This window comes from Pseudomonas sp. TE6283 (assembly GCF_054060555.1).
Map to the genome: position 1 here is coordinate 55,707 of NZ_JBSSDH010000011.1, position 57,671 is coordinate 113,377.

General features: G+C 64.2%; 43 protein-coding genes (2 of these 43 cut by a window edge). 14 read left to right on the forward strand and 29 right to left on the reverse strand.

The window, feature by feature from the left end:
* From urtC to urtA, 3 genes are all read right to left on the reverse strand, one after another.
* Nucleotides 1–595: the 5' portion of an urea ABC transporter permease subunit UrtC gene (urtC, locus tag ACVWZ5_RS16080; protein ID WP_062572703.1), read on the reverse strand. 485 nt of this gene lie to the left of the window's left edge; 595 of the gene's 1,080 nt are visible here — the first part of the coding sequence; the start codon lies at nucleotides 593–595; the stop codon falls past the left edge of the window.
* Nucleotides 595–2,082 (reverse strand): urea ABC transporter permease subunit UrtB, encoded by a 1,488-nt coding sequence (gene urtB, locus ACVWZ5_RS16085; RefSeq protein ID WP_096048797.1) that lies wholly within the window; start codon nucleotides 2,080–2,082, stop codon nucleotides 595–597. Before urtB ends, urtC begins: the two co-directional genes overlap by 1 nt.
* A gap of 138 nt (nucleotides 2,083–2,220) precedes the next feature.
* Nucleotides 2,221–3,486 carry an urea ABC transporter substrate-binding protein gene (gene urtA, locus ACVWZ5_RS16090; RefSeq protein WP_028691298.1) on the reverse strand — a complete coding sequence of 422 codons (1,266 nt, stop codon included), beginning with the start codon at nucleotides 3,484–3,486 and terminating at the stop codon, nucleotides 2,221–2,223.
* 614 nt (nucleotides 3,487–4,100) lie between these two features.
* On the opposite strand from urtA, the gene ACVWZ5_RS16095 reads away from it, so the two are divergent.
* Nucleotides 4,101–4,304 carry a hypothetical protein gene (locus ACVWZ5_RS16095; protein ID WP_062572705.1) on the forward strand — a complete coding sequence of 68 codons (204 nt, stop codon included), beginning with the start codon at nucleotides 4,101–4,103 and terminating at the stop codon, nucleotides 4,302–4,304.
* 76 nt (nucleotides 4,305–4,380) lie between these two features.
* On the opposite strand, the gene ACVWZ5_RS16100 is transcribed toward ACVWZ5_RS16095, so the two are convergent.
* The 12 genes from ACVWZ5_RS16100 to ACVWZ5_RS16155 all read right to left on the reverse strand — a co-directional run bounded on the left by ACVWZ5_RS16100 (nucleotide 4,381) and on the right by ACVWZ5_RS16155 (nucleotide 22,852).
* Nucleotides 4,381–11,427 (reverse strand): Tc toxin subunit A-related protein, encoded by a 7,047-nt coding sequence (locus ACVWZ5_RS16100; RefSeq protein WP_457340728.1) that lies wholly within the window; start codon nucleotides 11,425–11,427, stop codon nucleotides 4,381–4,383.
* A 238-nt stretch (nucleotides 11,428–11,665) separates the two neighbouring features.
* On the reverse strand, nucleotides 11,666–13,072 hold the full coding sequence (gene cycA, locus ACVWZ5_RS16105) for a D-serine/D-alanine/glycine transporter (RefSeq protein WP_062572707.1): 1,407 nt from the start codon (nucleotides 13,070–13,072) through the stop codon (nucleotides 11,666–11,668).
* A 245-nt stretch (nucleotides 13,073–13,317) separates the two neighbouring features.
* Complete coding sequence (locus tag ACVWZ5_RS16110) at nucleotides 13,318–14,682, reverse strand: PepSY-associated TM helix domain-containing protein (RefSeq protein ID WP_457340729.1); 1,365 nt, start codon at nucleotides 14,680–14,682, stop codon at nucleotides 13,318–13,320.
* A gap of 58 nt (nucleotides 14,683–14,740) precedes the next feature.
* On the reverse strand, nucleotides 14,741–16,807 hold the full coding sequence (locus ACVWZ5_RS16115; RefSeq protein ID WP_457340730.1) for a TonB-dependent copper receptor: 2,067 nt from the start codon (nucleotides 16,805–16,807) through the stop codon (nucleotides 14,741–14,743).
* 69 nt (nucleotides 16,808–16,876) lie between these two features.
* Nucleotides 16,877–17,308 (reverse strand): DUF2946 domain-containing protein, encoded by a 432-nt coding sequence (locus ACVWZ5_RS16120; RefSeq protein ID WP_186600203.1) that lies wholly within the window; start codon nucleotides 17,306–17,308, stop codon nucleotides 16,877–16,879.
* A 25-nt stretch (nucleotides 17,309–17,333) separates the two neighbouring features.
* A complete protein-coding gene (locus ACVWZ5_RS16125; RefSeq protein WP_186600204.1) occupies nucleotides 17,334–17,816 on the reverse strand; it encodes a copper chaperone PCu(A)C in 483 nt (160 codons plus the stop codon).
* Nucleotides 17,817–17,863: 47 nt separating this feature from the next.
* Nucleotides 17,864–18,253: a DUF2946 domain-containing protein gene (locus tag ACVWZ5_RS16130; RefSeq protein WP_084942448.1), complete on the reverse strand. Its 390-nt coding sequence runs from the start codon at nucleotides 18,251–18,253 to the stop codon at nucleotides 17,864–17,866.
* A 148-nt stretch (nucleotides 18,254–18,401) separates the two neighbouring features.
* Nucleotides 18,402–19,256, reverse strand: a complete 855-nt coding sequence (locus tag ACVWZ5_RS16135; RefSeq protein ID WP_062572712.1) for an SPFH domain-containing protein — start codon at nucleotides 19,254–19,256, stop codon at nucleotides 18,402–18,404.
* 26 nt (nucleotides 19,257–19,282) lie between these two features.
* Complete coding sequence (locus ACVWZ5_RS16140; RefSeq protein WP_028691289.1) at nucleotides 19,283–19,720, reverse strand: NfeD family protein; 438 nt, start codon at nucleotides 19,718–19,720, stop codon at nucleotides 19,283–19,285.
* 117 nt (nucleotides 19,721–19,837) lie between these two features.
* Nucleotides 19,838–20,557 (reverse strand): cobalt-precorrin-6A reductase, encoded by a 720-nt coding sequence (locus tag ACVWZ5_RS16145; RefSeq protein WP_062572713.1) that lies wholly within the window; start codon nucleotides 20,555–20,557, stop codon nucleotides 19,838–19,840.
* The gene (locus ACVWZ5_RS16150) at nucleotides 20,554–21,648 is read right to left on the reverse strand and encodes a cobalt-precorrin-5B (C(1))-methyltransferase (protein WP_062572714.1); all 1,095 of its coding nucleotides are present in this window, start codon (nucleotides 21,646–21,648) and stop codon (nucleotides 20,554–20,556) included. The genes ACVWZ5_RS16145 and ACVWZ5_RS16150 overlap by 4 nt, the downstream gene beginning before the upstream one ends.
* Complete coding sequence (locus ACVWZ5_RS16155; RefSeq protein ID WP_062572715.1) at nucleotides 21,641–22,852, reverse strand: bifunctional cobalt-precorrin-7 (C(5))-methyltransferase/cobalt-precorrin-6B (C(15))-methyltransferase; 1,212 nt, start codon at nucleotides 22,850–22,852, stop codon at nucleotides 21,641–21,643. The genes ACVWZ5_RS16150 and ACVWZ5_RS16155 overlap by 8 nt, the downstream gene beginning before the upstream one ends.
* A 167-nt stretch (nucleotides 22,853–23,019) precedes the next feature.
* Between ACVWZ5_RS16155 and cobG the strand changes: the two genes are divergently transcribed.
* Genes cobG through cobJ form a run of 4 tightly spaced genes read left to right on the forward strand, consistent with a single transcriptional unit; the run spans nucleotide 23,020 to nucleotide 27,383 of the window.
* Complete coding sequence (cobG, locus tag ACVWZ5_RS16160; RefSeq protein ID WP_062572716.1) at nucleotides 23,020–24,345, forward strand: precorrin-3B synthase; 1,326 nt, start codon at nucleotides 23,020–23,022, stop codon at nucleotides 24,343–24,345.
* Nucleotides 24,338–24,964 (forward strand): precorrin-8X methylmutase, encoded by a 627-nt coding sequence (locus tag ACVWZ5_RS16165; RefSeq protein WP_046854044.1) that lies wholly within the window; start codon nucleotides 24,338–24,340, stop codon nucleotides 24,962–24,964. Before cobG ends, ACVWZ5_RS16165 begins: the two co-directional genes overlap by 8 nt.
* Entirely contained in the window at nucleotides 24,961–25,695 is a 735-nt protein-coding gene (locus tag ACVWZ5_RS16170) for a precorrin-2 C(20)-methyltransferase (protein ID WP_062572717.1), read from the forward strand. Before ACVWZ5_RS16165 ends, ACVWZ5_RS16170 begins: the two co-directional genes overlap by 4 nt.
* Entirely contained in the window at nucleotides 25,683–27,383 is a 1,701-nt protein-coding gene (cobJ, locus tag ACVWZ5_RS16175; RefSeq protein ID WP_062572718.1) for a precorrin-3B C(17)-methyltransferase, read from the forward strand. Before ACVWZ5_RS16170 ends, cobJ begins: the two co-directional genes overlap by 13 nt.
* A gap of 12 nt (nucleotides 27,384–27,395) precedes the next feature.
* Here cobJ and ACVWZ5_RS16180 read toward each other — a convergent pair whose 3' ends face one another.
* The 11 genes from ACVWZ5_RS16180 to ACVWZ5_RS16230 form a co-directional block, all read right to left on the reverse strand.
* Nucleotides 27,396–27,992 carry a MarC family protein gene (locus tag ACVWZ5_RS16180; protein WP_028691281.1) on the reverse strand — a complete coding sequence of 199 codons (597 nt, stop codon included), beginning with the start codon at nucleotides 27,990–27,992 and terminating at the stop codon, nucleotides 27,396–27,398.
* A gap of 71 nt (nucleotides 27,993–28,063) precedes the next feature.
* A complete protein-coding gene (locus ACVWZ5_RS16185) occupies nucleotides 28,064–30,829 on the reverse strand; it encodes a hybrid sensor histidine kinase/response regulator (protein WP_062572719.1) in 2,766 nt (921 codons plus the stop codon).
* A gap of 137 nt (nucleotides 30,830–30,966) precedes the next feature.
* A complete protein-coding gene (purD, locus tag ACVWZ5_RS16190) occupies nucleotides 30,967–32,262 on the reverse strand; it encodes a phosphoribosylamine--glycine ligase (RefSeq protein WP_062572720.1) in 1,296 nt (431 codons plus the stop codon).
* 182 nt (nucleotides 32,263–32,444) lie between these two features.
* Nucleotides 32,445–34,052, reverse strand: a complete 1,608-nt coding sequence (gene purH, locus ACVWZ5_RS16195; protein WP_084942450.1) for a bifunctional phosphoribosylaminoimidazolecarboxamide formyltransferase/IMP cyclohydrolase — start codon at nucleotides 34,050–34,052, stop codon at nucleotides 32,445–32,447.
* Nucleotides 34,053–34,131: 79 nt separating this feature from the next.
* Nucleotides 34,132–34,452, reverse strand: a complete 321-nt coding sequence (fis, locus tag ACVWZ5_RS16200; RefSeq protein WP_011535876.1) for a DNA-binding transcriptional regulator Fis — start codon at nucleotides 34,450–34,452, stop codon at nucleotides 34,132–34,134.
* Nucleotides 34,449–35,462 carry a tRNA dihydrouridine synthase DusB gene (dusB, locus tag ACVWZ5_RS16205; RefSeq protein ID WP_062572722.1) on the reverse strand — a complete coding sequence of 338 codons (1,014 nt, stop codon included), beginning with the start codon at nucleotides 35,460–35,462 and terminating at the stop codon, nucleotides 34,449–34,451. Before dusB ends, fis begins: the two co-directional genes overlap by 4 nt.
* Nucleotides 35,463–35,690: 228 nt before the next feature.
* Complete coding sequence (locus tag ACVWZ5_RS16210) at nucleotides 35,691–37,019, reverse strand: DUF3426 domain-containing protein (protein ID WP_062572723.1); 1,329 nt, start codon at nucleotides 37,017–37,019, stop codon at nucleotides 35,691–35,693.
* Between the two features lie 43 nt (nucleotides 37,020–37,062).
* Nucleotides 37,063–37,941, reverse strand: coding sequence for a 50S ribosomal protein L11 methyltransferase (gene prmA, locus ACVWZ5_RS16215; RefSeq protein ID WP_062572724.1), 879 nt, complete (start codon nucleotides 37,939–37,941; stop codon nucleotides 37,063–37,065).
* Between the two features lie 170 nt (nucleotides 37,942–38,111).
* On the reverse strand, nucleotides 38,112–40,922 hold the full coding sequence (locus ACVWZ5_RS16220; RefSeq protein WP_062572725.1) for an FAD-binding and (Fe-S)-binding domain-containing protein: 2,811 nt from the start codon (nucleotides 40,920–40,922) through the stop codon (nucleotides 38,112–38,114).
* Between the two features lie 71 nt (nucleotides 40,923–40,993).
* Nucleotides 40,994–42,139, reverse strand: coding sequence for an FMN-dependent L-lactate dehydrogenase LldD (gene lldD / locus ACVWZ5_RS16225; protein WP_050707002.1), 1,146 nt, complete (start codon nucleotides 42,137–42,139; stop codon nucleotides 40,994–40,996).
* Between the two features lie 63 nt (nucleotides 42,140–42,202).
* A complete protein-coding gene (locus tag ACVWZ5_RS16230; RefSeq protein WP_028691272.1) occupies nucleotides 42,203–43,873 on the reverse strand; it encodes a lactate permease LctP family transporter in 1,671 nt (556 codons plus the stop codon).
* Nucleotides 43,874–44,133: 260 nt separating this feature from the next.
* Here ACVWZ5_RS16230 and ACVWZ5_RS16235 point away from each other — a divergent pair, with 260 nt between their 5' ends.
* Entirely contained in the window at nucleotides 44,134–44,901 is a 768-nt protein-coding gene (locus ACVWZ5_RS16235; RefSeq protein WP_062572726.1) for an FCD domain-containing protein, read from the forward strand.
* Between the two features lie 126 nt (nucleotides 44,902–45,027).
* On the opposite strand, the gene smpB is transcribed toward ACVWZ5_RS16235, so the two are convergent.
* The gene (smpB, locus tag ACVWZ5_RS16240) at nucleotides 45,028–45,510 is read right to left on the reverse strand and encodes an SsrA-binding protein SmpB (RefSeq protein WP_011532120.1); all 483 of its coding nucleotides are present in this window, start codon (nucleotides 45,508–45,510) and stop codon (nucleotides 45,028–45,030) included.
* Between the two features lie 161 nt (nucleotides 45,511–45,671).
* Here smpB and ACVWZ5_RS16245 point away from each other — a divergent pair, with 161 nt between their 5' ends.
* A complete protein-coding gene (locus ACVWZ5_RS16245; protein WP_028691270.1) occupies nucleotides 45,672–46,106 on the forward strand; it encodes a type II toxin-antitoxin system RatA family toxin in 435 nt (144 codons plus the stop codon).
* An 85-nt stretch (nucleotides 46,107–46,191) separates the two neighbouring features.
* Here ACVWZ5_RS16245 and bamE read toward each other — a convergent pair whose 3' ends face one another.
* Nucleotides 46,192–46,710, reverse strand: coding sequence for an outer membrane protein assembly factor BamE (bamE, locus tag ACVWZ5_RS16250; protein ID WP_062572727.1), 519 nt, complete (start codon nucleotides 46,708–46,710; stop codon nucleotides 46,192–46,194).
* Between the two features lie 97 nt (nucleotides 46,711–46,807).
* On the opposite strand from bamE, the gene fur reads away from it, so the two are divergent.
* Nucleotides 46,808–47,212 (forward strand): ferric iron uptake transcriptional regulator, encoded by a 405-nt coding sequence (gene fur / locus ACVWZ5_RS16255; RefSeq protein ID WP_028691268.1) that lies wholly within the window; start codon nucleotides 46,808–46,810, stop codon nucleotides 47,210–47,212.
* A 224-nt stretch (nucleotides 47,213–47,436) separates the two neighbouring features.
* Here fur and recN read toward each other — a convergent pair whose 3' ends face one another.
* Nucleotides 47,437–49,110 carry a DNA repair protein RecN gene (gene recN, locus ACVWZ5_RS16260; RefSeq protein WP_062572728.1) on the reverse strand — a complete coding sequence of 558 codons (1,674 nt, stop codon included), beginning with the start codon at nucleotides 49,108–49,110 and terminating at the stop codon, nucleotides 47,437–47,439.
* Nucleotides 49,111–49,292: 182 nt separating this feature from the next.
* Here recN and grpE point away from each other — a divergent pair, with 182 nt between their 5' ends.
* The 6 genes from grpE to carB all read left to right on the forward strand — a co-directional run.
* A complete protein-coding gene (gene grpE / locus ACVWZ5_RS16265; protein WP_028691266.1) occupies nucleotides 49,293–49,847 on the forward strand; it encodes a nucleotide exchange factor GrpE in 555 nt (184 codons plus the stop codon).
* Nucleotides 49,848–49,948: 101 nt separating this feature from the next.
* A complete protein-coding gene (gene dnaK, locus ACVWZ5_RS16270; protein WP_062572729.1) occupies nucleotides 49,949–51,874 on the forward strand; it encodes a molecular chaperone DnaK in 1,926 nt (641 codons plus the stop codon).
* 211 nt (nucleotides 51,875–52,085) lie between these two features.
* Nucleotides 52,086–53,210: a molecular chaperone DnaJ gene (dnaJ, locus tag ACVWZ5_RS16275; protein WP_028691264.1), complete on the forward strand. Its 1,125-nt coding sequence runs from the start codon at nucleotides 52,086–52,088 to the stop codon at nucleotides 53,208–53,210.
* Nucleotides 53,211–53,223: 13 nt separating this feature from the next.
* Nucleotides 53,224–54,030, forward strand: coding sequence for a 4-hydroxy-tetrahydrodipicolinate reductase (gene dapB, locus ACVWZ5_RS16280; protein WP_062572730.1), 807 nt, complete (start codon nucleotides 53,224–53,226; stop codon nucleotides 54,028–54,030).
* Nucleotides 54,031–54,256: 226 nt separating this feature from the next.
* Nucleotides 54,257–55,393 carry a glutamine-hydrolyzing carbamoyl-phosphate synthase small subunit gene (gene carA / locus ACVWZ5_RS16285; RefSeq protein WP_023629348.1) on the forward strand — a complete coding sequence of 379 codons (1,137 nt, stop codon included), beginning with the start codon at nucleotides 54,257–54,259 and terminating at the stop codon, nucleotides 55,391–55,393.
* 105 nt (nucleotides 55,394–55,498) lie between these two features.
* Nucleotides 55,499–57,671, forward strand: partial view of a carbamoyl-phosphate synthase large subunit gene (gene carB / locus ACVWZ5_RS16290; RefSeq protein WP_062572731.1) — the 5' portion only. Its footprint extends 1,049 nt past the window's final position; 2,173 of the gene's 3,222 nt are visible here — the first part of the coding sequence; the start codon lies at nucleotides 55,499–55,501; its stop codon lies beyond the right edge, outside the window.

A 57,671-nucleotide genomic window follows, 5' to 3' on the forward strand; every position in this document is an offset into this window, starting at 1 on the left:
CGATGTCGAAACCGACGATGGTGCGGAAGCTGGTGAAGCCGTTGTTGCCGCCAAAGCCTGTCTCGTTGCGGAAGAACAGCAGCATCCCGGCGAAGGTCAGGGCCTGGGTCATGATCGAGAAATACACGCCCTTGATCCGCGAGCGGAAGGCGAAGAAGCCGAACACCAGCGCCAGCAGCCCCGGCGCCAGTACCACCAGGCACAGCGCCCAGGCGAAATGCTGGGTGCCGGCCCAGTACCAGGGCAGTTCGCTCCACGACAGGAAAGTCATGAACCCCGGCAGCCCATCGCCGGCCGCCTGTCGCATCAGGTACATGCCCATGGCGTAGCCGCCCAGGGCGAAGAACAGGCCATGGCCCAGCGACAGCAACCCGGCGTAGCCCCAGACCAGGTCCAGGGCCAGGGCGACGATGGCGTAGCAGAGGACCTTGCCGACCAGGGTCAGGGTGTAGGCCGAGACCTGCAAGGCGTGCCCGTCGGGCAGCAGCGACAGCAGCGGCAGGGCCAGCAGCACCAGGACGACAACGGCGCCGACGGCCATTGAAACCCGGGTGCCGGCCTTGCGCGTGGCAGTGACAATCAATGGCTGGTTCATCAGTCGATTACCCGTCCCTTGAGGGCGAACAGGCCTTGCGGGCGCTTCTGGATGAACAGAATGATCAGCGCAAGGATGAGGATCTTGCCCAGCACCGCACCGATCTGCGGCTCCAGCAGTTTGTTGGCGATGCCCAGTCCGAAGGCCGCCCACAGGCTGCCGGCCAGCTGGCCGACACCGCCGAGCACCACCACCAGAAACGAGTCGATGATGTAGCTCTGGCCCAGGTCCGGCCCCACGTTGCCGACCTGGCTCAGGGCCACGCCGCCGAGCCCGGCGATGCCCGAGCCGAGGCCGAAGGCGAGCATGTCGACGCGCCCGGTGGACACCCCGCAGCAGGCGGCCATGTTGCGGTTCTGGGTGACCGCCCGCACGTTCAAGCCCAGCCGCGTGCGGTTGAGCAGCAGCCAGGTGAGCAGCACCACCGCCAGGGCGAAGCCGATGATCACCAGGCGGTTGTACGGCAGCACCAGGTTGGGCAGCACCTGGATGCCGCCGGACAGCCAGGCCGGGTTGCTCACCTCGACGTTCTGCGCGCCGAAGATCAAGCGCACGGCCTGGATCAGGATCAGGCTGATGCCCCAGGTGGCCAGCAGGGTTTCCAACGGCCGGCCATACAAGTGACGGATCACTGTGCGCTCCAGCGCCATGCCGACACCCGCGCTGACGGCGAAGGCCACCGGCAAGGCGATCAACGGGTAGAACTCGATGGCGCCGGGGGCATAGCGTTGCAGCAGCACCTGGACCATGTAGGTGCTGTAGGCGCCGAGCATCAGCATCTCGCCGTGGGCCATGTTGATCACCCCGAGCAGGCCGAAGGTGATCGCCAGGCCCAGCGCCGCCAGCAGCAGGATCGAGCCCAGCGACAGGCCGCTGAAGGCCTGGCCGAGCAGGTCGCCCACCAGCAATTTGCGCTGCACTTGGGCCAGGCTGGTTTCGGCGGCGGTGCGTACGGCGGCGTCGGTTTCGGCGTCGGGTTGTAGTAGCGCTTCTAGACGGGTGCGGGCCAGCGGGTCGCCGGTTTCACCGAGCAGACGCACGGCGGCCAGGCGTACCGCGGGCTCGCTGGCGCCCAGTTGCAGGTTGGCCAGGGCCAGGCCGAGGGCCGCGTGCACGGCGGCATCCGGTTCGCTGGCGAAGCGCCGGTCGAGGAAGGCCATTTGCGCTGGCTGGGCAGTCTTTTGCAGTTGCTGCGCGGCGGCCAGGCGGATGCTGGCTTGGTCGCTGAATAGCTGATGGCTGGCCAGGGCGTTGTCGATCAGGCCGCGCAGACGGTTGTTCAGGCGCAGCTTGCGCGTGTCGTTTTCGGCGACGCGGCCTTGGCGCAGGTTTTCCAGCAGCGGCAGGCGGGCGGCATCGGGTTGCGCGGCCCAGGTTTCGAGCAGGCGCGCCTGGTCGGCGGGCTTGGCGGTGAGGAAGAACTCGCCTTCGCTGGCTTGGCTGGCCAGGGGCAGTAACAACAAGAGGGTGAGCAGGAATCTGAGCATTAGTTATTCCTGTAAAGTCAGGGTAAGGCGAGGGCTTCGCCCTCGATCGCGACACAAGGCCGCTCCCACATGGGAACGCGATCTACCTGTGGGAGCGGCCTTGTGTCGCGAAAGGGCCGCAAAGCGGCCCCTGGTCACTCAATTACCTTTCACCGCATAATCCGGCCGCTTGTCATTCCCCGGAATGAACGGGCTCCAAGGCTGCGCCCGCAGCGGCTCCTCGGTCTGCCACACCACGCTGAACTGCCCGTCATCCTGGATCTCGCCGATCATCACCGGCTTGTGCAGGTGGTGGTTGGTCTTGTCCATGGTCAGGGTGAAGCCCGAAGGTGCCTTGAAGCTCTGCCCGGCCAGTGCCTCACGCACTTTGTCCACATCGGTGGACTTGGCTTTTTCCACCGCTTGCGCCCACATGTGGATACCTACGTAGGTGGCCTCCATAGGGTCGTTGGTCACCGCCTTGTCGGCCCCCGGCAGGCCCTTGGCCTTGGCGTAGGCCTTCCAGTCGGCGACGAACTTCTGGTTCACCGGGTTATCCACGGACTCGAAGTAGTTCCACGCCGCCAGGTGCCCCACCAGCGGCTTGGTGTCGATGCCACGCAGCTCCTCTTCACCCACCGAGAACGCCACCACCGGTACATCGGTGGCCTTCAGCCCCTGGTTGGCCAGCTCCTTGTAGAACGGCACGTTGGAGTCGCCATTGACCGTCGAGATGACCGCCGTCTTGCCGCCTGCGGAGAACTTCTTGATGTTGGCGACGATGGTCTGGTAATCGCTGTGGCCGAACGGCGTGTAGACCTCTTCGATGTCCTTGTCGGCCACGCCCTTGCTGTGCAGGAAGGCGCGCAGGATCTTGTTGGTGGTGCGCGGGTAGACGTAGTCGGTGCCCAGCAGGAAGAAGCGCTTGGCGCCGCCACCGTCCTCGCTCATCAGGTATTCCACGGCCGGGATTGCCTGCTGGTTAGGCGCGGCGCCGGTGTAGAACACGTTCGGCGACATCTCTTCACCCTCGTACTGCACCGGGTAGAACAGCAGCCCGTTGAGCTCCTCGAACACCGGCAGCACCGACTTGCGCGACACCGAGGTCCAGCAGCCGAACACCACCGCCACCTTGTCCTGGGTCAGCAGCTGGCGGCTCTTCTCGGCGAACAGCGGCCAGTTGGACGCCGGGTCCACCACCACCGCTTCGAGCTGCTTGCCGTTGACCCCGCCCTTGGCGTTGATCTCGTCGATGGTCATCAGCGCCATGTCCTTGAGCGAGGTCTCGGAAATCGCCATGGTCCCCGACAGCGAATGCAGGATGCCGACCTTGATGGTCTCGGCGGCCTGGATGCTCCAGCTCAGGCCCATCGCGGCGATCGATGCGCTGAGGGTGAAGGCCTTGATCAGACTGCGTCGCTTCATGTGCTCACTCCGATGTGATGGTGGGTGTTGGCCAGGTCGGAGATTGCAAGGGCTGTGCCGAGCGATGGAAGCTGCGTGATAGAGCGGTTGTGCGACGAATCGGGGCGCGGGGTGGGGCCAGGATGGTGCTTGCGGGTCGGGCCTGCACAGGATTGGGGCCGGGGGTGATGAACACTTTTGACACATAAGCGGTACTTGAGTACCGTGCCGCACCGCAGTAGTTTCTGCGGTTCGGGATTGGCGTCCCGTATTCAGAGAGATCGAGCACTGGCGCACCTTGCGGCGGTGTTCTGCATGGCTGCACCCGTTATGGGCGGAGCCGTGTGTGGGAGCCTTCGGGCTCACCGGTTCTCTCTGCCGGCACGCCAACCCGCACGGCTTCGTCCACCCATCTTGGCGTATGGGCGCGGAGCTTCTAAAAGAGAGAGCTGCAAGGAGATGCACCATGCTCAAGAAGATCGTTCCAGATCCACCGTTCGCATTTGTCGAGATCGCCACCTTTCATCGAGAGGTGCAGCCATGAACCAGGAATCGCTGCTCGACCACAGTCCCCGCAAATCACGTCCCGTTACCGCCAGTTCCCCTTTGGCACCTGCAATCACGCCCATGATCCGATGCTCTCGGTGCATGCCGGAGTCGATAGCGAGGATGCGCTGGTGTGCGCCGTGGCGGCGTTGAAGGCGGCGTATGAGACCAATGCTGCCGCGTTGGAGAAGGCGGGGGAGCCGTTGCGAAGTCTGCTGACGGCGACGGAGAACTCGCTGGAGAAAGGCCTGGCGCTGGCCGAGGCGGTGCTCGAGGGGTTGGAGCAAGGCTGACGCGCCGAGGCCGCTGTGCGGCCCTTCGCGGCGCAAGCCGGCGAAGGGCCGCAAGGGCAATCAAAGCACAGAAGGCTTAACTGTCGCTGGGCGGGGGTGCTTTTTTCTTGGCGTCGGCTTTGGCCTTGGCAAGCCCCTCGATGAAGATTGCATCCCCGGCCTTGGCGGTGTAGACCATGTTGAAGCGTATGTCCTCGATCACCGAGAGGTCCTTGAGCAGGCCCTCATCGCCCAGCAGCTCGAGCGTCCATTGCGAGATGGCGCCGGTGCCCTCGAACGGCAGGTACCGGCCATCGTGGAACATCAGCTCGTAGACCCAGGTACCGGCATCGTACCCCAGCCCATCTTCGGCCACCGTCGACGACAACGCGATCTGCTGGTTTTCGCGCGGATTGCGCAGCACCAGGCGGGGGTTCTCGCGCGCCGCTTCTGCCTTGGTGTCGTCTTTGCTCTCGGGATAGAAGGAGAAGGCTGCGTCCGTGTTGGGCTCTAGCAGCGTTGTGCTGCCCGTCTGCTTGAGCAGTGCGCACAGCTCTTCCACCGGTTTGTCCGCCTTGAGCACGAATGTGACGGACACATACTTGAGTTGGCGCAGGTACTGGCCAGGGTAGCTCTTGTCAAAGTCTTGCGCCGTGAACGCGAAGGCGTGGGTCAGCGGTTGGGTGCGCTTTTCATCTTTTTTGAAAACTTTCGCCCACTTTTCCTCTGCCTTGGTTGGGCTGCTGTCCATTTGTTTCTTCAGGCTGAACGACTTCTTGATCGTCAACCGTCGCTCGTTTCTGGCCAGGTACTCATTTTCCATTTGCTGCAAGTTCACCAGCAGCGATTCGCCCACCAGCATGCCTTTGTAGTTGTCGCGCCAGGCGGTGGTATCGATGAAACTGTCGCGCCGGTAATCGCCGATCTCGTAGCGCCAGGCAGCCTCCACCCCCATGCACAGCGAGCGTACCGCGTCGTAGGCTGCGCCGTAGATCTGCTCCTGGCGTGCTACCAGCCAGTTGTAGATGGGGATGATGGTGAAGCCGGTGGTCATGGATACATAGGCTTCCTTGAGGTTGACCCGCTCCTGCTCGACCTGGGAAAGGGCGATGGTGGCGGCGTTGAGCTCGATGTTGGTTTCCTTGATTTGCTGATCGAGAATTTGCAGGTCCCATTCGACCTGGCTTTTATCGAACACCCAGCCGGCTGCGCGACGGTTGTAGGCAGCCTGGGTCTCCAGTTCCTTCGCAATCATGTCCGATATGGTAGCGAAGGTCTTGCAGTCTGCGGCTGCAGCCTTTGCAATCGCATCAGGTTTGTTGCCGCCGAAAGAAAACCCATAGATAGTAGGCACCGTCGTGGCAGTGACACCGCCGAGGATTTCAAAGGCAATACTCCCCACGCGTTGAACATTGGCAATCCAGGTAAACGCCGTAGCCGCTTCTTCTTCAGGCGATCGGCCGACATCGATGAGATCGCTGAGATACTCCTTCTGTGCCAATGATTTGTCGCGGCTGAGCAGCAGTACCTTTTTCTTGGCTTGAACGCCGCTGATGGCTTCTTTCTGCAAACGGATCGCGAAATCGGCCATCTTGATATCCTGAGCTTTCAACTGCACCGCCAGGCTGGTGTTGAACTCCTCCTCCATCAAGCTCATGTAATGCCTGCCGAAGTCCGACAGTTGCTGGGCCGCTGCCTTGGCCAGGGGCAGCAACTGGCGGAAGCGGTAGTGCGGAATATCCACCTGGCCACTGCGATAGGGAATGGGCACGTTGCTCACGCCGCCCCGCCCGGTGTCAAAGGCGTCCAGGCTTTCGCTGCTCCAATCAAGCGCAGGCAGCAGCTTGCCATCGAGGGTAAGCCCGTGGCGCAGGTTGTACAGGCGGCTTTGCAAGGTTTGGTGCAGGTCGAGCACCCGGCTGTTGAGGGGGCGGCGGAACTTGCTTTCCTTGACCGATGCCAAAGTCACTGCCGTCCAGCGCGAAGCATCGCTGCCTCTTGGCAGCGGGCCAAGCAATTGCTGCGCTTGCTGGTAGCACAGCCAGGCCTGGTTAAGCGAGCTGAGGGTGAGCTGGCGGTAAAAGTGGTCGCCCTGCAACAGCCAGTTCTCCAGCAGCGACAGGTAGATTGCCTGTTGGTAGTGACGCGACAGGGTGAATACCCGGTTGATGGGATCTACACCCTTGCGCAGCGTCGAGCTCAAGGTACCCACCTGGGCAAGCGGGCGTGTACACCACGGCGCGGGTCGGCCTTGCTCGTCGGCTTTGGTCCGGTAGGGGTTGAACAGGTATCGCAGGTACCAATCTTCGGCTTCTTCGAACTGTTGTTGCTCGGTCAGGCGCATGGCCACCAGGGCGGGCAGATGCAGGAACAGTTCGCGGAAATAAAGCGCGTTGGCACCGTGTAGATCCATATCGACAGACTTGGACGATCCAAGCCCCGGTTCTTGCAGTTCCTGCGTGTCCCAGGCCAGCACCTGCTCGACCCCTTGGCTGGCCCGTGCGACCAGGTTTTTACCGAACAGTGTATTGAGGCGGATGTTGTCCGTCGGCAAGGTAGGTGAAAGTTTTTTTGCGCCGCTGAGGTCGAGATACTGCGCTTGGCGATCGTTGGTAACGATAGAGATGGCCCAGGTTTCGTCGGCGTTGGTAGCGTCTTTTATATTGAAAATTGCTTCTTGGATTGTATTATTTAAGAGCTCCTTAAGAAAACGTTTTTGTGTGAGCGGAAAGAGGTCTGTTTCGCCTTGGTTTGATATGTATTGGGTGATTATTTTTATTTTTTTATAATTACCTGCTTTAAGTATCGGTTCGCAAATGTAATGGTTGGTGCCCTTTTCGAAGAATTTTTCATTATATATTGATTTGTCGTCTCCGAAAATTTCTACAGACAGGCTTACTATGCCTTCGTATCCACTCAGGGTGTCTCCTAGCAGGGTGTCTTCTTGTATATAAAATTTAATGTGTTTTTTTAAGGGGGAGGTGAAGCTGGCCTCGGCATAAAGATTGTTTTTTCTGACTTCAGTGTTTTCTATTTGTGTTGGGGTTCCGTCATAAGGGTGTTGAATAATGTGTGCGTTTTTGTAAGAGGCCAGGAATGAGATGCTGAGGTCTTCGGCGAGGTCATCAGTGATTTCCTTGTTTTCTAACAAGAGCAAGTCACGCGCCTCAAGATAGTAGTCAGTTCCGCGTTTAAGTTTGTTTTTTGGGCTTTCGCCCGAAGCTTTGGCGCTGTCGTCTGATGTCTTGGCGCTGTTGTCCGGTGCTTTGGCGCTGTCGTCCGGAACTTTGGCGCTGTCGTGCAATAGCGCTGTCAGCCATAGCTCTTTTTTCTCAGTTTCATGGACCACCACGATCAGTCCGGGCATGAAGCTCAGGTCCTTCGCACGGTTTGCATCCCATTTTCGTTCTTTATAGCCATCCAGGCAGAACAGCTCGTTCGTGGTACTCCAAGTGCCGTCGCTCTGTTGGAATGCAAAGTTCACGGACAGCTTGCGCTTGTTATGCAAGGTCTTACCGGGCTTTTCGTCATCTGGCAGGTCAGTGCCGCCCCGCTCCACCCAGAACACATAACGTCGACCGGCAATGACAACCGGGCGGACGACGTCGATAAGCTTCCCATCCGACGTGCTTTGCGCGATCTCGCCCGTAGGCGCCAGGTCAATTTTCTCCCACTCGCTCCAGGCCAGCGGGCTGAGCCGGTTCTGATCGTCACGCAGGCTGATATCGAGCGTCCGCCAGTAATACTCTTGCGGGCTGGTGTTGGTCTTGGCGATCAGGTGATAGGTATCCTGCTTGGGGTCGTGCCCATCCAGATAGCCGCTGATCACTTGCAGGTTGCTGACCCGTTCGAACTTGGCCAGGTAGCTGCAGATGGCCGTGTGCAGCAGTGAGGTGTCCATCTTGCCCTGGTTCAGGGCCACCTCCAGTTCCTGGAACGCCACGCTCTTGTTGGGCCGGTTGGCGTAGTAGATGAGGTTGGCGGGGTGGTTGTGGCGGTCAACCAGGCGTTTCCACGTGCCGTACTGCCCCAGCCCATTCTGCCATTCGGCCTGGGCGTCGCCGGATGGACCGGTGTCGCCATACCCCGGCTCAAGGCGCGCAAACAGTCGCGAAAGGTAGTGCTGCAGGCTGCCAATGGCCTGGTTGAGCCGCGTGGTGGAGACCTCGCTGCTGACCCGGATATCGGTCAGGCAATAACTCGACAAGGCATCGAAAGAGGGCACGCTGGGCGTTGCGTCAGGTTCAGCGGGTGCCCATTGAGCGATCAGGTAGCCTGCCAGGGCGTCGCGCCAGCGTTCGCGCATCTGCTTGTCGATCATTTCCCGCAGTGTGTCATCGGCGCTGGCCATCAGCAGGTGGCTGGCCCCTTCGAATTCGTGGTAGGGCGAGACCTCGTTGAGTTCACTGAAGCTCAGCAGCGAGTTGCAGGCCAACCCTGTTTTATCGCACAGCCGTTTCAGCCGTAGGATATAGTCGATGTCGCTGATGGTGCTGGGTACACAGGGTATGCCGACCAGACGATTCTGTATTCCAGGCTGCTCAGGTAGCGCTTCCATGGTTATCGGACAATAAGCGTACAATCCGCCCGATTTATTTTCTTCCCAAAAGGTTTTCCATAATTCAGGTTTATATCCTTTAGTGTATTGCGTCTGCGTGACCAGTAGCGGCCCAGGATTGTGATTGAGGAATTCACCCAGCTTATCTACAAAATTTTGAGCGGCCTCAAATTTGGAGTATCGGTAACCCGTATGGCGAACGACAAACCGCTTGAGCATCTGTTCGATTCCATCGGTGTCGTAGAAGGACTTTTCCACCTTCGAGAGTGTTTTCAAAAAATCGTCAAAGGTCGGTCTTGTATCTTCAACCGCCTCGGTTTCCATGACGTTAGGGCAGGCCACCTCCACTTCTTCCTTGCTCCACCCTATCAGGGTGCCTAGCGCCTTGGCGGCTTCAGCCACTTTTTCAGGCTGGGTCGTGTGACGGTGCGTAGACAGATAATCAGTGGCGTCACGCTCGTCGGCGCCATTGGCCCTGCACACTTCGATCCAGTCACGGAAGCGACTGAGCTGATAGCATAGGTCGAGGTTAGTGGCCTCGTGTTGGGGCTTTTCCAGATCGAACCATTCTGGCTTGTCACACAGCGCCGTCAGCACGCCGGCGCTCAAGCGCAATGCGCTAACGAGGGCGCAGCGACGCTCGACTTTGCACCACAGCTTGCTTGCTGCTAATCGGTCAGCGGCCTTGGTCTTGGTGTCCATGTCGAGGATCACTTTTGCCGCCTTCAGCATCTCTAGCGCTGTGGTGCCGGACCAGCCCAATAGTGGCGGGACATGCTGGCGGCTGACGCCAAGCATAGTCCGCTGTTGTTCCACAATAATCATCAGCAGTTGGGTCGCCCCTTCTTGCTGCTGGCTCTCAGTAGCTTCGGGATCCAACGCGTGTTCGATAAGTTCGCGATTGTGCTGGAAGGTAACTGGCAGCGAACCGTTCTGCGCCTCCTCCGTTGTGGGCACTGGCGCCAACGCCTCCAGCAAAACGCTGGGCAGGATCTGCTGTTGACGCAGCCATTGATCAAGGTTGCTCATTGCCACCAGGGTGTCGAGCACATCGCTACCCTCGATATCGCTGATCGCCGGCGTGCCTGCCAACTGGGCCATCACGTTGGTGCCCGTTGTCGCCAGAAGCCCAACAAGGGCGCTTGCCTCTCGGGCGGAGCGCTGGAACAGACGATGCAACCGGCTAAGGCGATACAGCGCAGAGAGCAGCGACAGCGATAACGTGAGCTGCTTCAGTTTCTGTGCCTGTTTGACTTGCTCCAGGTACACCAGTGTTGCCTGCTCATCCACCCCCAAGGCCTTGGCTAATGCGGGCACAACCTTGAACTGGCCGTCGTTGCCATCGGCCGGGTCGAATGCGCGGTCGTCAAGGACCAGCGGGTTGAGCGGGGCGCCTTGCCCGGCACCTGGGCCATCGAGTACGCGGTCGAGCATCGGGACCTGCTCGCCAACTGCATAAGGGTTGACTTCACACACCAGGGCGGCGAATTGCTCGGCGCTGGTTCCGTAGGCCTCGTTCAGGTAGCGGAAAACCCCAAACGCCCTAAGGGTGGAGGGCGTCAGGTTCCAGTTGCTAGACTGCCCTTCGGCGCGCAGGATCGACATCAACAGCAGGTCGACTTCGTTGAACGGTAGGGCCAGCGCCCGTTGCAGGTGGATCATTTGGTACATGCGCGCCAGCTTGCCGAAGTGGAGCGAGTCGAACTGTGGTTTTATACCCTCTCCGGCCAAGGCATCCTTGATCGTCAGCGGCGTTTCTTGATGCGCATTGATGTATGCCGCGCCGTAATGGAATCTTTTCAGTTTTGATTCGCCGGTGGGGCGATAGGCAGTGGAACTGCGCACCAGGCTGTAGCTGGCGGTGGCATCGTCATCGATGCCGGCCACGGCCAGCAGCTCGAGTATCTGCTCGAAGCTCAGCCCGGTGCGGCGCCCGAATGTCTCGACATCGAGCAATGAAGCGATTGCCTTTTTTGCATCGATATCAGCCATGCCATACCACTTGCGCCAGTCGTCGCCCTTGTCGCGCAGGGGCTTGTGATCCAGCAACAGTGTTTGCAGGGCCGGGTTGAAACCGCTGGCGTTACGCATGACTTGGCGCAGCTCTTCGCTGCGCAACCCCTCGTAGCAGAAGCTGGGGTAGCTGTACTGCGCCTGCTGCAGCAGTTCGAAGTACGGAACCTTCTTGTACGAGAGCACCGTCTTGGCTTGCTCGTGGGCATAGTTGAACGGTAGGCAGGCGTGCAGGCCAGCGCTGGCCAGGACTTCGGGCAAGTACGCCTTTGTTCCGGCACACTCCTGGGCATGGTGCGTGAGGGCGCTAATGGCCAGGGTCAGTGCGCTGACAGGTTGTTCCAGGGTGCTGGGGTCGAGCAGCAGTTTGCCGATGTCCGGGCGCCGCTTGGTGAGCGTCACTCGCGTTTTGGCCGTGCTGGCATTTTCCAACGCCTGGGCCTTCTGGTAGAGCGCATGCAGGTAAGCGATAGGCCCGTTGTTCGATTCAGGCGCATCGGGGCTGCAGGGGTTGGCCAATTGTTCCGGGAACAGCTTGGCGTAGGTGTTGGCGGAGGCGGTCTGTGCGGCCATGCGGGCATGCTCCCTGTCGAATGAGGATCATCATTGCGATACGTCACTGTCTGGGCGTATTTAGGGAGCAGGGCAGCGGGGGCACAACTGGCAAAAATATCAGGTGGAAGCCTGATCGTAAGCTGAAGTCCCGATGGAGTGGGGGCGGTAGTGAGTATGAAGATATCGATTGGCTCGCCTGGTGTCTTGTCGGCAGGCTCGGGCTATGTGAAGGGCTGCAAAGCAGCCCCTCTTGAATTCAGCCGTTATGCACAGCCGTGCGTGGGTGGCGCCTGCTGCGCACAAACTGATAGGTCACCGCCAGAATCACGAACCAGATCGGTGTCACCACCAACGCCGAGCGCGTATCCGCCTCCAGGCTCAGCAACACCAGAATGCCGGCGAAGAACACCAGGCACACGTAGCACATGAAGCGCCCACCGGGCATCTTGTAGGTGGATTGCTCATGCAGCGCCGAGCGCTGTTTGCGGTAGCTCAGGTACGACAGCAGGATCAGCGTCCACACGAACATGAACAGCACCGCCGACACCGTCGTCACCAGGGTGAAGGCTTCGATCACATTGGGTACCAGGTAGATCAGCACCGCGCCCAGCAGCAGGCAGGTGCAGGAGAAGTACAGGCCGTTGGCCGGCACCGCGCGGCGCGAGAGTTTCTCGAAGGCCTTGGGCGCATCGCCCTCCTGGGCCAGGCCGAACAGCATGCGGCTGGTGGAGAATACGCCGCTGTTGGCCGACGAGGCCGCAGAAGTCAGCACCACGAAGTTGATGATGCTCGCCGCCGCCGGCAGGCCGGCCAGCACGAATAGCTCGACGAACGGGCTCTTGCCCGGCACCACGTCGCGCCATGGGGTCACCGCCATGATGGCGACCAGCGCCAGCACGTAGAACACGATGATGCGGACGGGGATCGAGTTGATCGCCCGCGGCAGGGTGCGCTCGGGGTTCTTCGCCTCGGCGGCGGTGGTGCCCACCAGCTCGATACCGACGAAGGCGAACACGGCGATCTGGAAACCGGCGAAGAAGCCGAGCATGCCGTTGGGGAACATGCCGCCGTCATTCCACAGGTTGGCCAGGGTGGCGCTGTGCCCGCTGGGCGACTGGAAGCCGGTGACGACCATGTACAGGCCGGTGGCGACCAGGCCCATGATGGCGATGATCTTGATCAGGGCAAACCAGAATTCCATCTCGCCGAACATCTTCACGGTCACCAGGTTCAGCGACAGCAGCAGGGCCACGCAGCTCAGCGCCGGTATCCACTGTGGCAGGTCGGGGAACCAGAATTGCGTGTAGGCGGCGATCGCCACCACGTCGGCGATGCCGGTGACCACCCAGCAGAACCAGTAGGTCCAGCCGGTGAAGTAGCCGGCCCAGGGGCCGAGCAGGTCGGCGGAGAAATCGATGAACGACTTGTAGTTGAGGTTCGACAGCAGCAGCTCGCCCATGGCGCGCATGACGAAGAACAGCATGAAGCCGATGATCATGTAGACGAAGATGATCGATGGGCCGGCCAGGCTGATGGTCTTGCCCGAGCCCATGAACAGGCCGGTGCCGATGGCGCCGCCGATGGCGATGAGCTGGATGTGGCGGTTGGTCAGGTTGCGTTGCAGGTGCTGCTCTTCGGAGGGTGTCTGGGAGGTCCGGGTCATAGGCTGCATTCCATTGAGGGTCAGTCTTTTTGTGAGCGAAAGCCGCGTAGGCTATCACGTCGCGTTCCAATCGCGGGTGTGGCAGATCGGCACGATCTTGGCGGTACAGCGCGGTGCTCGACATGACGGGAATCAATGGTTGTTGGTGCCGGCCTCATCGCGGGGCAAGCCCGCTCCCACGCCGTGGATCGTGCACGGCGTGGGAGCGGCGGTGCGCCGATGCGACTTGCCCCGCGATTGCGATATCAGGCTCGAACCATGGCCCGGCGTCTCACCACCAGGCTATCCACCACCCACATCACCACCATCGAGATCCCCACCAGCGGGAAGGCGACGCCCAGCACCACCATCACCCCCACCGCCATCTTCCAGCGCGGCAGGTCATGACGCAGCGGCGGCACGCCCAATCCACCCGTGGGCTTGCGCTTCCACCACATCACCAGCCCGCTCACCGACCCCAGCAGGATCATCAGGCACACCAGCAGGATGACGAGCTGGTTCAACGGCCCGAACATCTTGCCTTCGTGCAGCATCACCCCCAGCTCCGTGGCGCGTGCCAGCGGGCTGTAGTCCTGCCAGCGCACATCGGCCAGCACCTTCCCGGTGTACTGGTCCACATGCAGGGTGGCGTCGTTGCGCGGATCGTCGGCGAATACCGCAATGGTGAACACGCCGTCAGCACTGGTCGGCAGGGTGATGCTGTAGCCCGGCTCGACCTCGCGCAGCTTGGCGATGTTCTCGACCTGCTGCAGGCTCACCTGCGGCGCCGCCGGGGCGTGATCCATCATGTGATGCCCGGCATGCTCGGCATGGGCGCCGGACACTGGCATCGGCGTGTTCTCCATCGCCCACGGCACGGTCTGGCGATGAGCGCTGTTGAGGTCGCGGGCTTCTTTATCGGACTTGGGCACGTCATTCCACATGGCCGCCGGGAACCGGTTCCACAGGTCGGCGTACTGCTTGCCCCACAGCCCGGTCCAGGTCATGCCGCTGATCAGCATCAACAGCAGCAGGGCCGAGCCCCAGAAGCCGGTGACGGCATGCAGGTCGCGCCACAGCAAGCGGCCGCGCGCGCTGAAACGTGGCCACAGCACGCCCGCGCTGCTGCGCCCGCGTGGCCACCAGAGATAGAGCCCGGACACCACCAGCACAATGCCCCAGCCCGCCGCCAGTTCAACCAGCCGGTCACCGACCGTGCCGACCATCAGTTCGCCATGCAAGGCGCGGGCGATGGCCTGCAGGTTCTGCTTGCCATCCTGCTCGCCCAGTACCTTGCCGCTGTACGGGTCGACGAAGACATTCAGCTCGCGACCGCCATCGTGCACGACGAACTGCGCGCTGCGCTCGGCGCTCACCGGCGGCAGATACTGTCCCACCTGGCCCTGTGGATAAGCCTGGCGCACGTTGGCCAGCAGCGTGTCGGCGCTTTGCCGGTGGTGGCCGGCCTCCACCACTATCAGCTCGCGGTACATCAACGGATCGAGCTGCGGCTTGAAGAGGTAGATGATCCCGGTGATCGCCAGCAGGATCATGAACGGCGCCACGAACAGCCCGGCATAGAAATGCCAGCGCCACGCAAGGTTGTAGAAGGAAACATTTGGTTTGCTCATTAGAGCCTCCCGTAGACCTCAAGTGGGCGCGGTCAGGTCCCGCGCCCGTTTGTTGTTGTCAGAAGCTGAAGTCGACCTTGGTCCAGAAGGTCCTGCCTGGCTCGTTCACCGGGTCCGTGGCGCTGGCCGGGTAGCCGAACCCGGCGTTCCCGGCCAGGTTCAGGTGCTCGGCGTAGGCCTTGTCGAACAGGTTGTCGACGCCCGCGCTGAGCTTGAGGTTGTTGTTGACCTTGTAGGCGCCGTTGAGCGAGAACACGCCGAAGCCTGAGCTGGTGTCGTAGTCCTTGCCGACCACGTTGCCCTGGTTCTTGGCGATACGGTTCTGCTCGGCGACCAGGCGCCACAGGGCACCGATGCTCCAGGTGTCGCGGCTGTAGGTCAGGCCCAGGCGGCTTTCCAGCGGTGGCATCTGTGGCAGGGCCTTGCCGTCACTGCTGTTCTTGCCCCAGGCGTAGGCCAGGGTGGCGTCGGCCTTCCAGTTCTCGGTCAGCTTGTAGGCCGCGCCCAGTTCGCCGCCCATGATGCGGGCGTCGATGTTCTGTGCCTGGGAGGTGAGCGAGCCCATCATGTTGCGCTGGTAGTCGAACAGGATGTAGTCGCGCACTTGTCCGACATAACCCGAAGCCCAGGCTTCCAGGTGTTCGTCGCGGTACTGGATGCCGAAGTCGAGCTGGGTGGTCTTCTCCGGCTTGATGCCGTCGAAGGCGTTTACCGAACCGGCCGGGGCGCGCTTGGGCGAGAACAGCTCCCAGTAGTCGGGGAAGCGCTGGGCGTGGCCGAGGCCGATGTAGGTGGTGGCCGGAATCGCCGCCAGGTCGTGCTCGTAGCGCACGAAGCCGCTGGGCAGGGTGTCGGCGCGGGTGTCGCCTTCGGTGGCGCTGCCCTTGCGGAAGTCGCGGGCCGAGGCACGGTCCAGGCGGGCGCCGGTGACCAGGCGATCCTCGCCGGTCGCATACCAGGTGAGCTCGCCGAAGGCGCCGTAGTTGTGGAAGTCGGCGTCCTTGGTCCAGGGCTTGCCCTTGTGCGCGTTGACGCCCATGCCGCCGCGCTGACGGTGCTCGTTGGTCTGCGCGTCGATGCCGCTGATCAACTGCACGTCGGTCCAGCGCCAGGTGGCCTTGATCCGCGCGCCCATGGTGCGGCGGTCGACGTTGCTGACCATGGGCATGCCCATCATGCCGGTGCCCGATGGGGTACGCAGGGTGTAGTTGTCCATCACGTGGTCGGCGTAGTTGTAGTAGACCTGCGCCTCGACCTTGTCGAGCACTTCGCCCAGGTTGGACCTCTCGAAGCGCAGCCCCAGGCTTTCGCGCTTGAACTGCGAGCCGTCCATGCCGCGTCCGGCGGAGCGGGCCTCGCCGTCGCCCTTGCCGGCAGTCAGTTCCAGCAAGGTGTCGGCGTCCGGGGTCCAGCCGAGGCTGACGTCGCCGTTCCACTTGTCCCAGCGCGACGGCACGGTGTCGCCGTTGCCGTCCTCGAAGTCGTCCGAGTGCGACTGGTTGCCGATGAAGCGCACGTAGCCGAGCTGGTTGCCGGCTGCGGCGTCGAGGACCTTGTCGAAGCGGCCGTTGGAGCCGGCCAGTACGCTGCCGTTGACCCGGCTACCCAGTTCGCCGAATTTCTCCGGCTCACGCTCGAACAGGATGGTGCCAGCGGAGCCGCCCGGCCCCCAGATCACGCTCTGCGGGCCCTTGATCACGGTGAGGCGGTCGTAGGTTTCCGGCGAGATGTACGAGGTTGGCGCGTCCATGCGGCCCGGGCAGGCGCCGAGCATCATGCCGCCGTTGGTGAGGATGTTCAGGCGCGAGCCGAACATGCCGCGCAGCACCGGGTCGCCATTGGTGCCGCCGGCGCGGATCACCGAAAAGCCGGGGATGGTCTTGAGGTAGTCACCGCCGTCGCTGGCCGGTACGGGCTGGCGCGGGTCCTTGGGGTTGGTGACCACGGTCAGTGGCGAGCTCGGGGCGATGGCGGTGATCACCGTCGGACTCAGCTCGGCCGGGCCGTGCGCATGGCCTTCATGGCCGGTTTCGGCGGCAATGGCCAGTGGCGCGAGCAGCGAGCCGCAGAGCACGGCGATGGTGCCACGCAGGGATAGGGCAAAAACAGGGGTGCAGCCGGACATAATGATTCCAGTCGATCAGTCGTGAGTCAGCGCGAAGCCTCCTGGCTTCGGGCGTTTAGCGTGTTGAGTTCAAACGACGATCGAATGGGGTGGCGCGCGGCTGCGGGCGCCGGGGAATACAGCCTGCCGGGCATGGCCCTGGCGCGTGGCGATGGTGAGGTGGGTGGGTGGGGTGACGCTGCCCGCGCTGAGCGGGCTGAGGGTCTGGGGCAGGGCGGGGCAGTTGAACAGCAGGCTGCAATAGCCGCACTTTTCCCACATGACATGCAACTGGCCATCGCTGCCGTGGCCGTGGTGCTCGTCGTGACCGTGCGCCATGGGCATGCTCATCGACATGTCCATGGGCATGGACATGCCGGCGTGGTGCTCCATCGGCATCGACTGGGAAACCAGCGGGCCGATGAAGATCATCCACATGGCGAACAGGCTCAGCCAGCCGCCACCGACGCGCCTGCGATCAGGGCGGGTAGTACGGGCGCAGCTGTAGCGCGGCAGGCTCATGGCGAGCGCCAGTCAGTCGATCAGGTCAGTGCGCGTGCTCGTGCGCGGCCTGCTCGGCCGGTGGCTGCTTCTGCACGGCGACTTCGACGGTGATGTCACCGGCCTTCTCGAAGTGCAGGGTCAGCGGGAAGCGCTTGCCGTCGGTCAGCAGGCTGCGATCCTTGGGCTGCATGATCATCACGTGGTAGGCGCTGGGGGCGAAGGTCAGGTCCTTGCCGGCGGGCACCACCACGCTTTGCACCTGTTGCATCTTCATGGCGCCGGCGGCGCTCATCGCATGCTCGTGCAGCTGGGCGTCGGCGCTGATCGGCGTGTCCGCCGAGAGCAGACGGTCGTCGGTCTTGCCGTTGTTGTGCACGACGAAATAGGCCGCGACGTTGGGCGCGTTCGGCGGCAGCTCCAGCGACCAGGGGTGGGCGATGTGCAGATCGCCTTTGCTGTATTCGTGGGCGTTGGCATAGGTGCCGGGCAGCAGCAGGGCGGCCAGGACGAGGGCTTGCTTGAGCATGGGTGAGTCTCCGATCTGTTGAGGTTCAGGCAGACAGCGTAGTGAACTCAGGCCAGAGGAGAGGCACGGGGATTGAGCGCGGGCCATAGCTGGCGCGGCGTGGGTTGGTAGTCGGCGAGTTGCGGCGGGTGGCCTGCTGGCTGCACGGGCGGGTTGTGCAGTTGCGGCGGGTAGCCGGGCAGGGCCAGCAAGGGCGCGGCGCCCAGGCAGCACCAGCAGTTCATCATGCTGGCGCTGTCGTCGCTTTGCGTCCCCAGGTCGATCTTGGCCAGGGCCTGGACATCGACCTTGGCCTTGCCGGCCATGCTGGAACAGAAAGCCCCCCACAGCAGCTGTTCGGCCGGGCCCTTGGGCGCGGCAGAAGACAGCGGCATGGCCAGCAGGTTGAACAGCACTGCAAGGCAGGCTATCCAGGCGATGTGCCGACGTGGGGGCATGGAGAGATCCGGTCAGGAATCGTGGTGGCTATTGTACGGCGGAGTATAGGAAAAAATGCCGGGGTGCGGTGAAGTGCCGCACCTGAAGTAGAGCATGCCGCGCAAGAGACGTGGGTTCGTGGGAGCGGGCTCACACAGGGCTGGGGTATCAGGCCTTGCCACGCCCCAGCAGTCCACGCACGGTTTCCTGCAGGTCAGCCGGCAGCACCACCACTTTCGAATTGTCGCTGCTCGCCAGGTTCTCCATCGCGCCAATGTAACGCTCACCCAGCAGGTACATGGCCGGCACGGTCTCGCTGCCCACCGCTTCCTTGACCAGCGTGATCGCCCGCGCCGACGCCTCGGCCAGGTTGACCTGGGCCTCGGCATCCAGCTTGGCCGCCTGCAGGCGCGCCTCGGCTTCGAGGATGGCAGCCTGCTTGTTGCCTTCGGCGCGGGTCACGTCGGCTTTACGCTCACGCTCGGCAGCCGCCTGGCGTTCCATGGCGGTCTGCATGCTCGGCGATGGCTTGATGTCCTGGATCTCCACCGAGCGCACGGTCACGCCCCAGTCTTCGGTCTGCTCGGACATCGCCTCGCGCAGGCGCGCCTTGATCTGCTCGCGGCTGGACAGCGCTTCGTCCAGGTCCATGGCGCCGACGATGGCGCGCAGCGAGGTCATGGTCAGGCTGGTGACGGCGAACGAGAAGTTCTGCACGCCGTAAGAGGCCTTCTGCGGGTCGACCACCTTGGCGAAACACAGGGCGTTGGCGACGATCACCGCGTTGTCCTTGGTGATGATCTCCTGCTGCTGCACGTCGAGAATGATGTCCTTGGTCGGCAGGCGGTAGGCGACTACGTCCATGTACGGGATGACGATGTTCAGGCCCGGCTTGAGGGTGCTGTGGTAGCGGCCCAGGCGTTCGACGATCCACTCCTCGCCCTGGGGCACGATGCGCACTCCCTTGAACACGGTGATGAGAACGAATGCGGCGAGGGTGCCGACGACGATGAGGCTGGTCATGGTGCGAACTTCCTTTTAGTGCGGATTCAGGCCCGGGTGACCCGGGCGGTGTTGCCTTCGATGGCGGCCAGGCGCACGCGCTCGCCGGCGGGGATGTCGCTGTCGGCGACGCAGGTCCATTCCTCGTTGCCGAGGATCGGTTTCTGGAAGCGTACCCGGCCTTTCTGGAACTGCGACACGTTGGCGGTCAGCAGGCCGACCTCGCCGATCACGCTCTCGGCGGTCCAGCGCACGTCTGGCTTCTTGCGGCGAAATACCTTGAACCAAAGCACGGTGGTGATCGACGAGAACACCACCCACAGCAGGCCCTGCATATCGAGTTGCAGGCTGGGCGCGAGCAGCGAGACGAGCGACACCAGCACGGCGCCGATGCCGAACCAGAGGATGAAGAAGGTGGGGAGTACCAGTTCCAGCAGGATCAGGGCCACGCCGAAGACGAGCCAGATCCACCATTGCATTTCCATATGAACAGGGCCTTCCAGGGGGAGGGGTCAGAGTTTACGGCAGTGGAGAGGCTAATGGCCATTTGTTGAGTGGGTTGAAGCGTCTGAGATTCCGGTCGGACCATGGGGCCGTCGAAGTCAGCGGGTAAGTGCCGATAGCAGTTCAGTCGCCGAGCAGAACATCCGGTCAACCTCGGGAAGTTCGGGGCGTTTGAGAATCAGGACCGGAATACCTTGCTCCCGCGCCACTTCCAGCTTCGGCTCGGTGGCCGTGCTGCCGCTGTTCTTGCTCACCAGCACGTCGATCTGCCGACGTTCGAACAGGGCACGTTCATCGTCGATGAGGAAGGGCCCGCGAGCACCGATCACCTCGCAGCGGTCATTGCCGGGGCACGCTTCGAGGGCGCGCAGGGTCCAGAACTGGTGTGGCGGGATTTCGTCCAGATGTTGCAGGGGTTCGCGACCAAGGGTGAACAAGGGGCGTTGGAATGGGGCCAGCGCCTCGATCAGCCCGGCCCAGTCCTCTACTTCGCGCCAGTCATCACCGGGCTGCGCCTGCCACGCCGGACGACGCAGGGCCCAGCAGGGAATGCCGGCGCTGTGTGCGGCGAGGGCGGCGTTGCGGCTGATCTGCGCAGCATAGGGGTGGGTGGCGTCGATCAGCAGGTCGATGCCTTCGGCGCGCATGTACTCGGCCAGGCCTTCGGCGCCGCCATAGCCGCCGACCCGCACTTGGCAGGCGAGGTCCTGGGGAATGCGGCCGATACCGGCGAGGCTGTAGATATGCTGCGGGCCAAGCTGGCGAGCGATGGCCAGGGCTTCGGTGACGCCGCCGAGCAGCAGGATCCGGCCGTTCATGCCAGGCCCGCCTTGCCGACGATGCCACCCTGGCGGTCGATGGCGAATACTTCCACCTGCACCTGGGCAGGCACCACACTGCGGGCGAAGACCAGGGCATGGCGGCACACCTCATCGCCCAGGGCGATGCCGGCGGCATGCGCGAGGGCGAGGGCCTGCTGGCTGGTGTTGGCGGCGATGATCGCCTGTTGCAGTGCCGTGTCCGCGCCAATGGCCGCAGCCCAGCCCGCCAACTGCGGCAGGTCGATGCTCGAATGGCGGCTGTGCAGGTCCATGTGCCCGGCGGCCAGCTTGCTGATCTTGCCGAAGCCGCCGCATAGCGTGAGGCGCGGCACGGGTACCTTGCGCAGGTGCTTGAGCACGGCGCCGACGAAGTCGCCCATCTCGATCAGGGCGATTTCCGGCAGGTTGTAGACCCGGCGCATGGTGTCTTCGCTGGCGTTGCCGGTGCAGGCGGCGATATGGGTGTAGCCGTTGGTGTGGGCGACATCGATGCCCTGGTGGATCGAGGCGATGTAGGCCGAGCAGGAAAACGGCCGGACGATGCCGCTGGTGCCCAGGATCGACAGTCCGCCGAGGATGCCCAGGCGTGGATTCATGGTCTTGAGGGCCAGCTGTTCGCCTCCCTGCACGTTGACCGTCACCTCGAAACCGCCGTGGTAGCCGCAATCGCCCGCCAGTTGCAGCAAATGGTCGCTGATCATCTTGCGCGGTACCGGGTTGATCGCCGGTTCACCGACTGCCAGCACCAGCCCCGGTCGAGTCACGGTACCCACGCCCGCGCCCGCGACGAAGCGAACGCCGGGCTCGGCGCGCAGGTGCACCTGGCTGAAGAGCAGGGCGCCATGGGTGACATCGGGGTCGTCACCGGCATCCTTCAAGGTGCCGGCCTCGGCCATGTCGCCCTTGAGGCGGCAGAACTCCAGGCGCATCTGCACCACCTTGCCCTTGGGCAGGGTGATCTCCACCGCATCGTGGCGTTGCCCGGTGAGCAGCAGTCGGGCCGCCGCCAGGCTGGTGGCGGTGGCGCAGCTGCCGGTGGTCAGGCCGCTGCGCAGTGGCGCGGGCTGTTCACGGGTTTCTTCACGCATCGAGAGGCTTCACCACGTCGAGCAGGGTGATCGGCAGGGCCTGGCGCCAGGTGTCGAAACTGCCCAGTGGCTGTGTGTGGGCGATATGGATGCGGGTCAGCTCGCCGCCGTGCTGCTCGCGGAACTGCGCCAGGGCGACCTCGCTTTGCAGCGTGACGGCGTTGGCAACCAGGCGTCCGCCCGGCAGCAGGCGCTCCCAGCACAGGTCGAGCACGCCTTCGCGGGTGACGCCGCCGCCGATGAAGATCGCGTCGGGACGTTCCAGCCCGGCCAGCGCTTCGGGGGCCTTGCCGCGGATCAGGTGCAGGCCGGGCACGCCGAGGGTGTCGCGGTTGTGTTCGATGAAGCCCTGGCGGCCTTCGTCGGCCTCGATCGCAAGTGTGCGGCAGCTGGGATGGGCGCGCATCCACTCGATGCCGATGGAGCCGCAGCCCGCGCCCACGTCCCACAGCAGTTCGCCGGGTTGCGGGGCGAGGCGGGCCAGGGTGATGGCGCGCACATCGCGCTTGGTCAGCTGGCCGTCGTGACGGAAGGCGCTGTCGGGCAGCCCGGATACCCTAGGCAGACGTGGGGTGTCGGGTGAGGCCTGGCATTCGATGGCGACCAGGTTGAGCGTGGCAAGGTCGGTGTGCGGCCAGTCGTCGGCGGTGCCGCACAGCCTGCGCTCCTGTGGGCCGCCGAGGTGTTCGAACACCTGGAGACGGCTGGGGCCGAAGCCACGTTCGCGTAGTTGCGCGGCAATGGATGCCGGGCTGCTTTCGTCGTTGCTCAGCACCAGCAGGCGCACGCCGCTGTGCAGATGGGCATTGAGCGCGGCCAGCGGGCGGGCAACCACCGAGACCACCTGTACCTCCTGCAACGGCCAGCCCAGGCGAGCGGCGGCCAGGGCACAGGAGGAGGGCATCGACAGCACTTGCAGTTCCTCGGCGGGCAGCTGGCGCGCCAGGCTGGCGCCGACGCCGTAGAACATCGGGTCGCCGCTGGCCAGTACGCATACCGGCTCGCCGCGCAGGGCCAGGACCGGGGCCAGGGAGAAGGGGCTGGGCCAGTGCAATTGCTCGGCGGTCACGCAGCGGGGCAGCAGCGCCAACTGGCGTGGGGCACCGATGATTCGCGTGGCTGCCAGCAGGGCGCGCCGGGCCTGTTTGCCCAGGCCGCTGAAGCCGTCTTCGCCGATGCCTATTACTGTCAGCCAGGGGGCCATCTGTTCCTCGTACCAATCATTGATCGCGGGGCAAGCCCGCTCCCACGAGGGGACGTGGGAGCGGGCTTGCCCCGCGATTCGTCTAAGCGTTCGACCACCGGTTTTTCATGCCGCCGGACAAAGCAGGCATAATACCGCGCCTTCTACACTGAAGCGCACTTTCACGATTGCCGGATGTCCCCTTGACGCAGCCCCCTTCACCCGAAGTTTCGCCCCGTCCCTCGGCCTGCCCGGGGTTGTGGCGCATCGTCGCCGCGCGCGATGGTGGCATTTGCCGGATCAAGCTGCCCGGCGGCCTGCTGCTGGCCGACCAGGCCGATGCCGTGGCCGACGCCGCGGAGCGCTTCGCCGGCGGGGTGATCGAGGCGACCAACCGAGCCAACTTGCAGATCCGTGGCATTGGCCAGGATCACGGTGGGCTGGTCGAGCATCTGCTGGCCGCCGGGCTCGGCCCGCGTGACGCGGCGGGCGATGATGTACGCAACCTCATGCTCAGCCCACTGGCCGGCCTCGATCCGGCCATGCTGTTCGACACCCGACCCTTGGCCGGGCAGATCCTCGAGCTGCTGGAAAGCACACCCCGGTTTCACAAGCTGTCGGCCAAGTTCGCCGTGCAGCTCGATGGCGGCGAAGCGCTGGCGATGCTCGACCACGCCCATGACCTGTGGCTGTCCGCGATGCATCACGAAGGACGCATCTGGTTGCGGTTCGGCCTCGCGAGCAGCCTGTCGAATGGCCAGGCGCTGGGCACGGTACCGGTGGAGCATGGGCTGGCGTTGGTGCGCGAAGTGCTGGAACGCTTCCTCGACCTGGCGACGCCCGAGCAGTCGCGCATGCGTCAATTGCTGCAGGTGTGCCCGGTCGAGCACTTCCTGGAAGGGCTGGCGATCCAGATCGATGGCACATCGATGGCCTGGCAGCGCCCGGTGTCGACCAGCCCGTGGCTGGGCGTGCTGCCCCAGCGCCAGGGCGTGGCCTTGGGCGTCGCACCACCTCTCGGGCGCCTGGCGCCCGCAATGCTCCGCAGTGCCGCACGCATCGCCCGGCAGTGGGGCGATGGCAGCTTGCGCCTGACGCCTTGGCAGAGCCTGGTGCTGACCTCCCTCGCACCGACCGAGCTGGAAAACGCACGCGCGCAACTGACGGCATCCGGCATGCTCTGCGACAACGAACATCCCCTGGCGCGAGTCGTCGCCTGCACCGGCTCCAGCGGTTGCGCCAAGGCCCAGGCCGACACGAAGGCCGACGCCATTGCCCTGGCCGCCCTGCTGCACCATGGCGCCCCAGGCAGCGTGCACCTGACAGCCTGCCCACGTTCCTGCGCCATGGCCCACGCCGCCCCGGCCACCCTGTTGGCTCGGGCCCCGGGCCGTTATGACCTTTACTTGCGCGACGCGCGCCTGCCAGGCTTCGGCAGGCTGCGCGCCGCCAACCTTACCCCAGAAGAAGCAGGCGCCATGCTCGACCTGCCGACGGAGCACCTTGATGATTGACTACATCCGCGATGGTCAGGAGATCTATCGCAATTCCTTCCGGATCATCCGCGAGGAAGCCCGGCTCGAGCGGATCCCCGCCGATCTTGAAAAGCTCGCCGTGCGCGTGATCCATGCCTGCGGCATGGTCGAGGCCATCGATGGCCTGCAGTTCTCCGAAGGCGCCGGTAGCGCCGGCCGCGAGGCCCTGGCCAAGGGCGCACCGATCCTCTGTGACGCGCACATGGTCGCTGAAGGCATCACCCGCGCCCGCCTGCCGGCCAACAACCCGGTGATCTGCACCCTGCGCGACCCGAGCGTGCCGGACCTGGCCAAGGCCGAGGGCAACACCCGCTCGGCGGTGGCCCTGGAACTGTGGCGCCCGCACCTGGAAGGCAGCGTGGTGGTGATCGGCAATGCACCGACCGCATTATTCTACCTGCTGGAAATGCTCGATGCCGGCGCGCCGAAACCGGCGCTGATCCTCGGCTTCCCGGTCGGCTTTGTCGGCGCCGCCGAATCCAAGGCGATGCTCGCCGCCGACAGCCGTGGCGTGCCGTTCGTGATCATGCAGGGCCGCCTGGGCGGCAGCGCGATGGCTGCCGCCGCGGTCAACGCCCTGGCCACGGAGGTGGAATGATGCACGCACGCGGACGACTGCTGGGCCTGGGCGTGGGCCCGGGCGATCCCGAACTGATCACGGTCAAGGCCCTGCGCCTGCTGCGCGAGGCCCCCGTGGTGGCGTACTTCGTGGCCAAGGGCAAGCGCGGTAACGCCTTCGGCATCATCGAAGCGCACCTGCAAGCCGAACAGACCCTGCTGCCGCTGGTGTATCCGGTGACCACCGAGGCGCTGCCCGCGCCGCTCTCCTACGAGCAGGTGATCAGCGACTTCTACGACGAAGCCAGCCTGCAGGTTGCCGAGCACCTGGACGCCGGCCGCGACGTGGCGGTGATCTGCGAAGGGGACCCGTTCTTCTACGGCTCCTACATGTACCTGCACGATCGCCTGGCCTCGCGCTACGAGGCCCAGGTGATCCCTGGTGTCTGCTCGATGCTCGGTGGCGCTTCGGTGCTCGGTGCACCGCTGGTCTATCGCAACCAGACTCTCACCGTGCTCTCCGGTGTGTTGCCCCATGAAGAGCTCAAGCAGCGCCTTGCTGCTGCCGACGCGGCAGTGATCATGAAGCTGGGGCGCAACTTCCCCAAGGTTCGCCAGGTACTCGGCGAGCTGGGCCTGGATAGCCGCGCGCTGTACGTGGAGCGGGCGACCATGGCCAACCAGAAGATCGTCGCGTTGGATGAGGTCGATCCGCAGTCCTCGCCGTACTTCTCGCTGATCATCGTGCCGGGTGAGAAATGGCAGGGATGATCAAGGCACCGGCAATCGTCATTCTTGGTCTGGGCAGCCTGGCCACCGCGCAGCGTATCCAGCAACGTTACCCACAGGCCTTGATCCATGGCCTGCAAGGGCGTGTGGAGGGTGTCGACCGTTACTACGCAGCCTTCGGCGACACCCTGCGCGAGCTTTATCAACAAGACACGCCGATCATCGCCTTGTGCGCGGCGGGTATTGTCATTCGTACCCTGGCGCCGCTGTTGAGCGAAAAAGGTGTCGAGCCTCCTGTTCTGGTCGTGGCCGAGGATGGCAGCGCCGTGGTGCCGCTGCTCGGTGGACTGGGCGGGGTCAACGTCATGGCCCGAGAGATCGGTGAGGCGCTGGGTGTCAGCGCGGCGATCACCACCAGTGGCGAGCTGCGCTTCGGCACATGCCTGCTCAACCCGCCCGAGGGTTATGCACTGGCGGACCTGGAGCAGGGCAAGCGCTTCGTCTCCGACCTGCTGGCGGGCGAAACCGTGCGTGTCGAAGGCGACGCGCCGTGGCTCGAGCACGCGCAGTTGCCTGCAGGTGGCGATGCGCGGCGCACCATCCATGTGGGGAGCGCGCTTCGCCCGGCCAACCGTGACGAACTGCTGATCCATGCGCGTTGCGTGGTGGTGGCGGTCACAGCCGGTAGCGCTGACCTGGTGCAACAGGTGCGCGAGGAACTGCTGCGAGCGAACATCGCCGAGCCCGCGCTGGCCTGCCTGCTGGCGAGCGAAGCCGAGATGGCGGAGCCGACCCTGCACGAGGCTGCCCAGGCGCTGAACGTCGCCCTGCGCTTCGCTCCGGCCGCCGAGAACCTGGAGCGGATGCTGGCTGATGCATTGCCGCAAGCGCGTGTGGGTTCGTTCGTGGGGCTCGCCCACGCCGTTGCCGCGGCACCGGTCGACATCGACCGGGTTGGCCGTCGCCGGGGGCGCCTGGCCGTGATCGGCCTGGGCCCTGGTGCCGCCGAGCTGATGGTGCCGGCGGTCAAGGCGGAGCTGGCGCGGGCGCAGGATGTACTTGGCTACGAAACCTACGTGCGCATGGCCGGCCCCTTCCGTGGCGATCAAGTGTTGCACTGCACCGACAACCGCGAAGAGATGCAGCGCGCTCGCCATGCTTTCGAGCTGGCAGCTCAAGGGCGTTCGGTGGTGGTGGTGTCGTCGGGCGATCCTGGCGTGTTCGCCATGGCCGCCGCAGTGCTCGAAGCGTTACACGAGTCCAGCGACCCCGCCTGGCAGCGCGTCGAGTTGCAGATCCTGCCCGGCGTCTCGGCCTCGCTGGCCACCGCCGCGCAAGCGGGGGCGCCGCTGGGGCACGATTTCTGCGTGATGTCGCTGTCGGACAACCTCAAGCCCTGGTCGATCATCGAAAAACGCCTCGACCTGGCCGCCCAGGCGGATCTGGTGCTGGCGTTCTACAACCCGATCTCCAAGGCCCGGCCTCATCAGTTGGGCGCGGCGCTGGAAGTGGTACGTCGCCATCGCGACGCAGGCACCCCCGTGGTGCTGGGCCGTGATATCGGCCGGCCGGGGCAGGCGCTGCGGGTGGTGACCCTGGGCGAGCTGCTGCCGGAGATGGTCGATATGCGCACCATGGTGCTGGTCGGCTCCTCGACCACCTGCACCTTCCCCCGTGCCGATGGCGGCCAGTGGGTGTACACGCCGCGCTGGTACCCCGCCAAGCCGTGAGCGAAGCCGGGGTCAGGGCAGCAGGTAGCCCTTGATCCCGGTGAAGATGATCTGCGCCGCCAGGGCGCAGACGAACAGCCCCATCAGGCGGCTGACGATCTGCAGGCCCTGGTCCCCAAGCAGCCGCTCGATCCGATGGGAGAGGTACAGCACCAGGCCGACGGTGAAGCTGGCCAGGGCGATGCTGACGATGGCCAGCAGCTTGTCATCCCAGTGCGGCTGGCCCACCCCCATCACCAGCAGCGCACCGATGGTGCCCGGGCCGACGGTGAGCGGAATGGTCAGCGGCACGATGGTCACGTCCTGCTGCACGTTGTCGGTCTGCACCGCCGACTTGCCCTGGGCCATGCCCAGCGCCGAGATGAACAGCACCGAGCCCGCGCCGATGCGGAAGGCGTCGGCGGTGATGCCGAATACCCCGAAGATCACCCGCCCGAACAAGTACAGCAGCACGCTGGCGACCAGCGTGGCAATGGCCACCCGCCAGGCCAGTTGCTTGCGTTCCTTGCTGGAGTGGCCGCGGGTCAGGCCGATGAAACATGAGAGCACGAAGAACGGGCTGTAGAGCACGAGCATCTTCAGGTAGACGCTGAACAACTCATGGAGCATGGGGGCGGGTCCGCGACGGGATAGGTGGCACCTGTATAGCACGGAACCTGCGGGATGGGCGCGGGCTTCTCTCAGGCCAGCGGGTCAGACACTACCTGACGCTGCCCCGCCCAGAACTGGATCAGCTCGCGCAATTGCGACAGCTCCACCGGCTTGGCCATGTGCCCGTCCATGCCAGCCAGGCGCGCGCGCTCCTTGTGTTCGTTGAGAATGTGCGCGGTCAGTGCCACCACCGGGGTGCGCGGGCGCTGGTTGGCGGTTTCCCAGGCACGCAGCTGCTCGGTGGCGGAGAACCCATCGAGCACTGGCATCTCGCAGTCCATCAGTACCAGGTCGTAGTGCCTGGCCTTCATCGCCTGCAGGGCTTCCTCGCCGTTGCTGGCGGTGTCCGGCTCGAGGTTGAGCTTGCCGAGCATGCCGCGGATGACCTTGGTCGAGATGCTGTTGTCCTCGGCCACCAGGATGCGGAAGTCGCCGGGCAGGTCCAATGGCACCGGGCTGCCGGCCGGCAGCGGCGGCGCGGCCTGCTCGCGGCCGCGCAGGGCGAGCTCCTCGGCGAGGGTGGTCTTGAGCGTGTAGCCGGCCACCGGCTTGGCGAGGATGCGCTTGACCCCGGCGTTGCGGGCGATGATCTTGCTCGGCGCATTACTGATGCCGGTAAGCATGACCACCAGGATATCGTGGTTCAGGCTCGGGTCTTCCTTGATCTTGGCCGCCAGCTGCATGCCGGTCATGCCGGGCATGTTCTGGTCCAGCAGCACCGCGTCGAAGTAGTCGCGCAGGTGCGCCTTGGTACGCAGCAACGCCAGCGCTTCCTTGCCCGACGGTACCGCGCTGACGTTCATGCCCCAGGCGCTGCACTGCTGCACCAGCACCTTGCGGCAGGTATCGTTGTCGTCGACCACCAGCACCCGCGCATCGCGCAAAGGGCTGTCGAGGTCGGTGGCCGGCTGTTCCAGGCGCAGCGGGTCCAGCGGCAGGGTCAGCCACAGGGTGTTGCCCATGCTGGTGCTGGTCTTGATGCCGAACTCGCCTTGCATCAGGCCGATCAGCTGCTTGGCGATCACCAGGCCCAAGTGGCCGCCGAGCTTGTTGCTGGAGAGGAAGTGGCGGCTGTGCAGTTCGGCCTGTAGCAGGGCATCGCGCTCGGCGGGCGGCATGGGCTCGCCGCTGTCCTGCACGGCAATGCGCAAGCGCGGGCTGTCGCCGCGTTGGTCGAGGGCCACCACCAGCAGGATCTCGCCCTGGGTGGTGTTTTTCAGGGCGTTGTCCAGCAGACTCGACAGGGCCTGGCGCAGGCGTGTCGGGTCGCCGCTGACGACCCTGGGCACCTGGGGCTGGGTGAAGCTGATCAACTCGATGTTCTGCTGCTCGGCCTTGGCCCGGAAGATGTTCAGGCAGTCCTCGATCAGGGCATTGAGGTCGAACTGCACATCGTCCAGTTCGATCTGCCGAGATTCGAGCTTGGAGATGTCGAGAATTTCGTTGATCAGGGTGAGCAGTTCGTTGCCGGCGCTGTGGATGGTTTGTACGTAGTCGCGCTGTTTAACCGACAGCGGCGTGCCCAGCAGCAGTTCGGTCATGCCCAGCACACCGTTCATGGGGGTGCGGATCTCGTGGCTGATCTTGGCCAGGAATTCGGCCTTGGCGTTGATCTCGGCATCGCTGGCGGCCAGGGCGCGGCTGGCGCGGAAACGCTCCTCGCTGATCCGGCGCAGGCGCTCGCTGACCGCGAGGTTGAGCAACAGGCCGCTGACCACCGTCAGCGCCATGAGGATGCACAGCAGCCAGGGCGTGGGGGTGCGGGTCAGGCCCAGCAGGGCCGGCAGCAGCACCAGGCCGCCGAGGTTGAATACCAGCATCGCCACGGTGAACAACCGCGCCGGGCCGTAGCCCTTGTACCAGTGATAGCTGCTGACCAGCAGCATGCTCAGGCTGCCCAGTGCGAGCAGGGCGTAGGTCATCAGGTTCAGCGGCAGCGTGTCGACGAACAGCAGCACCATGCCGCTGACTGCAGCCACCACCATTTCCATCTGCAGCAGGCGGTTGAGCCGCGCCGAACTGCAGGGAGAGAAAAAGTGCAGGGTGAAGTACAGCCCGGCCAGGCCCGCCAGCACCAGGGTCAGATAGGCCGCCGGCGTTTGCGCGCTGTGCCACAGCTGACTCCACGGGCCAGTGAGATTGAGCAGGATCAGCGCGCTGAGCAGCATCAGGCCGTGGTACAGCGCCAGGACCAGCGTGGTGCTGGAGCGTGAATAGGCGAAGCGGATCAGGTTGTGCAGGATCAGCATCACCAGCCCGCCGAACAGCAGGCCGAACAGCAGCGACTGGCGCTGGTCGGCGGCGGCGTGGGCGGTGGACTCGACGCTGATGGCCGGGCGCAACTGGTGTTCGGAGACCAGTCGCAGGTAGATGTCCAGTGGCTGGCTGCTGTGCGGCAGCGGCAGCACATGGTCCCGGCCGCGCTGGGTCGGGCTCAGGCCATCGCCCTGGCGCCCATGGTGCAACTGGCGCAGCAGCTTGCCGCCTTCGAGGGCGTAGAGGTCCAGGCGCGACAGGTCGGGGGCGAAGATGCGGACCAGTTGCTCCTGGTCGTGCGGTTCCAGGCGATAGTGCAGCCAGAGTGCCTGGTCGGGGAGGGCGGCATCCAGTTCGTCAAGGGCCAGGGGGCTGAACTGGTTGCGGTAACGCTCGGAGCGTACATCGGACAATTGCAGGTTGCCCTGTTCATCGAGCAGCGCCGACCAGCCTGCGGCCTGTTCGGCGTGTGCCGGGAGCAGGCAGAGCAGGGTCAGCAGGCTGACGATCAGGGCTATGGCAATCCGAAGCCGACGCACGACGAAATCCCTTCTTAGCTAATGTGCCGGATAACAACTATGCGCGGCGCGCCAAGGCGAAGGCAAGGCCCGGCAGGGCCTTGACGACGAGCCGAAGGCCGCGTGCGCGGAGCGCCACGGCCGTTCAGTGCCTTTTTTTACTGCTGGTGCTCACCGCGCTCGCGGGCGATGGCCCGGTAGCCGATGTCGGTGCGGTAGAAGCTGGCGTCCCACTTGACCTGTTCGGCCAGGCGGTAGGCCTGCTGCTGGGCGGCCTCGACGGTGTCGCCCATGGCGGTGGCGCAGAGCACGCGGCCGCCAGCGGTGACCACTTGGCCGTCCTTCAACGCGGTACCGGCGTGGAACACCTTGCCTTCAAGCTTGGCGGCGGCATCCAGGCCGCTGATCGCGGCGCCCTTGGCGTAGTCGCCCGGGTAGCCGCCGGCCGCCAGCACCACGCCCAGGCTCGGGCGCGGGTCCCACTGGGCCTCGACCTTGTCCAGGGCCTTGGCGAACGCGGCCTCGACCAGCAGCACCAGGCTCGACTCCAGGCGCAGCATGACCGGCTGGGTCTCCGGATCGCCGAAGCGGCAGTTGAACTCGATGACCTTGGGGTTGCCCGCCTTGTCGATCATCAGGCCGGCGTAGAGGAAACCGGTGTAGACGTTGCCTTCCTCGGCCATGCCGCGCACGGTCGGCCAGATCACCTGGTCCATCACGCGCTGGTGCACGTCGGCGGTGACCACCGGGGCAGGGGAGTAGGCGCCCATGCCACCGGTGTTCGGGCCGGTGTCCTGGTCGCCGACGCGCTTGTGGTCCTGGCTGGTGGCCATGGGCAGCACGTTGTGGCCGTCGACCATGACGATGAAGCTGGCTTCCTCGCCGTCGAGGAACTCTTCGATCACCACCCGCGAACCGGCTTCACCGAAAGCATTGCCGGCGAGCATGTCGCGCACGGCGTCTTCGGCTTCCTGCAGGGTCATGGCGACGATCACGCCCTTGCCGGCGGCCAGGCCGTCGGCCTTGATCACGATCGGCGCGCCTTTCTCACGCAGGTAGGCCAGGGCCGGCTCGATCTCGGTGAAGTTCTGGTAGTCGGCGGTCGGGATCTTGTGACGGGCCAGGAAGTCCTTGGTGAAGGCCTTGGAGCCTTCCAGCTGGGCCGCGCCCTTGGTCGGACCGAAGCAGTCCAGGTTGCGGCTGCGGAACAGGTCGACGACGCCGAGCACCAGCGGCGCTTCCGGGCCGACGATGGTCAGGTCGACGTTGTTCTCGGCGAAGTCGGCCAGTTGCTCCAGGGCGGTGACGTCGATGGCGACGTTCTCGCACTTGGCTTCGGTGGCGGTGCCGGCGTTGCCCGGGGCAACGAAGACTTTCTCGACGCGTGGGTCCTGGGCGACTTTCCAGGCCAGGGCGTGTTCACGACCGCCGCTGCCGATGATCAAAACTTTCATGTCAAAACCTCGAATTCTTTCGGACGGGAGGCAAGGCCTCACGCTGTACGAGGTCGCAATGAAGCAGGTAGATGCAAGGCGGGGCCGGTTCCGATGAGCGGAGTTGCCTTCTGGCAATGAGCATCAGCGGAACCGGCCCCAACGCAGCAGATGCCTGCTTCAGTGCGGCCGATTGCCGTAAATCAGTGGCGGAAGTGGCGCATGCCGGTGAACACCATCGCAATGCCGGCTTCGTCGGCAGCGGCGATGACTTCGGCATCACGCATCGAGCCACCCGGCTGGATCACGGCGCTGATACCCACTTTAGCCGCATTGTCGATGCCGTCGCGGAACGGGAAGAACGCGTCCGAGGCCATCACCGCGCCCTGCACCTGCAGACCGGCGTGTTCGGCCTTGATCGCGGCGATGCGCGCGGAGTTGACGCGGCTCATCTGGCCGGCGCCGACGCCGATGGTCTGGCGGTTCTTGGCGTAGACGATGGCGTTGGACTTGACGAACTTGGCCACTTTCCAGGCGAAGACCAGGTCGTGGACCTCCTGCTCGGTCGGTGCGCGCTGGGTGACGATCTTCAGGTCGTCGGCGCTGATCATGCCGATATCGCGGCTCTGCACCAGCAGGCCACCGTTGACGCGTTTGAAGTCCCAACCGGCGGCGCGCTCGGCTGGCCACTCGCCGCACTCCAGCAGGCGTACGTTCTGCTTGGCGGCCACGACTTCGCGGGCGGCCTGGGAGATTTTCGGGGCGATGATCACTTCGACGAACTGACGTTCGACGATAGCTTTGGCGGTTTCGCCGTCCAGTTCGCGGTTGAAGGCGATGATGCCGCCGAAGGCCGATTCGGTATCGGTGGCGTAGGCCAGGTCATAGGCCTTGCGGATGCCGCCCTCATCTTCAGGCACCACGGCCACGCCGCATGGGTTGGCGTGCTTGACGATGACGCAGGCCGGCTTGACGAAGCTCTTCACGCACTCCAGCGCGGCGTCGGTGTCGGCCACGTTGTTGAACGACAGCTCCTTGCCTTGCAGCTGGATCGCGGTGGAGATGCTGGCCTCGCCCTTCTTGGCCTCGACGTAGAACGCCGCGCTCTGGTGCGGGTTCTCGCCGTAGCGCATTTCCTGGGCTTTGACGAACTGACTGTTGAAGGTGCGCGGGAATTCGCTGCGGCCTTCGGTCGACAGGGTCTGCTTGGCCTGGTCGATGGTGCCCATGTAGTTGGCGATCATGCCGTCGTAGGCGGCAGTGTGCTCGAACGCCTTGAGCATCAGGTCGAAGCGCTGGGCGTAGGTCAGGCCACCGGCCTTGAGGCCCTCGACGATACCGGCGTAGTCACCAGTGTTGACCACGATGGCCACGTCTTTGTGGTTTTTCGCTGCCGAACGGACCATGGTCGGGCCGCCAATGTCGATGTTCTCGATGGCGGTCGGCAGGTCGCAGCCCGGCTTGCTGATGGTGGCTTCGAACGGGTACAGGTTGACCGCGACCAGGTCGATCGGCTTGATGCCGTGCTCGTTCATGATGGCGTCGTCGGTGCCGCGACGGCCGAGGATGCCGCCGTGGATCTTCGGATGCAGGGTCTTGACCCGGCCGTCCATCATTTCGGCGAAGCCGGTGTAATCGGCCACTTCCACCGCGCTCACGCCATTGTCCTTGAGCAGCTTGTAGGTGCCGCCGGTGGACAGGATCTCGACACCGAGCTGTTGCAGCTCACGGGCGAATTCGAGGATACCGGTCTTGTCGGAGACGCTGATCAGGGCGCGGCGGATCGGCAGGCGGGTAGTCTGGTCGGTCATTTCAGATTCCATAACGCGGTGGAGTCAGCAAAAAAGGCGCCTTTTTGCATGAGCGCCTTTTCTGGTTGGGGTTCTGGCCTTACAACAGATCGTACTGCTTGAGCTTCTTGCGCAGCGTGCCTCGGTTGAGTCCGAGCATCTCGCTGGCCTTGGTCTGGTTGCCCTTGACGTAGTTCATCACGCATTCGAGCAAGGGCGCCTCGACTTCCGAGAGCACCAGGTTGTACACGTCCGTGACGGTAGCGCCTTCCAGGTGGGCGAAGTAGTTGTGCAGCGCCTTCTCGACGCTGTCGCGCAGGGTCTGGCCCTCCTCGCTCGGCGTGTTCAGGTGCTGCTTGAGGTTGGCGTTGTCGCTCACGGGCGTTGTTCCACTCACTAATGTCTCGGTCATCATCGTCATGCGGCCACCCCTTGTTCGTCCTCTGTCCCAAGGCTCTGTCGACGTTCGGCGAAAAACGCCTGAACGTTGGCGCACTGCGCTTGTGTGTCTTCCAAAGCGTTGAACCGGCTGCGGAACTCCTTGCCGCCGGGTCGGGTCGCCAGGTACCAGCCCACGTGCTTGCGGGCGATACGCACGCCCATCACATCGCCGTAGAAGGCGTGCAGCGCAGCCAGGTGCTCCAGCAGAATGCGTTCCACTTCGTCCAGCGCCGGTGCGGGCATGTGCTCACCCGTGCGCAGGAAATGCTCGATCTCGCGGAAAATCCACGGCCGCCCCTGGGCGGCACGGCCGATCAGCAGGCCGTCGGCACCGGTGGCGTGCAGCACCGCCCGGGCCTTTTCCGGCGAGGTGATGTCGCCGTTGGCAAATACCGGGATCGACACCGCCTGCTTGATCGCGGCGATGGTGTCGTACTCGGCGTCACCGGTGTACAGGTCGGCGCGTGTGCGGCCATGCACCGCCAGCGCCTGGATGCCGGCCTGTTCGGCGATCTTCGCCACATTCAGGCCGTTCTTGCTCGCCCGGTCCCAGCCGGTGCGGATCTTCAGCGTCACCGGGACGTCCACGGCGCCGACGACGGCGTGGAGGATCTCGGTGACCAAGGCTTCATCTCTCAATAAAGCAGAGCCTGCGGCCTTGTTGCAGACTTTTTTCGCCGGGCAACCCATGTTGATGTCGATGATCTGGGCGCCGGCCTCGACGTTGGCCCGGGCCGCCTCGGCCATCATCTGCGCGTCGCCGCCGGCGATCTGCACCGAGCGCGGCTCGGGATCACCTTCGTGGATGCGGCGCAGGCTCGACTTGCGGCTGTTCCACAGGCGCATGTCGCTGGAGACCATCTCCGAGACCACCATGCCCGCCCCGAGGCGTTTGCACAGGGTGCGAAAAGGCTGGTCCGTGACGCCGGCCATGGGAGCCAGGATCAGGTTGTTCTGCAGTGTGTAAGGGCCGATGCGTACCGCCGACATAGGTGTTCCCTGTTGTGGGGCCGAATCATTGGAGTTCGAAAAAGGGATGGCATGATACCCGCTCTCGATGACCGGATAAAGATGAATCTGGATAAAATCTGAACAGTTGCGGCGTTATGACCGATGCCGCGGGTACTGGAAATTCAGCACGTTGCGCTGAACCTGGGGCCGCTTTGCGGCCCGTTCGCAACGCTGGCGAGCCAGTAGGGCGCGCTTGCCGCTGGTCGCTTATTCCGGCGAGCGGAAGCTCAGGCTGTAGTTCACCGCCTTCGGCCCCGGGTCGAGGATGTCCAGGGCGATATGGATCGGCGTTTGGCTGGGCATCTCGCCGCGGCCGGCCAGTTCGCCCGACAGGTATTCGCTGGGCTTGAAGCGCCGGCTGGCGATCAGCTGGCCGTTGAGGTCGGCGAAGCGCAGTTCCAGCAAGGGGAAGGGCTGGGCGAAGGGGGCACGGTTGTAGATGATCGCGTCGACGATCAGCGCGCCCTTGAAGTCCGGGTGGCTGCGCACCACCAGATTGCTGCTCTTGATCCGCGAGATGTCCACGCGGGTCGGCACCTGGCAGCCGAGCGCCGGACACAGTTGCTGGAACCAGGGGCGGTACTGGTCCTGGCGGGCCATCTCGTCGAAGTGGAACCAGACGTACTGGAACGCCAGCAGGGCGGCGGCCAGCAGCGTCAGGAAGCTCCACAGCAGGCGCTTGCCCCAGTTCGGCGCGGGCTTTTCCCAGTCCAGCTGCAACGGATCGTCGACCACATTGACCAGCGGCTCCTTGCGCGTGCGTTCGGGCTTGATCGCCAGGCTCGGCTCCAGGCGCTGCCCGTGCTGTTCGTCGGGCTCCTCGTCGCGGGCCGAGAGCGGCTCGCTGCGGACCTCGTCGTCCAGCGCCGACAGGCCCTTTTGCGGAACCGGCTCGTCGTTGACGGACAACCGCTCCAGTGGCTCGTCGAGTTCATCGGCCGGTGGCTGGTGGCGCACCGGCGGTTCGTCGTCCAGGTCGAGATCGGCGTTGCCGAGCGTCGGTTCGGTGCGTTCGTCGGCCGCGGCCTCCAGGTCCAGCGGTTCCTGTTCGACCAGTACCGGCGCTTCCTCGCGCACCTGTGCGGGCGTCAGGTCGTCATCGGTGGCCGTGCCGAACAGTTCATCGCCATGTCCATCCCCGACCTGCTCATCGCGACGGGCTTGCAGCACGCTCTGCGCCGCGCCGCGCCGGTCACCCGGGCTGCGTCGTTCAAGGCGCGCCAGTTCCTGGTCGAGGTCGAGGGCGTCCAGCTCCTCGGCCGTGACGCTCCAGTTGTCGTCGCCCGGTGCCGGGGTTTCGGCCGCCGGCTCGGCTGCCGTGGCCACCGGTGCGACCGGCTCGGCCACGGCGGGCGGTGCCTCGGCGCTGCCTTCGGCGGTGGCGGCGCGGTTCTGCTCCAGCAGCTGTTTCGCCGCGTTGAACACCTGCAGGCAATGGCCGCAGCGCACCACGCCGCGGGCCACGCTCAACTGGTGATGGGTGACGCGAAAGCTGGTCTGGCAATGCGGGCACTGGGTGACGAAACTGTCGGTCATGCGGCTGTCCGGGGAGCTGTGCAGGAAATGAGTCTAGGCGCGCTTAGCGGCGGCGACCACTGATACGTACCCAGCCGTCGCGCACGACGATCGGGTCCAGGTCGAAGTCCGCCGTATAGGCGGCGGCCACTTCCTCGCCTTGTTCGGCAAGGATGCCCGACAGCGCCAGCAGGCCACCGGGACGCACCAGGGCGGACAGTTGCGGCGCCAGCGAGACCAGCGGGCCGGCCAGGATATTGGCCACCAGCACGTCGGCCTGCATGGCCGGCATCTGCTCGGGCAGGTGCAGGGCGAACCGCGCGTCGGCGATACCGTTGCGCTGGGCATTGTCGCGCGAGGCTTCCAGCGCCTGCACGTCGATGTCGGTGCCGACCGCCTCGCGGGCGCCCAGCAGCAGCGCGGCGATGGCGAGGATGCCCGAGCCGCAGCCGAAGTCCAGCACCTGCGTGCCTTCCAGTTGCTGGCCGTCAAGCCATTCCAGGCACAGCGCGGTGGTTGGGTGGGTGCCGGTGCCGAAGGCCAGGCCCGGGTCGAGCAGCAGGTTGACGGCGTCCTTTTCAGGGGCTTCGTGCCAGCTCGGCACGATCCACAGGCGCTGGCCGAAGCGCATGGGCTGGAAGTTGTCCATCCAGCTGCGTTCCCAGTCCTGGTCCTCGATCACCTCGGCGTGGTGCTCGGGCAGCTCGGCGCCGGTCAGCAGGCGCAGGTGGGCGAACACCTGCTCGGGCTCGGCATCGGCCTCGAACAGCGCCAGCAGGTGCGTATGCGACCACAGCGGGGTGGTGTTGAGGTCCGGTTCGAAGATCGGCTGGTCTTCGGCGTCCATGAAAGTCACCGAGACGGCGCCTACTTCGAGCAGGGCATCTTCGTAGGTTTCGGCTTGTTCCGGGCTGATGGCCAGGCGTACTTGCAGCCAGGGCATGGCGGGCACCTTTGGTATATCGACAGGGGCAGCCCGAGGCTGCGCGAAAAGGCCGCCAGTTTACTTGAGTGCGGGGGCTTTGTGCAGGACGCAGTTGTGGGGCCGTAATTAACCGGTGCCATCGCCGGGCTAGCCCGCTCCCACGGGAGAGAGCGGGGCAGCCCTGCGGTTCAGAGGCTTCGCGCGCGGGTAACCCGGTCGACCAGGTACACCAGGCCGTGATAGTCGATGCCGCTGTGGCTCGACAGGCCGATTTCGCAGGTGCGGCTGGTGGAGATCCCTTCGCTGCAATACTGCACGGCGTCCTTGAGTGTGCGCAGGGAGTGGGCGTTGAGCTCCGGGGTGGTGAAGCCCTTGTCGCCGGCGAAGCCGCAGCAATGGATGCCCTCGGGGATCACCACCTGCCGGCTGCAGCGGCGCGCCAGGTCGATCAGCGCCTGGCTTTCACCCAGGTGCTGGGTGCTGCAGGTCACGTGCACCGCCACCGGCTCGTCCTGGGGGATGAACTCCAGCCTGTCGACCAGGTGGGTGCGGATGAAACGCACCGGGTCGTACAGGTCCAGCCGCGACTCGCCCAGGTCCTGCACCAGGCGCAGGGTGCAGGGGCTGGTGTCGCAGTAGATCGGGTCGAGGCCGCCGCGGCTGGCGTGCAGCAGGGCGTTGATCAACTCCTGGCGCTTGTGCTCGGCCTGCTCGGGGTAGCCCTTGGAGGCGAACGGCTGGCCGCAGCACAGGCTATCGGAATTGTCCGGGAACACCACCTGGTAGCCGGCCTTTTCCAGCAGGGCGCGGGTCTTGTCCAGCAGCGAGCTCTGTTCGCGGTCGGCGTAGGCCGGGCCCATCACTCGCGACACGCAGGCGGCCAGGTAGACGACCCTTGGTCGGGCATCGTGGCTCGGCGCGGGGAAGTCGATGGCGCGCAGCGGCTGCGGCATGGCGGGCGTCCACTGCGGCAGGCGGCCCTTGCTGGCCCTGCTCAGGCTGGCGCTGAGGCGGCTCATGCGTGGAGCGCCGAGCAGCCTGCGCGCGCCATCGGCGGCGGCCAGGGTGAAGCGGGCGCCGCGCAGGGTGGCGTGGAAATGCTCGGCCAGCCAGTCGGCGGCCTTGCCGTGCTCGGCGGCCTGGCCGCGCAACTTCTTCACCAGCTCGCCGGTATTGATGCCCACCGGGCAACGCTGGGCGCACAGGCCCGTGGCGGCGCAGGTGTCGATGCCTTGGTACTGATAGGTGCGCAGCAGTTCGCGAGTGTCGACGCCGGCGCGCTTCTTCGCCTGGATGTCGCGCCACATGACGATGCGCTGGCGTGGGCTCAAGGTCAGCCCTTTCGATGGGCACACCGGCTCGCAGAACCCGCACTCGATGCACTTGTCGACGATCTCGTCGGCGGCCGGCAGCGGCTTGAGGTTCTTCAGGTGGATGTCAGGATCCTCACTCAGCACCACATCGGGGTTGAGGATGCCGTTCGGGTCGAGCAGGTGCTTGAGCTGCCACATCAGCTGGTAGGCGTCGTTGCCCCATTCCAGCTCGACGAACGGCGCCATGTTGCGCCCGGTGCCGTGCTCGGCCTTGAGCGAGCCGCCGAACTCCACCGCCACCAATTGCGCCACATCGTCCATGAACGCCTGGTAGCGCGCCACTTCTTCGGCATTGTTGAAGCCCTGGGTGAAGACGAAGTGCAGGTTGCCTTCCAGGGCGTGACCGAAAATGATCGCCTCGTCGTAACGGTGCTTGTCGAACAGCTGGATCAGGCGGTTGACGCCTTCGGCCAGTTGCTCGATGGGGAAGGTAACGTCCTCGATGATCACCGTGGTGCCGGTCTGGCGCACGGCTCCGACGGCGGGGAAGGTGTCTTTGCGAATCTTCCACAGCTGGTTGTACACCGCCGGGTCTTCGCTGAAGGCGACCTTCTGCTCCAGCGGGAACTCGGCGATGGCTGCCATCACCTGGTCGAGCTGCTCGTGCAGCAGGCTTTGGCTGGCGGCTCGGGACTCGATCAGCAGGGCGCAGGCGTTGTCGGAAAGGCCTTTCACCCATGCCGGCATGCCAGGCATCTCTTGCACCGAACGCAGGCTGCGGCGGTCGAGCAGCTCCACGGCGGAGACCGGTTGCGGCTTGAGCAGCGTCACCGCCCGGCAGCAGCTTTCGACGCTCGGGAACACCAGCAGCGCGCTGGCCTTGTGCGGATGGTCGGGCACGGTGTCGTAGGTGACGGCGCTGATGAAACCGAGGGTGCCTTCGGAGCCCACCAGCAGATGCTGCAGGATGTCGAGCGGCTGGTCGTAGTCCACCAGCGCGTTGAGCGACAGGCCTGTGGTGTTCTTCAACCGGTACTTGTGGCGGATGCGACCGGCCAGCTCGGTGTTGGCGCGGGTCTCGCGGCCAAGGCGCGCGAGTTCATCCAGCAGACCGGCGTGGCTTTGCTCGAACGCGGCAACACTGGCCGGGTCCTCGCTGTCCAGGCGGGTGCCGTCGGCCAGCACCAGGCGCAGGCCGGCAAGGGTGTGGTAGGTGTTCTGCGCGGTGCCGCAGCACATGCCGCTGGCGTTGTTGGCGACGATGCCGCCGATCTTGCAGGCGTTGATCGAGGCCGGGTCCGGGCCGATCTTGCGCCCGAAGGGGGCGAGCCAGGCGTTGGCCTGGGCACCGATTACCCCGGGCTGCAGACGGATCTGCGTGCCCTGGCCGCGAATCTCCCGGCCGTTCCAGTTGTCGCCGAGCACGATCAGCACCGAGTCGCTGATGGCCTGGCCCGACAGGCTGGTGCCGGCGGCGCGGAAGGTCACCGGTACCCGGTCACGCTGGGCCAGCTGGAGCAGGGCGACCACTTCGTCCTCGGATTCCACGCGCACCACCAGCTTGGGAATCAGTCGGTAGAAACTGGCGTCGGTACCGAACGCCAAGGTCGAGGTCGGGTCGTCGAAGCGGCGTTCGGCGGGGATCAGGCGCTCGGCATCACGCAGGAACGCGGCGGGCAGGCTCATGCAGTCTCCTCGCGGGGCCGCGGCGTCTTGTGCGCGGCGTGCCCCGGGCAATCAGGCGTTGGCGGGCGCGCTCAGGCGCCCAGTTCGCGGACCAGCGAGTCGCGGGTGATCTCGCTGATAGACTTGGCGCCGGTCAGCACCATGGCCACGCGCATTTCTTTCTCGAACAGCTCCAGCAGGTTCTTCACGCCCGCTTCGCCATGGGTGGCCAGGGCATAGAGGAAGGCGCGGCCGATCAGCACGGTGTCGGCGCCCAGGGCGACCATGCGCACTACGTCCAGGCCGCTGCGGATGCCGGAGTCGGCGAGGATCTTGATGTCGCCCTTCACCGCATCGGCGATCGCGGGCAGGGCGCGGGCGCTGGACAGCACGCCGTCGAGCTGGCGGCCGCCGTGGTTGGAGACGACGATGCCGTCGGCGCCGAACTTGACCGCATCGCGGGCGTCGTCGGCGTCCAGGATGCCCTTGATGATCATCGGGCCGTCCCAGAATTCGCGGATCCACTCCAGGTCTTTCCAGGAGATGGACGGGTCGAAATTGTTGCCCAGCCAGCCGATGTAGTCGGCCAGGCCCGTGGGGTTGCCCCGGTATTTGGAGATGTTGCCCAGGTCATGGGGGCGGCCGAGCAGGCCGACATCCAGCGCCCACTGCGGGTGAGTCATGGCCTGCCACACGCGGCGCAGCGGCGCGTTCGGGCCGCTCATGCCGGAGTGGGCATCTCGGTAGCGGGCGCCGGGCACGGGCATGTCGACGGTGAACACCAGGGTCTTCACGCCGGCCGCTTTCGCGCGCTCCAGGGCGTTGCGCATGAAGCCACGGTCTTTCAGTACATACAGCTGGAACCACATCGGCCGGTCGATGGCCGGGGCCACCTCTTCGATCGGGCACACCGATACCGTGGACATGGTGAACGGGATGCCGTGGGCCGCCGCCGCGCGCGCCGCCTGCACTTCGCCACGGCGGGCGTACATGCCGGTGAGGCCGACCGGGGCCAGGGCCACAGGCATGCTCAGGGTTTCGTCGAACAGTCGGGTCTCCAGGCTCAGGTCCGACATGTTCTTCAGCACGCGCTGACGCAGGGCGATGCTGGCCAGGTCCGAGACGTTGTGGCGCAGGGTGTGCTCGGCGTAGGCACCGCCGTCGGCGTAGTGGAAGAGGAAGGGGGGCAGCTTGCGTTGGGCCGCGGCGCGATAGTCGGTGGAGGCGGAAATGATCATGGATTCTCGCAGCGTGGGTTGAAGGAGGTGTCGGGCGCTGGTCGGCGCCCGTGCCCTTTCACTTTAGTGATGAACCAGCATGCCGGTCAGCCAATAGGCCTGGATCAAGGTGATCAGGCCGACGATGGTGGCGAAGAACAGGCTGTGCTTGACGGTGAAGCGGAACAGGTCGGATTCCTTGCCGACCAGGCCGGTGGCGGCGCAGGCCACGGCGATCGACTGCGGCGAGATCATCTTGCCGGTCACGCCGCCGCTGGTGTTGGCCGCCACCAGCAGGGTGTCGTTGACCCCGATCTGGTGCGCGGTGGTGGCTTGCAACGAGCTGAACAGGGCGTTGGACGAGGTGTCGGAACCGGTCAGGAACACGCCCAGCCAGCCCAGGAACGGCGAGAAGAACGGGAACGCGGCGCCCGTGCCGGCCAGCACCAGAGCCATGGTCGAGGACATGCCCGAGTAGTTGGTGACGAAGGCGAAGGCCAGCACCATGCCGATCGACAGGATTGGCCAGCGCAGTTCCCAGAAAGTCTCCTTGAAAGTGGTCAGACCAGTTTTGAAGTTGATCTTCAATACCCACATCGAGATCAGTGCCGAGAGGAAGATCGCGGTGCCGGTGGCGGAGATCGGGTCGAGCTTGAACACCGCCGGCATGGCGGTCGGCGCGGTGACGATCGGCGCGGTCTTGATCACCAACTGGTCGAGGTGCGGGATGGCGAAGTTGAACACGAAGTTGTACATCGCGCCGCCCGGGGCGAAGGCCGCCTTGAACGGCTTCAGGGTCCAGATCGTGACCAGCACGGTCAGGATCAGGAAGGGCGACCAGGCCTTGAAGATCTCGCCGAAGCTGTACGGCGAAGGCTGGCTGCCACCCGATTGCACGACGGCGGCGCCGACGCTGCCCTTGGCTTCGGCGAACGAGCGCTTGGGCTGCCAGACCTTCAGGAACAGGGTCAGGGCGATCAGGCTGGCCAGGGCCGAGGTGATGTCCGGCAGCTCCGGGCCGATGAAGTTGGAGGTGAAGTACTGGGTGACGGCGAAGCTCAGGCCGGCCACCAGGGCGGCGGGCCAGGTCTCTTTCACGCCGCGCACGCCGTCCATCATGAACACCAGCCAGAACGGCACGAACAGCGAGAGCAGCGGCAGCTGGCGGCCAGTCATGGCGCCGATGTGGAAGGCGTCGATACCGGTCACTTGCCCGGCGACGATGATCGGGATGCCCAGGGCGCCGAAGGCCACTGGCGCGGTGTTGGCGATCAGGCACAGGCCGGCGGCGTACAGCGGGTTGAAGCCCAGGCCCACCAGCAGTGCGGCGGTGATGGCCACCGGGGCGCCGAAGCCGGCCGCGCCTTCGAGGAAGGCACCGAAGCAGAAGCCGATCAGCAACACTTGCAGACGCTGGTCGTCAGTGATCGACAGCACCGAGCTGCGGATCACCTCGAACTGGCCGCTCTTGACCGTCAGTTTGTAGAGGAACACCGCGGCGACGATGATCCAGGCAATCGGCCACAGGCCGTAGAGGAAGCCATAACCCGCGGCGGCCAGGGCCATGTCGACAGGCATCTGGAAGGCGAAGATCGCCACCAGGATCGACAGCGCGAGGGTGATGCTGCCGGCGACGTGGCCCTTGAGGCGGAACACGGCAAGGGCGAGGAAGAAGAACACGATGGGGATGACCGCCGCCAGCGCGGACAGGCCGAGGCTACCAAGCGGGGTATAGAGTTGTTGCCAGGTTTGCATATGGGGTGGCCCCTAATTGTTGTTGGTCAAGGCACTGGCATTGGATAATTGGTAATACCAATTTACAATGACTGGGCGCTAGGTTAAGAGCGCCGCGCGGGGTGTGTCAATTTGTCCTGTGGAAAACTTTGGTCGGATACCGATGAGCGGGCATCTGAGCGGCAGGGAAAATCGCCGCCTGATGGGTGTCGGCGCAGGCTGGATAGGCGCAGAATAGGCGCCCCCGGATTCGCATCCCCGGGGTTCGTGGAGAGCAAGCAATGGTTTTTGATCAGGTCCGCCAGCGGCGCCTGTCCGACGACATCGTCGACCGGTTGGAAGGGATGATTCTCGAGGGCACGCTGACTTCGGGGCAGCGACTTCCCGCCGAACGCGTCCTGGCCGAGCAGTTCGGCGTGTCTCGTCCGTCGCTGCGCGAGGCAATCCAGAAGCTGGTGGCAAAGGGGCTGCTGGTCAGCCGCCAGGGTGGTGGCAACTATGTGGCAGAAGCCCTGGGTTCCACCTTCAGCGACCCGCTATTGCAGCTGTTGGAGCGCAATCCGGAGGCCCAGCGCGACTTGCTGGAGTTCCGTCATACATTGGAGGCCTCATGCGCCTACTACGCGGCCCTGCGTGCTACCGAGCCTGATCGCGAGCGATTGAAGACGGCGTTCGATGCGCTGCAGGATTGCTACAACCGTGTCGGCGAGGTGGACCGGGTGGAGGAGGGCGCGGCCGATGCGCGTTTCCACCTGGCCATTGCCGAAGCCAGTCACAACGCTGTGCTGCTGCATACCATCCGCGGCTTGTTCGACCTGCTCAAGCGCAATGTGGTGACCAACATCGGCGGCATGTACCAGCAGCGCACGGAGACCCGCGACATGCTGATCAGCCAGCATCGCGAGTTGTACCTGGCGATTGTCGAGGGGCGGGCGGACGATGCGCGGGAGGTGTCGAGCCGGCACATCCTGTATGTGCAGGAGGTGCTGCAAGAGGCGCAGCAGGAGGCCCAGAGGGTGGCCCGGGCAGAGCGGCGCAGCGGGCGCTGAGTGACGGCGTACGCGGTTCTTGTGGGAGCGGCCTCGGGATCTTTGTACCACTCAAGATCGTCGGGGCTGCTTCGCAGTCCTATCGCGACACGAGGCCGCCCCAACAGTGACCGAGCAGGGCAGGAATTATTCTTCCTTGCCCTTGTTGCGCATCGTGCGTTGCAGCTCGCGGTTGGAGTCGCGTTCGCGCACGGTGTCGCGCTTGTCGAACTCCTTCTTGCCCTTGCCGAGCGCGATTTCGCACTTGATCAGGTGCTTGCTCCAGTACAGCGACATCGCCACGCAGGTGTAGCCCTTCTGCGCCACGGCCGCTTCCAGGCGCTCCAGCTCGCGCTTGTTCAGCAGCAACTTGCGGGTGCGGATCGGGTCGGCGATGACGTGGGTGCTGGCGGTTGTCAGCGGGGTGATGTGGCTGCCGAACAGCCAGGCTTCGCCATCCTTGAGCAGCACGTAGCTGTCGGTCAGGTGCGCCTTGCCGGCCCGCAGGCTCTTTACTTCCCAGCCGGACAGGACCAGCCCGGCCTCGAACTTGTGTTCGATGAAGTAATCGTGTCGCGCCTTCTTGTTCTGCGCGATGGTCCCGGTCGGATGTTTCTTTTGCTTAGCCATAGGGGCGGCATTATAGGGAGAGTCCGCGTCCTCGGCTATGGGGTTTAGGTGCGCTTGAGCCAGTTGTGTGAATCCCGGACAATACAGGCCTCGTTCTGCCACACAGAACCGTATTCGAGGCGCTGTGACGCGCCGCCGCCCAGATTGGAAGTGACGCCTGGATGACTACCCATATTCAACGCTCCGCCCTGCTGCCGTTCCCTGCCCAGGCGCTCTACGACCTGGTCAATGATGTGGCCAGCTACCCGGAGTTCCTGCCCTGGTGCTCGGCTTCCACAGTGCTCGAGGCCAGCGACACGCACATGCGGGCCAGGCTGGAAGTGGCCAAGGGCGGTATGAGCCAGCAGTTCACCACGCGCAATGTGCTGGTGCCGGGCCAGTCGATCGAAATGAACCTGGAAGATGGGCCGTTCACCCAGCTGCACGGTTTGTGGGTGTTCAAACCGCTGGGCGAGAAGGCCTGCAAGATCAGCCTCGACCTGTCGTTCGATTATGCCGGCGCCCTGGTGCGGGCGACCCTGGGGCCATTGTTCAACCAGGCGGCCAATACCATGGTCGATGCGTTTTGCCAGCGTGCCAAGCAGATCAATGGCTGATCAGGGCTCGTGGTCTGATCCGCAGGCTTTTTGACAGCGCAATAAAAAGCCCGGACTGGATCCGGGCTTTTTAGTGTCGGCGCATTTACTGCGGCGAGGTTTCCAGCGGTGCTGGCGTCGGGACCGGGGTGGTCTCGATGTTGTCGATTTCTTTCTGCAGTGTGTCTTCCAGCGAGCCTGGCTTGGCCGGCTTTTCGGATTGGCTGGGCTGCTTGTCCGGGCTGACCGTGGTGTCGCCGCTGCCGCCGAGGATTTCCTGGTCGCGGCTGACGCCCGGCATGAAGTCGCCGGAGAGGCTGACCAGTTGGTCGCTCTCGTTGAAGAAGATGCTCATGCGCTCTTGCTGGCGCTGGCCGCCGCCGGGCTGCAGGCTGTACAGGTAGTCCCAGCGGTTGGTGTGGAAAGTGTCCTGCAGCAGCGGGTTGCCCATGATAAACCTTACTTGCCGGCGGGTCATTCCCGGACGCAATTGGTCTATCATGTCTTGCGTGACGACATTGCCCTGCTGGATGTCGATTTTGTAAACCCCGGGAAACGAGCAACCGGCGAGTGCGAGCAGTCCCACTAGGGTGAGGCTGGTTAGCAAGAGCTTGGTGTTTTGCATCGGTGGGCGACTTCCACTATCTTGGCTGGACAACGTAAACCCCGATCATACCCGTATTAAGAGAAGCTGCGAAGCAGCATCGGCGAGAAAGCTGACCATGGTTGAAAATAGCGAATTGCGCAAAGCGGGCCTCAAGGTTACCCTGCCTCGAGTCAAGATTCTTCAGATGCTCGACTCCGCCGAGCAGCGTCACATGAGTGCCGAGGATGTCTACAAGGCGCTGATGGAAGCTGGCGAGGATGTCGGTCTGGCGACCGTGTACCGCGTACTGACCCAATTCGAAGCGGCGGGCCTGGTGGAGCGCCACAACTTTGATGGCGGCCACGCGGTGTTCGAGCTGGCGGATGGCAAGCACCACGATCACATGGTCAACGTGGACAGCGGTGAAGTCATTGAATTCTTCGATGCCGAAATCGAGAAACGCCAGAAAGAGATCGTTGCCGAGCATGGCTTCGAGCTGGTGGACCACAATCTGGTTCTGTATGTGCGTAAAAAGAAGTAACGATTTAGATCGTTATTGATGGCAAAGGCGACCTTCGGGTCGCCTTTGTGCTTTGTGGTGTTTCAAGTCTTGCGCGATCTCTGTAGGAGCGGCCTTGCCGAGGCGTCGGACCGGCCGGAAAGGGCTGCATAGCAGCCCCTGCAATTCTGAGTCATGCAGAGATCCTGGGGCAGCTGCGCGCCCCTTTCGCGACACAAGGCCGCTGCTACAGGGACCGCGCAGGCTCAGGCCTTGCTGCTCACTACCATCTTGCGCGCATGGGCCAGCGATTCTTTGGTCAGGTCGATCCCGCCCAGCATCCGCGCCACTTCCTCGACCCGCTCGCGCTTGCCCAGGCTGGCCACGGCGGTGTGCGTGGTGTCGCTGTTGCGCACCTTGTGCACGAACAGGTGGTGATGGCCCTGCGCTGCCACCTGGGGCAGGTGGGTCACGGTCAGGACCTGGCCGCGCTCGCCTAGGCGGCGAAGCAGTTGGCCGACGATCTCTGCCGTCGGGCCACCGATCCCCACGTCCACTTCGTCGAACACCAGGGTCGGAATGCGCGAGGTCTGCGCGGTGATCACCTGGATCGCCAGGCTGATACGCGACAGCTCGCCGCCCGAGGCGACCTTGGCCAGGCCCTTGAGTGGCTGGCCGGGGTTGGCGCTGACCAGCAGTTCGATCTGCTCCAGGCCATGGGGCGAAAGGTCGCCGTTGTCGAAGGGCGTAAGTTCGATGCAGAAGCGCCCGCCGGGCATGCCCAGGCGCTGGATTTCCTGCTCGACGGCGGTGGCCAGTTGCTTGGCGGCCTGCTGGCGCAGCGCGCTCAGCTCGCTGGCCTTCTCTTTATAGTGCTGGGCATACGCGGCCAGCTCCTCGCCCAGGCGCTCAATCGACTCATCGCTGGCGTTAAGTCCTTCGAGCTCCTCCATCAGGCGCTGTTGCAGGTGCGGCAGCTCGGTGGGGTGTACACGGTGTTTGCGGGCGAGGGTATAGATGGTGTCCAGGCGCTCTTCCAGGGCCTGAAGGCGCATAGGGTCGGCGTCGAAGTTGTCGAGGAAGCGGTTGAGTTCGCCAACGGCCTCCTCTACCTGGATCTGCGCGCTGGCGATCAGGTTGACCGCCTCGTCCAGCGCCTTTGGGCCGTTGACGACTGCGGTGAGCCGGTTGAGGCTGACGGTCAGGGCGCTCAGCACGTTGCCCGAGTCGCTTTCGCTGCACTGCTCGATGACCTGGCGGCAGATGCCGAACAGCGCCTCGGCGTTGGTCAGGTTCTTGTGTTCCTGTTCCAGCTGTTCCAGCTCGTTTTCGCCAAGGCCGAGGTTGTCCAGTTCTTCCAGCTGGTAGCTGAGCAGTTGATGGCGCGCCCGTTGCTCGTCTCCGGAATTGCTCAGGCGCTCCAGCTCCTGGCGTGTCTGGTTCCAGCGCTTGGCGGCCAGTTGGACCTGGCGGGCCAGGTCGCTGGCGCCGGCGTACTCGTCAACCAGTCGGCGGTGGGTGTCGGTCTTCAGCAGTGACTGGTGTTCATGCTGGCTGTGGATGTCGATCAGCAGTTCGCCCAGGGCCTTGAGGTCGCCCAGTGGGCAGGGGGTGCCGTTGATGTAGCCTCGGCTGCGGCCCTCGGCGGTAATCACCCGGCGCAGGATGCACGGCCCGTCGCTTTCCAGGTCGCGTTCGGCGAGCCAGGCGTGGGCCTCGGGGATGTCGACCAGGTCGAAGGTGGCGAGGATGTCTGCCTTGTCGGTGCCCGGGCGCACCACGCCGCTGTCGGCGCGGTCGCCCAGGGCCAGGCCGAGGGCGTCGAGCATGATCGACTTGCCAGCCCCGGTCTCGCCGGTGATGACGGACATGCCGCGGGCGATTTCGAGGTCGAGGTGTTCGACGATGGCGTAGTTGTGAATGGACAGGTGCACCAGCATGGGGCGGCTCCCGGAAGGTCGTGTCTGGATATTTATACAGTGCTTTTCGCGGGTCTGCCAATAGCCGGTCGACGAATGTGGAAAAGCACCTTCCCCCTTGAACCTGGTTTTTCCGACCCCATATAGCCGGCAAGACATGGCGAGCCTGGCTCGCACGACAGAAATCGTGGAGGAGAAACCCAATGGCTGACGAACAGCTGGATGAGAAGAACCTGAATTCCGAAGAAGCAGGCGCCGCGAATGCCGATGCCCGCGTCCTGGAGCTCGAGGAGCAGCTGGCCGCCGCCAAGGACCAGTCCCTGCGCGCCGCCGCCGACCTGCAGAACATCCGCCGCCGTGCCGAGCAGGATGTCGAGAAGGCCCATAAGTTCGCCCTGGAGAAGTTCGCCGGCGACCTGCTGCCGATCATCGACAGCCTGGAGCGTGGCCTGGAACTGTCCAACGCCGACGACGAGACCATCAAGCCGATGCGCGAAGGCATCGAGCTGACCCTGAAGATGTTCCAGGACACCCTCAAGCGCTACAACCTCGAGGCCATCGATCCGCACGGCCAGCCATTCAACGCCGAGCACCACCAGGCGATGGCCATGCAGGAAAGCGCCGAGGTCGAGCCGAACAGCGTGCTGAACGTGTTCCAGAAAGGCTACCTGCTCAACGGCCGCCTGCTGCGCCCCGCCATGGTGGTGGTCAGCAAGGCGCCGAGCGCTGCGCAGCCTTCGATCAATGAAAAGGCTTGAAATCTTTCCGGGCACCCCCATCTAGGTGTCAAGCCTTCAAGTATTAGTGCAGTGGGCCAAGGCAGTCGCTGCTATCAAATTCAAGTTTCGGGAGAATCAACATGGGTAAAATCATCGGTATCGACCTGGGGACCACCAACTCCTGCGTCTCCGTGCTGGAAAACGGCACCGCCAAGGTCATCGAGAACGCCGAAGGCGCGCGTACCACGCCTTCGATCATCGCCTACGCAAACGACGGCGAAATCCTGGTCGGCCAGTCGGCCAAGCGCCAGGCGGTCACCAACCCGCACAACACCCTGTTCGCGGTGAAGCGCCTGATCGGCCGCCGTTTCGAAGAAGATGTCGTGCAGAAAGACATCAAGCTGGTGCCTTACAAGATCGTCAAGGCCAGCAACGGTGACGCCTGGGTCGAGGCCTCCGGCAAGGAAATGGCTCCGCCGCAGATCAGCGCCGAAGTCCTGAAGAAGATGAAGAAGACTGCCGAAGATTACCTCGGCGAGCCGGTCACCGAAGCGGTCATCACCGTGCCGGCCTACTTCAACGACAGCCAGCGTCAGGCCACCAAGGATGCCGGTCGCATCGCCGGTCTGGACGTAAAACGCATCATCAACGAACCGACCGCCGCTGCGCTGGCGTACGGCATGGACAAGGCCAAGGGCGACCACACCGTCATCGTTTATGACCTCGGTGGTGGTACCTTCGACGTTTCGGTCATCGAAATCGCCGAAGTCGACGGTGAGCACCAGTTCGAAGTACTGGCCACCAACGGCGACACCTTCCTGGGTGGCGAAGACTTCGACATGCGCCTGATCGACTACCTCGTCGACGAGTTCAAGAAAGAGTCCGGCATGGATCTGAAGAACGATCCCCTGGCCCTGCAGCGCCTGAAAGAAGCCGCTGAAAAGGCCAAGATCGAGCTGTCGTCGAGCCAGCAGACCGATGTCAACCTGCCGTACATCACCGCAGATGCGACCGGGCCGAAGCACTTGAATGTGAAGATCTCCCGCTCCAAGCTGGAGTCGCTGGTCGAAGACCTGGTCAACCGTACCATCGAGCCATGCCGCATCGCCCTGAAGGACGCCGGTATCGACGCCAGCAAGATCGACGACGTGATCCTGGTCGGTGGCCAGACCCGTATGCCGATGGTGCAGAAAGCCGTTGCCGACTTCTTCGGTAAAGAAGCGCGCAAGGACGTCAACCCGGACGAAGCCGTTGCCATGGGTGCCGCCATCCAGGGCGCTGTTCTGGCTGGTGACGTCAAGGACGTGCTGCTGCTGGACGTCAGCCCGCTGACCCTGGGTATCGAAACCATGGGCGGCGTGATGACCGCGTTGATCGAGAAGAACACCACCATTCCGACCAAGAAGTCGCAGGTATTCTCGACCGCCGATGACAACCAGGGCGCCGTGACCATCCACGTGCTGCAGGGTGAGCGCAAGCAAGCTTCGCAGAACAAGTCGCTGGGCAAGTTCGACCTGGCCGACATTCCGCCGGCTCCGCGCGGCGTGCCGCAGATCGAAGTGACCTTCGATATCGACGCCAACGGCATCCTGCACGTCGGCGCGAAGGACAAGGCCACCGGCAAGGCGCAGTCGATCGTGATCAAGGCCAACTCCGGCCTGTCCGACGAAGAAATCGAGAAAATGGTGCGTGACGCCGAGGCCAACGCCGAGGAAGACCGCAAGTTCGAAGAACTGGCCGCCGCCCGTAACCAGGGTGACGCGCTGGTTCACTCGACTCGCAAGATGGTCGCTGAAGCCGGTGACAAGGTCACCGCTGAAGAGAAGACTGCCATCGAGGCCGCCTTGGTCGCCCTGGAAGCCGCCGTCAAAGGCGACGACAAGGCCGCCATCGACGCCAAGGTCGAGGAGCTGTCCAAGGTTTCGGCGCCTGTTGCCCAGAAGATGTACGCCGAGCAACAGGCCGAGCAACCGCAGGGCGGCGCCCAGCAGGCCGAGCCGGAAGCCAAGCACGACGACGTGGTTGACGCCGAGTTCGAAGAAGTGAAAGACAACAACAAGCAGTAATTCCTGCATGTTGTCGGCCGGTTCACCGTCGTTTGCTGGTGAACTGGTAGGATGTCGCCGCGCGGGAGCTTGCTCCCGCGTTGGCGTGTCTGGAACACGAGAATTATTTACGGCATCTGTCGCGGCGCATTCGCCCATGACGGCAGGTGCTGGTGGCATGGCGCACGATGCGCCGAGGTATGCCGAACGCCCCCAAGAGTGCAAATGACCTATGGCAAAGCGTGATTTTTATGAGGTCCTGGGTGTCGAGCGTGGCGCCAGTGAAGGTGATCTCAAGAAGGCCTACCGCCGTCTGGCGATGAAGTACCACCCGGATCGCAATCCGGGCGACAAGGAGTCGGAAGACCTGTTCAAGGAGGCCAACGAGGCCTACGAAGTGCTGTCCGATGCCAGCAAGCGCGCGGCATACGACCAGTATGGCCACGCCGGCGTCGACCCGAGCATGGGGGGTGGCGGTGCCGGTTTCGGCGGCGCCAACTTCTCCGACATCTTCGGCGACGTCTTCAGCGACTTCTTCGGCGGCGGCCGCGGTGGCGGTCGTGGCGGTGCCCAGCGCGGCAGCGACCTGCGCTATACCCTCGAGCTCAATCTTGAAGAGGCGGTGCGCGGCACCACGGTCAACATTCGTGTGCCCACGCTGGTCAACTGCAAGCCGTGCGACGGCTCCGGCGCCAAGAAGGGTTCGACACCGTCGACCTGCCCGACCTGCGGCGGCATCGGCCAGGTGCGCATGCAGCAGGGCTTCTTCGCCGTGCAGCAGACCTGTCCGCGTTGCCATGGCCAGGGCAAGATCATCACCGATCCTTGCGGTTCGTGCCACGGCGAAGGTCGTGTCGAGGAATACAAGACGCTGTCGGTCAAGGTGCCGGCCGGTGTCGATACCGGTGATCGCATTCGCCTGTCCGGCGAAGGCGAGGCGGGCGCCCATGGTGGTCCTACCGGTGACCTGTATGTGGTCGTCAATGTGCGCGAGCACCCGATCTTCCAACGCGACGGCAAGCACCTCTACTGCGAAGTGCCGATCAGCTATACCGATGCCGCCCTGGGTGGCGAGCTGGAAGTGCCGACCCTCGATGGTCGCGTGAAGCTGAAGATCCCCGAAGGCACCCAGACCGGCAAGCAGTTCCGCTTGCGCGGCAAGGGCGTGGCGCCGGTGCGCGGTGGCGCGGCAGGCGACCTGCTGTGCCGGGTGGCGGTGGAAACGCCGGTCAACCTCAGTCGTCGCCAGCGCGAGCTGCTCGAAGAGCTGCGCGATTCGCTGGAAGGCGACAGCTCCCATTCGCCCAAGGCCAGCGGCTGGTTCGAGGGTGTGAAGCGCTTCTTCGGCGATCTCTGAGAAGGAACAGGCTATGCGACGTATTGCGGTAATGGGTGCGGCGGGGCGGATGGGCAAGACCCTCGTCGAGGCTGTGCAGCAGCAGGCGCCCCAGGCCGGGCTGACAGCGGCGATCGACCGCCCGGACAGCTCGCTGGTCGGGGCCGATGCCGGTGAACTGGCGGCCCTGGGGCGTATCGGCGTGCCGATCTGCGATGACCTGGCCAAGGTCGCCGACGAGTTCGATGTGCTGATCGATTTCACGCATCCTTCGGTGACCCTGAAGAACCTGGCGTTCTGCCGCAAGGCGGGCAAGGCCATGGTCATCGGCACCACCGGTTTCACACCGGAAGAGAAAGGGCTGCTGGCGGAGGCGGGCAAGGAGATCCCGATCGTCTTCGCCGCGAACTTCAGCGTGGGCGTGAACCTCAGCCTCAAGCTGCTGGACATGGCGGCCCGGGTGCTGGGCGATGATGTGGATATCGAGATCATCGAGGCTCATCACCGGCACAAGGTCGACGCGCCGTCGGGGACCGCTCTGCGCATGGGTGAAGTGGTTGCCAATGCGTTGGGGCGCGACTTGCAGGAAGTGGCGGTGTATGGTCGTGAAGGCCAGACTGGCGCCCGTGATCGCAAGACCATCGGTTTCGCTACTGTGCGTGCCGGTGATGTGGTCGGTGACCACACCGTGCTGTTCGCCGCCGACGGCGAGCGCCTGGAGATCACCCACAAGGCCTCCAGCCGCATGACGTTCGCCAAAGGCGCCGTGCGCGCTGCGCTGTGGCTGGAGGGGCGTGAGCCTGGCCTGTACGACATGCAGGACGTGCTTGAGCTGCGTTGATGTCGCGGGGCTGCCTGGCAGCCCCTTGTCGCATTAGTGTGGTTTAGAGACACATCTACGGTAGACCCAAAACGCACTTTTCTGTAAGCTACAGCTTTAGTGTGTCCACTAAAAGCGCGCAGCGAATTGAATTCAGCACTTAAAAGCGGGGTGACGTGTCCATACGTCACTCCGCTTTTTTGCAACCTGCGATCGCCCTTTCATGCTTGATTTACGGGAGGTCTTCTTGACAAAGCCAGCCATACTCGCCCTTGCCGACGGCAGTATTTTTCGCGGTGAAGCCATTGGTGCCGACGGTCAGACCGTTGGCGAGGTGGTATTCAACACCGCTATGACCGGCTACCAGGAAATCCTTACAGACCCTTCCTACTCGCAGCAAATCGTCACCCTGACCTACCCGCACATCGGCAATACCGGCACCACTCCGGAAGACGCCGAATCCAACCGCGTCTGGTCCGCCGGCCTGGTTATCCGCGACCTGCCGCTGCTGGCCAGCAACTGGCGCAATACCCAGTCGCTGCCCGAGTACCTCAAGGCCAACAATGTTGTCGCCATCGCCGGTATCGATACCCGTCGCCTGACCCGTATCCTGCGTGAAAAAGGCGCCCAGAACGGTTGCATCCTCGCCGGTGACAACATCACCGAAGAGCAGGCCATCGCCGCTGCCCGTGCCTTCCCGGGCCTGAAGGGCATGGACCTGGCCAAGGTCGTTTCCACCAAGGAGCGCTACGAGTGGCGTTCCAGCGTCTGGGAACTGAAGACCGACAGCCACCCGACCATCGACGCTGCCGACCTGCCGTACCACGTGGTTGCCTTCGACTACGGCGTCAAGTTGAACATCCTGCGCATGCTGGTCGCGCGTGGTTGCCGCGTGACCGTGGTGCCTGCCCAGACCCCTGCCAGCGAAGTGCTCGCGCTCAACCCCGATGGTGTGTTCCTGTCCAACGGCCCTGGTGATCCGGAGCCATGCGACTACGCCATCCAGGCGATCAAGGAAATCCTCGAGACCGAGATTCCGGTCTTCGGCATCTGCCTCGGCCACCAACTGCTGGCCTTGGCCTCCGGCGCCAAGACCGTGAAGATGGGCCATGGCCACCACGGTGCCAACCACCCGGTCCAGGATCTGGACACCGGCGTGGTCATGATCACCAGCCAGAACCACGGCTTTGCCGTCGACGAAGCCACCTTGCCGGCTAACGTACGCGCCATTCACAAGTCGCTGTTCGACGGTACCCTGCAGGGTATCGAGCGCACCGACAAGAGCGCGTTCAGCTTCCAGGGCCACCCTGAAGCGAGCCCAGGCCCGACCGACGTCGCGCCACTGTTCGATCGTTTCACCGATGCCATGGCCAAGCGCCGCTGAGCATCCTGCTTCAAGGCCCCGGGCCGGCTCGCGCCGCGCCCGGCAGTGCCTGACCCAGATTGTTCAAAGCGGCTTGCCGACTGACCCCGGATTTGAGTGACAACCATGCCAAAACGTACAGACATCAAAAGCATCCTGATTCTCGGCGCTGGCCCGATCGTGATCGGCCAGGCCTGCGAATTCGACTACTCCGGCGCCCAGGCCTGTAAAGCCCTGCGCGAGGAAGGTTTCCGCGTCATCCTGGTGAACTCCAACCCGGCCACCATCATGACCGACCCGGCCATGGCCGACGCCACCTACATCGAGCCGATCAAGTGGCAGTCGGTGGCCAAGATCATCGAGAAAGAGCGCCCGGACGCGGTGCTGCCGACCATGGGTGGCCAGACCGCGCTGAACTGCGCCCTGGACCTGGAGCGTCACGGCGTCCTGGAGAAGTTCGGCGTCGAGATGATCGGTGCCAACGCCGACACCATCGACAAGGCTGAAGATCGTTCGCGCTTCGACAAGGCGATGAAGGACATCGGCCTGGAGTGCCCGCGCTCCGGTATCGCCCACAGCATGGAAGAGGCCAACGCGGTCCTCGAGAAACTCGGCTTCCCATGCATCATCCGCCCGTCGTTCACCATGGGCGGCACGGGCGGTGGTATCGCCTACAACCGTGAAGAGTTCGAAGAAATCTGCACCCGTGGTCTGGACCTGTCGCCGACCAAGGAGCTGCTGATCGACGAATCGCTGATCGGCTGGAAGGAGTACGAGATGGAGGTGGTCCGCGACAAGAAGGACAACTGCATCATCGTCTGCTCGATCGAGAACTTCGACCCGATGGGCGTGCACACCGGTGACTCGATCACCGTTGCTCCGGCACAGACCCTGACCGACAAGGAATACCAGATCATGCGCAACGCCTCGTTGGCGGTGCTGCGTGAAATCGGTGTCGAGACCGGCGGTTCCAACGTGCAGTTCGGTATCTGCCCGAACACTGGTCGCATGGTCGTGATCGAGATGAACCCGCGGGTTTCCCGTTCCTCGGCCCTGGCCTCCAAGGCCACCGGCTTCCCGATCGCCAAGATCGCCGCCAAGCTGGCCATCGGCTACACCCTGGACGAACTGCAGAACGACATCACCGGTGGCCGCACCCCGGCGTCCTTCGAGCCGTCGATCGACTACGTCGTCACCAAGCTGCCGCGTTTTGCCTTCGAGAAATTCCCGAAAGCCGACGCCCGCCTGACCACCCAGATGAAATCCGTGGGTGAAGTCATGGCCATCGGCCGCACCTTCCAGGAGTCCCTGCAGAAAGCCCTGCGTGGCCTGGAAGTCGGCGCCTGCGGTCTCGACCCGAAAGTCGACCTGGCCAGCCCGGAAGCGGCCAGCATCCTCAAGCGCGAACTGACCGTGCCGGGCGCCGAGCGTATCTGGTACGTCGCCGACGCCATGCGTTCGGGCATGACCATCGAGGAAATCTTTGCCCTGACCGGCATCGACCTGTGGTTCCTGGTGCAGATGGAAGACCTGATCAAGGAAGAAGAGAAGGTCAAGACCCTGGCCCTGTCGTCGATCGACAAGGACTACATGCTGCGCCTCAAGCGCAAGGGCTTCTCGGACCAGCGCCTGGCCAAGCTGCTCGGCATCACCGACAAGAACCTGCGCCGTCACCGCCACAAGCTGGAAGTGTTCCCGGTCTACAAGCGCGTCGACACCTGCGCCGCCGAGTTCGCCACCGATACCGCCTACCTGTACTCGACCTACGAGCAAGAGTGCGAGGCCAATCCGTCGACCCGTGACAAGATCATGATCCTGGGTGGCGGCCCGAACCGTATCGGCCAGGGCATCGAGTTCGACTACTGCTGCGTGCACGCCGCGCTGGCCCTGCGTGAAGACGGTTACGAGACCATCATGGTCAACTGCAACCCTGAGACCGTCTCCACCGACTACGACACCTCCGACCGCCTGTACTTCGAGCCGCTGACCCTGGAAGACGTGCTGGAAGTCTGCCGCGTCGAGAAGCCGAAGGGCGTGATCGTCCACTACGGCGGCCAGACCCCGCTGAAGCTGGCGCGTGCCCTGGAAGAAGCCGGCGTACCGATCATCGGTACCAGCCCTGACGCCATCGACCGCGCCGAAGACCGCGAGCGCTTCCAGCAGATGGTTCAGCGCCTGAACCTGCTGCAGCCGCCAAACGCCACCGTTCGCAGCGAAGACGAAGCCATCGCTGCCGCAGGCAAGATCGGTTACCCGTTGGTGGTTCGCCCGTCCTACGTACTGGGCGGCCGCGCCATGG

Coding starts and splice junctions, on each gene's coding strand:
- urtB (WP_096048797.1), bottom strand. CDS start 2,082: ATGCTCAGATTCCTGCTCACCCTCTTGTTGTTACTGCCCCTGGCCAGC.
- urtA (WP_028691298.1), bottom strand. CDS start 3,486: ATGAAGCGACGCAGTCTGATCAAGGCCTTCACCCTCAGCGCATCGATC.
- ACVWZ5_RS16095 (WP_062572705.1), top strand. CDS start 4,101: ATGCTCTCGGTGCATGCCGGAGTCGATAGCGAGGATGCGCTGGTGTGC.
- ACVWZ5_RS16100 (WP_457340728.1), bottom strand. CDS start 11,427: ATGGCCGCACAGACCGCCTCCGCCAACACCTACGCCAAGCTGTTCCCG.
- cycA (WP_062572707.1), bottom strand. CDS start 13,072: ATGACCCGGACCTCCCAGACACCCTCCGAAGAGCAGCACCTGCAACGC.
- ACVWZ5_RS16110 (WP_457340729.1), bottom strand. CDS start 14,682: ATGAGCAAACCAAATGTTTCCTTCTACAACCTTGCGTGGCGCTGGCAT.
- ACVWZ5_RS16115 (WP_457340730.1), bottom strand. CDS start 16,807: ATGTCCGGCTGCACCCCTGTTTTTGCCCTATCCCTGCGTGGCACCATC.
- ACVWZ5_RS16120 (WP_186600203.1), bottom strand. CDS start 17,308: ATGAGCCTGCCGCGCTACAGCTGCGCCCGTACTACCCGCCCTGATCGC.
- ACVWZ5_RS16125 (WP_186600204.1), bottom strand. CDS start 17,816: ATGCTCAAGCAAGCCCTCGTCCTGGCCGCCCTGCTGCTGCCCGGCACC.
- ACVWZ5_RS16130 (WP_084942448.1), bottom strand. CDS start 18,253: ATGCCCCCACGTCGGCACATCGCCTGGATAGCCTGCCTTGCAGTGCTG.
- ACVWZ5_RS16135 (WP_062572712.1), bottom strand. CDS start 19,256: ATGACCAGCCTCATCGTCGTCGGCACCCTCGCCGCATTCGTTCTCATC.
- ACVWZ5_RS16140 (WP_028691289.1), bottom strand. CDS start 19,720: ATGGAAATGCAATGGTGGATCTGGCTCGTCTTCGGCGTGGCCCTGATC.
- ACVWZ5_RS16145 (WP_062572713.1), bottom strand. CDS start 20,557: ATGAACGGCCGGATCCTGCTGCTCGGCGGCGTCACCGAAGCCCTGGCC.
- ACVWZ5_RS16150 (WP_062572714.1), bottom strand. CDS start 21,648: ATGCGTGAAGAAACCCGTGAACAGCCCGCGCCACTGCGCAGCGGCCTG.
- ACVWZ5_RS16155 (WP_062572715.1), bottom strand. CDS start 22,852: ATGGCCCCCTGGCTGACAGTAATAGGCATCGGCGAAGACGGCTTCAGC.
- ACVWZ5_RS16165 (WP_046854044.1), top strand. CDS start 24,338: ATGATTGACTACATCCGCGATGGTCAGGAGATCTATCGCAATTCCTTC.
- ACVWZ5_RS16170 (WP_062572717.1), top strand. CDS start 24,961: ATGATGCACGCACGCGGACGACTGCTGGGCCTGGGCGTGGGCCCGGGC.
- cobJ (WP_062572718.1), top strand. CDS start 25,683: ATGGCAGGGATGATCAAGGCACCGGCAATCGTCATTCTTGGTCTGGGC.
- ACVWZ5_RS16180 (WP_028691281.1), bottom strand. CDS start 27,992: ATGCTCCATGAGTTGTTCAGCGTCTACCTGAAGATGCTCGTGCTCTAC.
- purD (WP_062572720.1), bottom strand. CDS start 32,262: ATGAAAGTTTTGATCATCGGCAGCGGCGGTCGTGAACACGCCCTGGCC.
- purH (WP_084942450.1), bottom strand. CDS start 34,052: ATGACCGACCAGACTACCCGCCTGCCGATCCGCCGCGCCCTGATCAGC.
- fis (WP_011535876.1), bottom strand. CDS start 34,452: ATGACGATGATGACCGAGACATTAGTGAGTGGAACAACGCCCGTGAGC.
- dusB (WP_062572722.1), bottom strand. CDS start 35,462: ATGTCGGCGGTACGCATCGGCCCTTACACACTGCAGAACAACCTGATC.
- ACVWZ5_RS16210 (WP_062572723.1), bottom strand. CDS start 37,019: ATGACCGACAGTTTCGTCACCCAGTGCCCGCATTGCCAGACCAGCTTT.
- prmA (WP_062572724.1), bottom strand. CDS start 37,941: ATGCCCTGGCTGCAAGTACGCCTGGCCATCAGCCCGGAACAAGCCGAA.
- ACVWZ5_RS16220 (WP_062572725.1), bottom strand. CDS start 40,922: ATGAGCCTGCCCGCCGCGTTCCTGCGTGATGCCGAGCGCCTGATCCCC.
- lldD (WP_050707002.1), bottom strand. CDS start 42,139: ATGATCATTTCCGCCTCCACCGACTATCGCGCCGCGGCCCAACGCAAG.
- ACVWZ5_RS16230 (WP_028691272.1), bottom strand. CDS start 43,873: ATGCAAACCTGGCAACAACTCTATACCCCGCTTGGTAGCCTCGGCCTG.
- ACVWZ5_RS16235 (WP_062572726.1), top strand. CDS start 44,134: ATGGTTTTTGATCAGGTCCGCCAGCGGCGCCTGTCCGACGACATCGTC.
- smpB (WP_011532120.1), bottom strand. CDS start 45,510: ATGGCTAAGCAAAAGAAACATCCGACCGGGACCATCGCGCAGAACAAG.
- ACVWZ5_RS16245 (WP_028691270.1), top strand. CDS start 45,672: ATGACTACCCATATTCAACGCTCCGCCCTGCTGCCGTTCCCTGCCCAG.
- bamE (WP_062572727.1), bottom strand. CDS start 46,710: ATGCAAAACACCAAGCTCTTGCTAACCAGCCTCACCCTAGTGGGACTG.
- fur (WP_028691268.1), top strand. CDS start 46,808: ATGGTTGAAAATAGCGAATTGCGCAAAGCGGGCCTCAAGGTTACCCTG.
- recN (WP_062572728.1), bottom strand. CDS start 49,110: ATGCTGGTGCACCTGTCCATTCACAACTACGCCATCGTCGAACACCTC.
- grpE (WP_028691266.1), top strand. CDS start 49,293: ATGGCTGACGAACAGCTGGATGAGAAGAACCTGAATTCCGAAGAAGCA.
- dnaK (WP_062572729.1), top strand. CDS start 49,949: ATGGGTAAAATCATCGGTATCGACCTGGGGACCACCAACTCCTGCGTC.
- dnaJ (WP_028691264.1), top strand. CDS start 52,086: ATGGCAAAGCGTGATTTTTATGAGGTCCTGGGTGTCGAGCGTGGCGCC.
- dapB (WP_062572730.1), top strand. CDS start 53,224: ATGCGACGTATTGCGGTAATGGGTGCGGCGGGGCGGATGGGCAAGACC.